Annotated in this window: 55 protein-coding genes and 1 pseudogene (2 of these 56 cut by a window edge); 39 read left to right on the top strand and 17 right to left on the bottom strand. The window is 40.0% G+C overall.

From position 1 onward, the window contains the following. A pseudogene (locus JOC34_RS19895) lies at nucleotides 1-263 on the top strand (catalase) (it extends 1,786 nt beyond the left edge of the window). A gap of 69 nt (nucleotides 264-332) precedes the next feature. Here the strand turns inward: JOC34_RS19895 and JOC34_RS19890 are convergent. Together JOC34_RS19890 and JOC34_RS19885 are read right to left on the bottom strand one after the other, a co-directional pair. Then, nucleotides 333-1,502, bottom strand: a complete 1,170-nt coding sequence (locus tag JOC34_RS19890; protein WP_275577723.1) for a M20 family metallopeptidase — start codon at nucleotides 1,500-1,502, stop codon at nucleotides 333-335. 709 nt (nucleotides 1,503-2,211) lie between these two features. After that, nucleotides 2,212-2,661, bottom strand: coding sequence for a ferritin-like domain-containing protein (locus JOC34_RS19885; protein WP_420856182.1), 450 nt, complete (start codon nucleotides 2,659-2,661; stop codon nucleotides 2,212-2,214). 116 nt (nucleotides 2,662-2,777) lie between these two features. On the opposite strand from JOC34_RS19885, the gene JOC34_RS19880 reads away from it, so the two are divergent. The 6 genes from JOC34_RS19880 (at nucleotide 2,778) to JOC34_RS19855 (ending at nucleotide 7,014) form a co-directional block, all read left to right on the top strand. After that, nucleotides 2,778-3,419 carry a phosphatase PAP2 family protein gene (locus JOC34_RS19880; RefSeq protein WP_205138536.1) on the top strand — a complete coding sequence of 214 codons (642 nt, stop codon included), beginning with the start codon at nucleotides 2,778-2,780 and terminating at the stop codon, nucleotides 3,417-3,419. Between the two features lie 107 nt (nucleotides 3,420-3,526). Next, nucleotides 3,527-4,285, top strand: coding sequence for a cell wall-active antibiotics response protein LiaF (gene liaF / locus JOC34_RS19875; protein ID WP_205138535.1), 759 nt, complete (start codon nucleotides 3,527-3,529; stop codon nucleotides 4,283-4,285). Nucleotides 4,286-4,297: 12 nt separating this feature from the next. Continuing rightward, nucleotides 4,298-5,335, top strand: a complete 1,038-nt coding sequence (locus tag JOC34_RS19870) for a sensor histidine kinase (protein WP_205138534.1) — start codon at nucleotides 4,298-4,300, stop codon at nucleotides 5,333-5,335. Nucleotides 5,336-5,350: 15 nt separating this feature from the next. Then, nucleotides 5,351-5,980 (top strand): response regulator, encoded by a 630-nt coding sequence (locus tag JOC34_RS19865; protein ID WP_205138533.1) that lies wholly within the window; start codon nucleotides 5,351-5,353, stop codon nucleotides 5,978-5,980. A 116-nt stretch (nucleotides 5,981-6,096) separates the two neighbouring features. Further along, the gene (locus tag JOC34_RS19860) at nucleotides 6,097-6,531 is read left to right on the top strand and encodes a disulfide oxidoreductase (protein ID WP_205138532.1); all 435 of its coding nucleotides are present in this window, start codon (nucleotides 6,097-6,099) and stop codon (nucleotides 6,529-6,531) included. 3 nt (nucleotides 6,532-6,534) lie between these two features. Next, entirely contained in the window at nucleotides 6,535-7,014 is a 480-nt protein-coding gene (locus tag JOC34_RS19855) for a thioredoxin family protein (RefSeq protein WP_205138531.1), read from the top strand. A 369-nt stretch (nucleotides 7,015-7,383) separates the two neighbouring features. Here JOC34_RS19855 and JOC34_RS19850 read toward each other — a convergent pair whose 3' ends face one another. Continuing rightward, nucleotides 7,384-7,884: an antibiotic biosynthesis monooxygenase family protein gene (locus tag JOC34_RS19850; RefSeq protein ID WP_205138530.1), complete on the bottom strand. Its 501-nt coding sequence runs from the start codon at nucleotides 7,882-7,884 to the stop codon at nucleotides 7,384-7,386. Nucleotides 7,885-8,402: 518 nt separating this feature from the next. Here JOC34_RS19850 and JOC34_RS19845 point away from each other — a divergent pair. The 4 genes from JOC34_RS19845 (at nucleotide 8,403) to hemY (ending at nucleotide 14,112) form a co-directional block, all read left to right on the top strand. Beyond that, complete coding sequence (locus JOC34_RS19845) at nucleotides 8,403-10,601, top strand: transglycosylase domain-containing protein (protein WP_205138529.1); 2,199 nt, start codon at nucleotides 8,403-8,405, stop codon at nucleotides 10,599-10,601. 102 nt (nucleotides 10,602-10,703) lie between these two features. Further along, the gene (gene hemE, locus JOC34_RS19840) at nucleotides 10,704-11,738 is read left to right on the top strand and encodes a uroporphyrinogen decarboxylase (protein WP_205138528.1); all 1,035 of its coding nucleotides are present in this window, start codon (nucleotides 10,704-10,706) and stop codon (nucleotides 11,736-11,738) included. A gap of 35 nt (nucleotides 11,739-11,773) precedes the next feature. Beyond that, nucleotides 11,774-12,709 carry a ferrochelatase gene (gene hemH / locus JOC34_RS19835; protein WP_205138527.1) on the top strand — a complete coding sequence of 312 codons (936 nt, stop codon included), beginning with the start codon at nucleotides 11,774-11,776 and terminating at the stop codon, nucleotides 12,707-12,709. After that, nucleotides 12,709-14,112, top strand: a complete 1,404-nt coding sequence (gene hemY / locus JOC34_RS19830) for a protoporphyrinogen oxidase (protein ID WP_205138526.1) — start codon at nucleotides 12,709-12,711, stop codon at nucleotides 14,110-14,112. The genes hemH and hemY overlap by 1 nt, the downstream gene beginning before the upstream one ends. A gap of 183 nt (nucleotides 14,113-14,295) precedes the next feature. Here the strand turns inward: hemY and pepF are convergent, their stop codons facing one another. Both pepF and yhfH read right to left on the bottom strand, forming a co-directional pair. Further along, entirely contained in the window at nucleotides 14,296-16,113 is a 1,818-nt protein-coding gene (gene pepF / locus JOC34_RS19825; RefSeq protein WP_205138525.1) for an oligoendopeptidase F, read from the bottom strand. A gap of 250 nt (nucleotides 16,114-16,363) precedes the next feature. Continuing rightward, complete coding sequence (gene yhfH, locus JOC34_RS19820; RefSeq protein ID WP_205138524.1) at nucleotides 16,364-16,495, bottom strand: protein YhfH; 132 nt, start codon at nucleotides 16,493-16,495, stop codon at nucleotides 16,364-16,366. 99 nt (nucleotides 16,496-16,594) lie between these two features. Between yhfH and JOC34_RS19815 the strand changes: the two genes are divergently transcribed. From JOC34_RS19815 to JOC34_RS19795, 5 genes are all read left to right on the top strand, one after another. Further along, on the top strand, nucleotides 16,595-17,329 hold the full coding sequence (locus JOC34_RS19815) for an MBL fold metallo-hydrolase (protein ID WP_205138523.1): 735 nt from the start codon (nucleotides 16,595-16,597) through the stop codon (nucleotides 17,327-17,329). A 78-nt stretch (nucleotides 17,330-17,407) separates the two neighbouring features. Then, nucleotides 17,408-18,403: a lipoate--protein ligase gene (locus tag JOC34_RS19810; protein WP_205138522.1), complete on the top strand. Its 996-nt coding sequence runs from the start codon at nucleotides 17,408-17,410 to the stop codon at nucleotides 18,401-18,403. 124 nt (nucleotides 18,404-18,527) lie between these two features. Continuing rightward, on the top strand, nucleotides 18,528-19,061 hold the full coding sequence (locus JOC34_RS19805; protein ID WP_205138521.1) for a GNAT family N-acetyltransferase: 534 nt from the start codon (nucleotides 18,528-18,530) through the stop codon (nucleotides 19,059-19,061). A 167-nt stretch (nucleotides 19,062-19,228) separates the two neighbouring features. Next, on the top strand, nucleotides 19,229-20,767 hold the full coding sequence (locus JOC34_RS19800; protein ID WP_205138520.1) for a fatty acid--CoA ligase family protein: 1,539 nt from the start codon (nucleotides 19,229-19,231) through the stop codon (nucleotides 20,765-20,767). Nucleotides 20,768-21,052: 285 nt separating this feature from the next. After that, nucleotides 21,053-21,559, top strand: coding sequence for a competence protein ComK (locus tag JOC34_RS19795; protein WP_205138519.1), 507 nt, complete (start codon nucleotides 21,053-21,055; stop codon nucleotides 21,557-21,559). Here JOC34_RS19795 and JOC34_RS19790 read toward each other — a convergent pair. Further along, a complete protein-coding gene (locus JOC34_RS19790) occupies nucleotides 21,516-21,917 on the bottom strand; it encodes a YhjD family protein (RefSeq protein WP_205138518.1) in 402 nt (133 codons plus the stop codon). The two genes, JOC34_RS19795 and JOC34_RS19790, sit on opposite strands and share 44 nt — an antisense overlap. Nucleotides 21,918-22,218: 301 nt before the next feature. On the opposite strand from JOC34_RS19790, the gene JOC34_RS19785 reads away from it, so the two are divergent. The 5 genes from JOC34_RS19785 to JOC34_RS19765 all read left to right on the top strand — a co-directional run bounded on the left by JOC34_RS19785 (nucleotide 22,219) and on the right by JOC34_RS19765 (nucleotide 33,319). After that, nucleotides 22,219-22,872 (top strand): TVP38/TMEM64 family protein, encoded by a 654-nt coding sequence (locus JOC34_RS19785; protein ID WP_205138517.1) that lies wholly within the window; start codon nucleotides 22,219-22,221, stop codon nucleotides 22,870-22,872. Nucleotides 22,873-22,925: 53 nt separating this feature from the next. Next, nucleotides 22,926-23,477, top strand: coding sequence for a signal peptidase I (lepB, locus tag JOC34_RS19780; RefSeq protein ID WP_205138516.1), 552 nt, complete (start codon nucleotides 22,926-22,928; stop codon nucleotides 23,475-23,477). Nucleotides 23,478-24,312: 835 nt separating this feature from the next. Then, on the top strand, nucleotides 24,313-27,807 hold the full coding sequence (gene addB / locus JOC34_RS19775; protein ID WP_205138515.1) for a helicase-exonuclease AddAB subunit AddB: 3,495 nt from the start codon (nucleotides 24,313-24,315) through the stop codon (nucleotides 27,805-27,807). Further along, the gene (gene addA / locus JOC34_RS19770) at nucleotides 27,807-31,538 is read left to right on the top strand and encodes a helicase-exonuclease AddAB subunit AddA (RefSeq protein WP_205138514.1); all 3,732 of its coding nucleotides are present in this window, start codon (nucleotides 27,807-27,809) and stop codon (nucleotides 31,536-31,538) included. Before addB ends, addA begins: the two co-directional genes overlap by 1 nt. Nucleotides 31,539-31,660: 122 nt before the next feature. Next, nucleotides 31,661-33,319 carry an FAD-binding dehydrogenase gene (locus JOC34_RS19765; protein ID WP_205138513.1) on the top strand — a complete coding sequence of 553 codons (1,659 nt, stop codon included), beginning with the start codon at nucleotides 31,661-31,663 and terminating at the stop codon, nucleotides 33,317-33,319. A 253-nt stretch (nucleotides 33,320-33,572) separates the two neighbouring features. On the opposite strand, the gene JOC34_RS19760 is transcribed toward JOC34_RS19765, so the two are convergent. After that, complete coding sequence (locus JOC34_RS19760; protein ID WP_205138571.1) at nucleotides 33,573-34,115, bottom strand: NADPH-dependent FMN reductase; 543 nt, start codon at nucleotides 34,113-34,115, stop codon at nucleotides 33,573-33,575. A 363-nt stretch (nucleotides 34,116-34,478) separates the two neighbouring features. On the opposite strand from JOC34_RS19760, the gene JOC34_RS19755 reads away from it, so the two are divergent. Next, nucleotides 34,479-35,243 (top strand): TSUP family transporter, encoded by a 765-nt coding sequence (locus JOC34_RS19755; protein ID WP_205138512.1) that lies wholly within the window; start codon nucleotides 34,479-34,481, stop codon nucleotides 35,241-35,243. A 133-nt stretch (nucleotides 35,244-35,376) separates the two neighbouring features. Here the strand turns inward: JOC34_RS19755 and JOC34_RS19750 are convergent, their stop codons facing one another. Then, nucleotides 35,377-36,573, bottom strand: coding sequence for an ornithine--oxo-acid transaminase (locus tag JOC34_RS19750; protein ID WP_205138511.1), 1,197 nt, complete (start codon nucleotides 36,571-36,573; stop codon nucleotides 35,377-35,379). Between the two features lie 380 nt (nucleotides 36,574-36,953). On the opposite strand from JOC34_RS19750, the gene JOC34_RS19745 reads away from it, so the two are divergent. From JOC34_RS19745 to JOC34_RS19730, 4 genes are all read left to right on the top strand, one after another. Further along, nucleotides 36,954-37,316 carry a YisL family protein gene (locus JOC34_RS19745; protein ID WP_338062704.1) on the top strand — a complete coding sequence of 121 codons (363 nt, stop codon included), beginning with the start codon at nucleotides 36,954-36,956 and terminating at the stop codon, nucleotides 37,314-37,316. Between the two features lie 169 nt (nucleotides 37,317-37,485). Beyond that, entirely contained in the window at nucleotides 37,486-39,003 is a 1,518-nt protein-coding gene (locus JOC34_RS19740; protein ID WP_205138509.1) for an alpha-amylase family glycosyl hydrolase, read from the top strand. Nucleotides 39,004-39,235: 232 nt separating this feature from the next. After that, entirely contained in the window at nucleotides 39,236-40,105 is an 870-nt protein-coding gene (locus JOC34_RS19735) for an aminoglycoside 6-adenylyltransferase (protein WP_205138508.1), read from the top strand. A gap of 897 nt (nucleotides 40,106-41,002) precedes the next feature. Next, a complete protein-coding gene (locus JOC34_RS19730) occupies nucleotides 41,003-42,118 on the top strand; it encodes a serine hydrolase (protein ID WP_205138507.1) in 1,116 nt (371 codons plus the stop codon). Between the two features lie 342 nt (nucleotides 42,119-42,460). On the opposite strand, the gene JOC34_RS19725 is transcribed toward JOC34_RS19730, so the two are convergent. The 3 genes from JOC34_RS19725 to JOC34_RS19715 form a co-directional block, all read right to left on the bottom strand. After that, a complete protein-coding gene (locus JOC34_RS19725) occupies nucleotides 42,461-44,005 on the bottom strand; it encodes an ABC-F family ATP-binding cassette domain-containing protein (RefSeq protein ID WP_205138506.1) in 1,545 nt (514 codons plus the stop codon). 363 nt (nucleotides 44,006-44,368) lie between these two features. Further along, nucleotides 44,369-45,235 carry an SDR family oxidoreductase gene (locus tag JOC34_RS19720; RefSeq protein WP_239544609.1) on the bottom strand — a complete coding sequence of 289 codons (867 nt, stop codon included), beginning with the start codon at nucleotides 45,233-45,235 and terminating at the stop codon, nucleotides 44,369-44,371. A 363-nt stretch (nucleotides 45,236-45,598) separates the two neighbouring features. Further along, the gene (locus tag JOC34_RS19715) at nucleotides 45,599-46,456 is read right to left on the bottom strand and encodes a DegV family protein (protein ID WP_205138505.1); all 858 of its coding nucleotides are present in this window, start codon (nucleotides 46,454-46,456) and stop codon (nucleotides 45,599-45,601) included. A 121-nt stretch (nucleotides 46,457-46,577) separates the two neighbouring features. Between JOC34_RS19715 and JOC34_RS19710 the strand changes: the two genes are divergently transcribed. Further along, complete coding sequence (locus JOC34_RS19710; RefSeq protein WP_205138504.1) at nucleotides 46,578-47,420, top strand: YitT family protein; 843 nt, start codon at nucleotides 46,578-46,580, stop codon at nucleotides 47,418-47,420. Between the two features lie 14 nt (nucleotides 47,421-47,434). After that, nucleotides 47,435-47,845, top strand: coding sequence for a membrane lipoprotein lipid attachment site-containing protein (locus tag JOC34_RS19705; protein WP_205138503.1), 411 nt, complete (start codon nucleotides 47,435-47,437; stop codon nucleotides 47,843-47,845). A gap of 97 nt (nucleotides 47,846-47,942) precedes the next feature. On the opposite strand, the gene JOC34_RS19700 is transcribed toward JOC34_RS19705, so the two are convergent. From JOC34_RS19700 to JOC34_RS19685, 4 genes are all read right to left on the bottom strand, one after another. Beyond that, nucleotides 47,943-48,206: a NifU N-terminal domain-containing protein gene (locus JOC34_RS19700; protein ID WP_205138502.1), complete on the bottom strand. Its 264-nt coding sequence runs from the start codon at nucleotides 48,204-48,206 to the stop codon at nucleotides 47,943-47,945. A 166-nt stretch (nucleotides 48,207-48,372) separates the two neighbouring features. Further along, nucleotides 48,373-48,585 carry a DUF3813 family protein gene (locus JOC34_RS19695; protein ID WP_205138501.1) on the bottom strand — a complete coding sequence of 71 codons (213 nt, stop codon included), beginning with the start codon at nucleotides 48,583-48,585 and terminating at the stop codon, nucleotides 48,373-48,375. Further along, entirely contained in the window at nucleotides 48,586-48,735 is a 150-nt protein-coding gene (locus JOC34_RS19690; RefSeq protein WP_205138500.1) for a hypothetical protein, read from the bottom strand. It abuts the gene before it with no gap. 128 nt (nucleotides 48,736-48,863) lie between these two features. Continuing rightward, complete coding sequence (locus JOC34_RS19685; protein ID WP_205138499.1) at nucleotides 48,864-49,697, bottom strand: Cof-type HAD-IIB family hydrolase; 834 nt, start codon at nucleotides 49,695-49,697, stop codon at nucleotides 48,864-48,866. Between the two features lie 218 nt (nucleotides 49,698-49,915). Between JOC34_RS19685 and JOC34_RS19680 the strand changes: the two genes are divergently transcribed. The 5 genes from JOC34_RS19680 (at nucleotide 49,916) to moaD (ending at nucleotide 52,450) form a co-directional block, all read left to right on the top strand. Continuing rightward, nucleotides 49,916-50,677 carry an alpha/beta fold hydrolase gene (locus JOC34_RS19680; protein WP_205138498.1) on the top strand — a complete coding sequence of 254 codons (762 nt, stop codon included), beginning with the start codon at nucleotides 49,916-49,918 and terminating at the stop codon, nucleotides 50,675-50,677. Between the two features lie 78 nt (nucleotides 50,678-50,755). Further along, nucleotides 50,756-51,067 (top strand): metal-sulfur cluster assembly factor, encoded by a 312-nt coding sequence (locus JOC34_RS19675; RefSeq protein WP_205138497.1) that lies wholly within the window; start codon nucleotides 50,756-50,758, stop codon nucleotides 51,065-51,067. Between the two features lie 160 nt (nucleotides 51,068-51,227). Then, the gene (mobB, locus tag JOC34_RS19670) at nucleotides 51,228-51,758 is read left to right on the top strand and encodes a molybdopterin-guanine dinucleotide biosynthesis protein B (protein ID WP_205138496.1); all 531 of its coding nucleotides are present in this window, start codon (nucleotides 51,228-51,230) and stop codon (nucleotides 51,756-51,758) included. After that, nucleotides 51,751-52,224, top strand: a complete 474-nt coding sequence (locus JOC34_RS19665; protein ID WP_205138495.1) for a molybdenum cofactor biosynthesis protein MoaE — start codon at nucleotides 51,751-51,753, stop codon at nucleotides 52,222-52,224. The genes mobB and JOC34_RS19665 overlap by 8 nt, the downstream gene beginning before the upstream one ends. Further along, complete coding sequence (gene moaD / locus JOC34_RS19660; RefSeq protein ID WP_205138494.1) at nucleotides 52,217-52,450, top strand: molybdopterin converting factor subunit 1; 234 nt, start codon at nucleotides 52,217-52,219, stop codon at nucleotides 52,448-52,450. Before JOC34_RS19665 ends, moaD begins: the two co-directional genes overlap by 8 nt. 38 nt (nucleotides 52,451-52,488) lie before the next feature. On the opposite strand, the gene JOC34_RS19655 is transcribed toward moaD, so the two are convergent. After that, nucleotides 52,489-53,304 carry an undecaprenyl-diphosphate phosphatase gene (locus tag JOC34_RS19655; RefSeq protein ID WP_205138569.1) on the bottom strand — a complete coding sequence of 272 codons (816 nt, stop codon included), beginning with the start codon at nucleotides 53,302-53,304 and terminating at the stop codon, nucleotides 52,489-52,491. 107 nt (nucleotides 53,305-53,411) lie between these two features. On the opposite strand from JOC34_RS19655, the gene JOC34_RS19650 reads away from it, so the two are divergent. Continuing rightward, nucleotides 53,412-53,753 carry a hypothetical protein gene (locus JOC34_RS19650; RefSeq protein WP_205138493.1) on the top strand — a complete coding sequence of 114 codons (342 nt, stop codon included), beginning with the start codon at nucleotides 53,412-53,414 and terminating at the stop codon, nucleotides 53,751-53,753. Between the two features lie 140 nt (nucleotides 53,754-53,893). Here JOC34_RS19650 and JOC34_RS19645 read toward each other — a convergent pair whose 3' ends face one another. Next, nucleotides 53,894-54,064: a DUF2929 family protein gene (locus JOC34_RS19645; RefSeq protein ID WP_239544607.1), complete on the bottom strand. Its 171-nt coding sequence runs from the start codon at nucleotides 54,062-54,064 to the stop codon at nucleotides 53,894-53,896. A 180-nt stretch (nucleotides 54,065-54,244) separates the two neighbouring features. On the opposite strand from JOC34_RS19645, the gene JOC34_RS19640 reads away from it, so the two are divergent. The 5 genes from JOC34_RS19640 to JOC34_RS19620 form a co-directional block, all read left to right on the top strand. Beyond that, nucleotides 54,245-54,853 (top strand): hypothetical protein, encoded by a 609-nt coding sequence (locus JOC34_RS19640; RefSeq protein WP_205138492.1) that lies wholly within the window; start codon nucleotides 54,245-54,247, stop codon nucleotides 54,851-54,853. A 144-nt stretch (nucleotides 54,854-54,997) separates the two neighbouring features. Continuing rightward, the gene (locus JOC34_RS19635; protein WP_205138491.1) at nucleotides 54,998-55,936 is read left to right on the top strand and encodes a beta-ketoacyl-ACP synthase III; all 939 of its coding nucleotides are present in this window, start codon (nucleotides 54,998-55,000) and stop codon (nucleotides 55,934-55,936) included. Nucleotides 55,937-55,976: 40 nt separating this feature from the next. Beyond that, on the top strand, nucleotides 55,977-57,215 hold the full coding sequence (gene fabF, locus JOC34_RS19630; protein ID WP_205138490.1) for a beta-ketoacyl-ACP synthase II: 1,239 nt from the start codon (nucleotides 55,977-55,979) through the stop codon (nucleotides 57,213-57,215). Nucleotides 57,216-57,350: 135 nt separating this feature from the next. Beyond that, nucleotides 57,351-57,572, top strand: coding sequence for a YuzI family membrane protein (locus JOC34_RS19625; RefSeq protein ID WP_420856180.1), 222 nt, complete (start codon nucleotides 57,351-57,353; stop codon nucleotides 57,570-57,572). Nucleotides 57,573-57,655: 83 nt separating this feature from the next. Continuing rightward, nucleotides 57,656-57,671, top strand: the beginning of a protein-coding gene (locus JOC34_RS19620) for a YjbA family protein (RefSeq protein ID WP_205138489.1). It continues 743 nt past the right edge of the window; only the first 16 of its 759 coding nucleotides appear in the window; it begins with the start codon at nucleotides 57,656-57,658; the stop codon falls past the right edge of the window.

Below are 57,671 nucleotides of genomic sequence, written 5' to 3'. Positions count from 1 at the left end.
AATCAGTTTTATTTGATGCCATTTATGCTGTTGGTGGTAATGAAGTGAGTAAGAGATTTTATCATCATGCACAATACTTTATCAATGAGGCCTATTCACACTTTAAACCAATTGGCGCGACTCATGAGGGAAAAAGCTGGGTTCAAGCTAATAAAATGGAGAACAGTCCTGGTGTTGTCGTTGGGGAAGATATGAAGCTATTCACAGAGGAATTTGAGAAAGCAATCACTGCCCACCGTCATTGGGAGCGCCAGGTCGAATAACTAAAATAAACTAGATGTAACTAGAAAAAGATCCTTAAACTTTTATTTAAGGATCTTTTTTTATGAGGTTTATTGCTTTTGATAGCCAAAATAAGCTTCAATTAATGTTTTGGCGGCAATTGGCAATGCACGTTCATCAATATCGAATTTTGGATGATGATGTGGATACGGGTTCCCAGCCTTATTCGCACCGGTGAAAAAGTAAGCACCAGGTTTTTCGATTGTATAGTAAGCAAAATCCTCACCGCCCATTACGGGAATGATTTCCTCGCTTTTATGGATTTCCTTCACGTTTTTACTTGCTTCAAGTACGATTTTCGCTTCGTTTTCTCGGTTAATTAATGGCGGATAGCCTTTAAAATAGTCAAATGTATAAGTGGCATCATCTGTATCGCATACCCCTTTAACGATTTTTTCAATTTCCTGAATGACTTTTTCCTGTACGTTAGGGTCAAAATAACGGACCGTACCGATCAAGGTTGCTTGGTCAGCAATAATATTAAAGGTGTTACCAGCCTGAAACTTGCCAACCGTTACAACGGCAGTGTCTGAAGGATTCAAACGTCTGCTGACGATTTGCTGAAGCTGTGCAACAACCTGTGAGCCAATCACGATCGCATCTTTTGTTTCGTGTGGATACCCACCATGACCGCCTTGACCTTGGATTGTAATTTCAAATCGGTCGGCACCGGCCATGAACGCATCTTTCGACGTTTGCAACACACCTAATGGCGTTGTAGCCCATAAATGGGTTCCAAATACAGCGTCAACGTGATCAAGCGCGCCTGACTCTATAATCGGTTTTGCGCCACCTGGTGCGTATTCCTCGGCATGCTGATGCAGGAAGACAATCGTTCCTGGTAGCTCCTTCTGATAGCCCTTCATGACCTTTGCTAGGGTAAGTAGTGTTGACGTATGGCCATCATGTCCACAAGCGTGCATTACACCATCTACCTGTGATTTATAGGGGACATCATTTTCCTCCTGGATTGGCAGTGCATCGAAATCGGCACGTAAAGCAATCGTCTTTCCCGGTTTTTCACCTTTTAGTGTTGCGATAACACCGTTTCCGCCTACATTAGTCTCATAAGGGATGCCGAGCTTTTCGTAATAATCAGCAATATACTTTGCCGTTTCTGTTTCCTGAAACGAAAGCTCCGGATGTTGATGTAAGTATCTGCGTATCTCTACCATTTCTGGATACAACGCGTCAATTGATTCTTGTATTTCTTTTAGCAAAATAAACTTCTCCCTTATCCATAATTTAGACTATTATAACATTCCTAATCAAAAAAAGGGAAAAACATGATTTATAAAAGTTTATCTTACAAGCTCAGCTTTCGCAGAGTAAAATTGACAAATCAGGCTTGATAGAGCCTTTTCGTTAATTTTGTCGCCTTTTATTATCGCATTTATATAAACTGCGACATAAAAGCATGTTGATTTCCCAAGAGGTGTGTTATTTCGCCGTCGGGATCGATCCGGGCGGAGGCTTTCCGCGGGTGCCCCGGCAAGGGGTATATCGACGTTGCCCGCAAAGGGCGGTTTTAGTCGACCTTCATACCCACTCTCGGAGGGCTTCGGACACGTGCTGGGACTGCGATTACTCGTCCCACCGAAAACCTTTGTTCCTGCTGGAGTCACCGCCCTCCTCTCACTCGGACTGGTAATGCTATTTACGGGAAGGTACTTTGTCATTTCATCCAGCTAAAGCACACTTTTATTGGCAAACGCTATACTTAGCAGTCCGTATACACGAAGACTCCAGCGGGAGGAAAGGCATCGGTGAGACCCCGCAGTGCGTTAGCACAAGGAGGCTCAACAGCCGCCCGCGGAAAGCGTAGTGTATACGGGCTGCGGCCGACTAAGAAACTGGTGCGAAAGTTGAGTTACAAGACAAAAAACTGTCCCGATGTAGAAGGGACAGTTACTTTTTAGAGCTGTTTAATTAGGATAAGCGGTGATCTTCTAATAAGCGTTCAATTTCTTCTTTATGATGCGTTTCATCAGATAGGACATCTTCCAATTTGACAACCAACTCTATGAGATTAAGTTCTTTTGCCTGGTCGATACGTTCTTCATAACGTTTAATCGTATCTTTCTCGGATTGAAGTGCCGCCTCCAATAAGCCTTTCACTTCTGTTGGTTGGGGAACTTCAGCTACTTTTGTTGTTGGTATACCACCGAGTGATTTGATCTTTTCGGATAAATAAAGGGCATGTCCCTGCTCGTCCGAGATTTCCGATTCAAAGAATGGTTTTAATGCGGAACGAAACAATCCGGTTACTACTGCAGCACTGTAGGTATATTGAACAACAGCACCATACTCATGAGATAAATCGTCATTTAGTCCATTAATTAATTTTTGTATATCCATTCGTTTCACTTCTTTTGCCATCATTAATCCCTACCTTTTTAAAATTTAATTTATTTGATTCACATATATACAATACCCTATCTAGTTTTTTTAAAACTTAAATTAAGGTATGATGGAAAAAGCGAGGAGGTCGTGCAATGTTAGGTAAACGTAATACAGTTAGTATTGTTTTAATTATATGGATATTATTAGTCATAGGGACTTGGATTGTAGAAATTATGAATGGGAAACTCCCTTATGTTGATCAATGGACACGCGCACTTGTTGAGCGATTTGATGACACCTATGTTTACACATTTCTTCGTGGAATGACGGAGTTGGGCTCAACATCTTTTTTGGTGCCATTTATTTTTGTTATGACTTTTGTGATTTGGTGGATGTTACGTGACTATGTACCAGCAATCATTTTCGCGGGCGGTACACTGACGAGTCATTTACTCAATACTGTAATTAAGAATTTGGTAGCAAGAGAGCGCCCGAGTATTTCTGTAGCAGCCAATGCGGAAGGGCACAGCTTTCCTTCGGGACATGCGATGATATCGATGGTTTGTTATGGGCTGCTGGCTTACTTTATTACGAAGAAAATACGTTCGACAAAAGCAATTTTCTGCGTTCAGCTATTTTTCGCTATGCTCGTTTTTTTAATTGGTTTGAGCCGCTTCTTTATTAATGTTCATTATTTAACCGATGTTATGACCGGTTTTTTCCTTGGGTTTGTGTGCCTGATTGGATTGCTATCATTGTATGGAACGATTCAAAAGCGACGGTCTCAGACCTAAGACGGAGACAAAAGCAATCGGAGGGTGGTTTTATTCTGGGGAAATAATAACTATGATAGAGGTAGTGGGAACAAGCAGCCCAAAAAGAGATAAAGCAGGTGAAGCAAATGGGTAGACTTTTTCAATATATAGTGGCGACGATTATTATCGCTGTGGGGGTTATTCTTGTATTAGATAACCTTGGGATTGCAACATTTAATGTAAAAAACGGCTGGCTTTACATTTATCCAGTTCTATTTATGGTTGCTGGGCTTAAATGGATGATAGATAGGATTAGGTTTAAAGGGGGAAGCTGGATTTTCGGATCTTTCTTCTTCATTTTTGGCGGGCTTTTAATACTGGACCGTTTTGATGTCATTGCCTTTGTTTTTAAAGATGTTTTTAAATTATGGCCATTATTGATTATTTATTTTGGCTTCTCATTTATTCGTCATTCTAATGGAAATGGAAAAGTTTTCGTTGATACAGGTAAGAGGGGCAACTATAAGAAGGGTTATAATAAAAAGGCGTTTTCTTTTGTTGGGGATATTGAATACAATAGACCAAATTGGAAAGTAGAACCGTTGAACTTATCGAATATGGCTGGGGATTTTTATTTTGATTTCTCCAAAGCCTTTATACCAGAGAAAGAAACACCAATCACAATTAGTGCACTTGCAGGAGATGTGCGAATTTTAATGCCGGAAAATGTTGCGTTTTGCGTGAATGCCTCAGTAGTAGCGGGGGATATTAACATTTTTGGTCAGAAGATGGACGGGATCAATCGGACGATCGCTTATCAATCCGATCATTATGATGAAGCAGTTCAAAAAATTAATTTTACATTAAAATTAAAAGCGGGATCTGTTCGAATAGATCATGTGTGAGGAGGGTGGGCAATGATAAAGCGCTTCAATAGCATTCGTTTTCGTTATATCCGTTCCCATTTGTATGCGATGTTTATTACAACTGTTACGCTGTTATCGGTGCTATTAACCATCCATGTGCTGATCAACCCGGACTGGTTAAATGAAACAAGTATATTTGTATTTATCTTACTTTATGTGTTATTAGGCATTATCATTTCTTTTTATGCGGGATTTAAATCAAGTGATTCGATTAAAGTAACATTAGATTCTATTTCTGTGCTGATTACACAATTTGCAAATGGTAATTATGAATCAAGCATGCATATTAATCAAGATAGTGAGTTTTCAAGGATTGCTAGTGAATTGAATCATTTAGGCGAAAAACTGCAAAACCAGGTGAAATCATTACAGCGAATGGCGGATGAAAAATCAGAATTTGCCAAATCCGCTCATAAGTCTGCAGTGATGGAGGAACGGCAGCGATTAGCAAGGGACTTACATGATGCCGTTAGTCAACAGTTGTTTGCCTTAACGATGATGTCTGAAGCAGCAGTGAAGCAACTGGAAAAAGATCCAGAAACGGCAAAGGAGCAAATGAAGGATGTTGCAAAGGCGGCTCTGCAATCACAAACGGAAATGCGTGCCCTTTTGTTGCATTTAAGACCTGTTCATTTGTCTGGTGACTCCTTACCAACCGGGATCCATAAATTAATTAACGAACTCAAGCAGAAAAGCCAGATTAGTTTTCATGTACGTGTACCTGACGATTTATCACTGTCTGAAACGATCGAGGAGCACATTTTCCGCATTGTTCAGGAATCGCTTACGAATATTCTAAGGCATGCAGCGGCGACAGAAGTAACGGTGAATCTGTCCAAACGGGAAACAGAATTATTTGTTCATATTCGGGATAATGGTAAAGGATTCGATATCGATCATTATTCTGATCGAAAAGCGTCCTATGGTTTAAAGACAATGCGCGAGCGCAGCGAAGAATTAGGAGGAACATTTACCGTAAAATCCAATGTGAATGAAGGTACATATATTGATATACGAATACCATGTTGAGGGGGCTGGTGTAAGATGGTTAAGGTTGTTGTAGTTGACGATCACGAAATTGTTCGTAAAGGGATCATTGCGTATTTACAAACGGATGATACGATTGAAGTAGTCGGTCAGGCGTCTAGTGGAAATAAGGGGATCGCATTAATTTTACAAGAAAGACCGGATGTTGTTTTAATGGATTTAATGATGGAAGATGGTACAGGAATTGAGGCCACAGCGCAAGTGATGCAACAATTTCCTACGTGCAAAATTATTATTCTAACAAGCTATTATGATGACGAGCAGATTTTTCCTGCCATTGAAGCAGGCGCATTTAGCTATATCTTGAAGACATCTTCGGGTGAAGATATCGTGCGTGTGATTAAAAAGGCTGTAAGCGGTGAAAATGTGATCGAACCGAAAGTAGCCGGGAAAATGATGTCCAATTTCCGTTCCGAGTCAAAGAAGCCCCATGATGCGTTAACAGGTCGCGAAAGGGAAGTGCTGTTATGTATTGGCAATGGCATGTCGAATCAGGAGATCAGTGGCAAGCTTTATATTGGAATTAAGACGGTGAAAACGCATGTGAGTAATGTTTTATCGAAGTTGGATGTACAGGATCGTACACAAGCAGCAGTCTATGTTCACCGAAATCAATTGTTGAAATAACGATTGGTTGTTCATAAAGTTGTCAATTTAAAAAAGGAATTTCAGGCAACCCCTTTGTTTTTTACCCTTGTGATTTGTATAATACAACTATACGTTTAAGAGAGAGGAAAACATTTATGACAAAAGAAAAGGCGAAAGTAAATGAAAACCTATTGTTGCTCCTATGGGGACAGGCATTTATTGCTTTGGCAGGGAGTTTGTTTTTTTCTGAAGTGATGGGATATACGCCTTGCGAATTATGCTGGGTGCAGCGTATCTTGATGTATCCGCTTGTGATTATCTATGGGGTTGCATTAATAAAAAAAGATTTATCAATTGCGTTACCAGGTTTAATATTAAGTGGGATAGGTATGTTTGTTTCCATTTATCATTATTTGATACAGAAATTGCCTGCGTTAGCAGAAGCGGGCGGTGCTTGTGGACTTGTTCCATGTAATGTTACTTATGTGAATTACTTCGGGTTTATTACGATCCCATTTATGGCAGGAGTAGCTTTTATTGTTATCTTTGTCCTACACCTTATTTTACTTAAACAACAAAGGAGAAACTAAGCGATGAAAAAGAAATTGATTATTTTTATTGGCGTCATTGTCATTTTATTTGCTGGTTTATATTTCGTCATTGATTATAAAAACAATCAAGCAGTAAACAATAATGATAATCCGTATGGGGATAAGAAGCTGGAGCAGTCGACGATTGATCAGCTGGATGACCCACTCTATGGAAACCAGATTATGCCTGATGAATTAAAAGAGGAATTGGATAACGGAGAAGATGTAACGGTCTATTTTTATAGTCCGGAATGTGTTTATTGTCAACGTACAACACCAATCCTTATGCCAGTGACTGAAGACTTGGATGTCGAGGTGAAAAAGCTTAATCTGTTAGAATTTGAAGATCAATGGGGTCCGTATGGTATAGAATCTACGCCAACCCTTATTCATTATAAAGATGGTAAAGAAGTTGGACGCATCGTTGGTCAACATACAGAAGCGGATTTTGAAGCGTTTTTTGATGAATATATCTTAAAATAAGCATAAAAGCTAACTGGTCGCTAATAATCAGTTAGCTTTTTGTTTTAGGCTATTCTCTAAAAGAATGTTGTTTTTTCTAAGTAATGGGTCTTAAAGTAGATAGAAACTGCGACATAATGAGTTAGTACTTATCTTCGCTTTGGAAATACACTACGCTCTCCGCGGGCTCGCGCTGAGCCTCCTTGCAAAGACTGCTGCGGGGTCTCATCGTCTTCGCTTTCCCGCAGGAGTCTTCGTATATTTCCGTCGCTAGTATTGTGCAATGTTAATGCCGCGGAAAGCGACTGCCTGAAGCGGAAATCAACCAACTCTTGCGTCGCAGTTTATATCAATAGCAACAAAGTATAAGAAAACAGCCTTGCTTTATATTTACTCTGCTTCAGGATCGTACATATGATAAGTTGTGACAAACGGTTTATTTGGAGGATATGCCGATGGCTTTGTTGCTTGTTTCTGATGTGCCTTGGCGAATTGTGCCGAGTTTTTCCAGTTTTCGAAGTCTTTTTCAGAACGCCACTGGGTGAAAACGACATATTTATTTCCTTTTTTAGGCTTTAATAATCGAAAAGCCTGAAATCCTTCAACACCATCGACCGCTTTTTCCTGCTGCTTAAATCGATCTTCGAATACTGCCGTGTCGTCATCTGTAACCGGTATATTATTCATAACAACGAATCCCTCTTGTGTGATTTGCCCTGATTGGGTGAGTGCTTCATATTCCCTTCCAGAAGCGAATACTTGTTTATCCTTATTCTCATAATAAGCTAAAGCCCCTGCAGTGCTATTCATTAAAAAGAAATTTATTTCGGGATGCTTTTCCACTAGTTTTTCTAAAAAATCAATGGTGCCGTTGGTCATAAAAGCTTTCATCATTATTTCCCCTTTCAATAGCTATCTAATTCCATCATACCCCAAATTCTGATTCATTACGCTTTTAAATTATCGCACCTGATAGAAACCGTGATATAACAGCTGGCCGATTTCCCAAGACATGTGTTATTGCTGCCGTATGGGATCGCTCCAGGCGGATGCGCATCCTTAGGGCGGCCTCAGCCTCCTTGCCCCGGCAAGGGGTATGCCGACGTTGTGGCCTCGACAAAAGGTCTGCAAGCGTTGACCGCAAAGGCCGTAATTAGCTTGCCTGCCTATGAGCTGGACGTTTTTAGTCGCCCCCATCTCTCCACTTTGCGAGCGAGGAGGCTTAGCGCGAGCCCGCGGAAATCGTAGTGTATTTCCGAAGCAACATGTTATGTTGCAGTTCATAGATTTTGTGTCAAAAAAAATTATCTGTTTAGAAAACAGCCGAAACAGGTGAAATGAAGTTTTTTGCTTTTAGATTGTCATATAATGTCGTATAATAAATAGTGTATTTGTGTAGAGGTGAACAAATGGATGAACAATTAAATGGTCCAATAACACGTGCAGAATTCCATAAGGACAAGCGAAAACCTTCTCCCTTAAGAAAACGGACAAAGCGGATTTTAATCGCTTTATGTGCCCTGATTATTATCGGGGTAATTGGATATGGCGTCGTGTTCTTTGGTGGAATGATCGTTGTAGATAATGATGCCCTGGAATTAGATGCGACAACAACGATTGAAACAGCAGACGGCGAATTAATCAGCAAATTATATAAAGAAAATCGAACACTTATTTCGATCAAGGATGTACCGAAAGATGTACAAAATGCCTTTATATCAATTGAGGACAGGCGTTTTTTTGAGCACTCCGGGATTGATACGAAGTCTGTCATGCGTGCGGTCTATAAGAATATTATTGCGCGTGGCAAGGTGGAAGGCGCAAGTACAATCACACAGCAGCTAGCTAAGAATTTATTCCTATACAATGATAAAACATGGGGACGAAAAGCGAAGGAAGTAATGGCAGCTTTCAATCTGGAAAGACGATTTTCAAAGGATGAGATTTTAGAGCTGTATGTCAATCAAATGTACTTTGGAAAAGGCGTTTATGGGATTGAAACAGCAGCACAATACTTTTTTTCAAAGTCTGCGGCAGACTTAACGGTTGCGGAAGGCGCGATGTTGGCAGGATTGGCAAAGGCACCAAATGGCTATTCACCAATCGACCATCCAGAAAAAGCAATGGAAAGAAGAAATATTGTTTTACAGGCAATGGAAAGTACTGGCGTTATTTCAGCAGAGACTAGCAAAGCAGCACAGGAAGAAACACTCGGGCTCCAAGTTAGTGAGCGAGAAATCGATCCATCGACAGACAGCTATGTGGATCTCGTTAAGAAAGAGGCGGCAGATCAACATGATTTATCAATTGATGAATTAAAACGTGGAGGCTACCGAATTATAGCGAATATCGATGAAACGGCGCAGCACATCGCATATGAGCAATTTAAAAATGACGAATATTTCCCAGGGAATACTGCGGGGGTCGAAGGTGCGTTTGTTATGATGGAGCAAGCAACAGGTAAAATTGTAGCAGCTATCGGGGGCAGGGATTACCAGATAGGCGATTTAAACCGGATAACAGTGCAACGTCAACCGGGATCAACTATTAAGCCAATCGCCGTCTATGGTCCAGCATTAGAGGACGATAAATTTAACCCTTATTCCATTATACCGGATCAGCCGATTGACTATAATGGATATGAAGTAGAGAACGCGAATAAACAATATGATGGTGCGGTATCACTCTACCAGGCGCTAATCCAGTCGAAAAATGCTCCTACGGTGTGGCTGCTTGATCAAATTGGAATAGACAATGCGAAAAGCTATCTTAACAAAATGGACATTACGATCGAAGATGACGGCTTAGCAATTGCATTAGGTGGTCTGGAAGAGGGAATAACACCCGTGCAATTGGTGGAAAGTTATCGTACCTTTGCAAATAGCGGTAAGATGGCTAAATCCCATACGATTGACCAAATATATGACAGGGACAGCGAATTAATCTTCCAGGCAGAATTGGATGAGGAAGCAGTATTCAGTCCACAGGTCGCATGGAATATGACAGAGATTTTAATGGAAACGGTAAAAAGTGGCACAGCATCTTCCGGCGAATATCCCAAAGCGCTTGCAGGAAAAACTGGTTCTACCCAGCATCCACTGGTGGAAGGGCAAACGAAAGATGCCTGGTTTGTCGGTTATACACCAGAATATGTTAGTGCATTGTGGATGGGCTATGATAATTCGGATAAAGATCATTATTTAACAGCTGGGAGTTCCTATCCAACCCAATTGACTAAAAAAATCTTAACTGAAATGGATCAGCAGGAAGGATTGGCGGACAGCTTCACGAAGCCGGAAGCTGTGAATGGATTACAGCGACCGATTATCTTACCAGAAATTACGGATTTAAAGGCAAACCTTGAATTTGGCAGCCTATCCCTTGTGAAAGGAAATTTGTCATGGACCGGCTCTAATGACGAGCGTGTGGTTTACCGTATTTATCTGGATCAGGAAGGCATTGATAAACGTGTTGGGGAAGTTGAAGGCAAGACAACGTTCGTTATCGACAATGCATTATTCAAGGGTAATAAATATTATGTCGTTCCTTATGACCCGCTGACAAAACTGGAAGGAAAGGTCTCGGAATCTGTTGAATTGTCATGGTAGTAATTTAGACGAATTCATGACAATCAAGCTACTCTACTATACAGTTGCGGTTTAAGTCGATATAGTTGGATAGGGAATTATTACGTATAAAGGGTGAAAGATATGTCAAAGCAAATAAACGATACAATTATCAAGGCATACAAAGGTGAAAAAACGGAACACATTCCAGCATGGTATATGAGACAAGCTGGTCGATCACAACCGGAATATCTCGAGCTGAAGAAAAAGTATTCTTTATTTGAAATCACACATCAACCGGAGCTGGGTGCTTACGTTACACGCCTACCAGTTGAAAATTATGGTACAGATGCGGCAATTTTATATAAAGATATTATGTCGCCACTCCCAGCCTTAGGTATTGATGTAGAAATTAAAAATGGAATTGGTCCGGTTATCCATAATCCCGTAGCTACTTTTCAGGATGTTGAAAAGCTGGGGACCATTAATCCCAAGGCAGATGTTCCCTACGTACTGGAGACGATTCGTCTGCTGACAGAGGAACAGCTTGAGGTACCGTTAATTGGTTTTAGTGGCGCTCCATTTACATTGGCGAGCTACATGATTGAGGGTGGCCCATCGAAAAATTACAGCAAAACAAAAGCATTTATGTATCGTGAGCCGGAAACATGGTTCTTGTTAATGGATAAACTGGCAGATATGACGATCACTTATGTGGAGGCACAAATAGAAGCCGGCGTAAGTGCAGTGCAAATATTCGATTCATGGGTGGGCGCGCTAAATGCTGCGGATTATCGTCTATTCATTAAGCCTATTATGACTCGGATCTTTTCTGAATTACGGAAACATGATATACCATTGATCATATTCGGTGTTGGTGCAAATCATTTACTACTGGAATTTAATGACTTACCAGTAGATGTTATTGGATTGGATTGGCGAACTTCGATTACGGAAGCACGTCAAATGGGGATTACGAAAGTTCTTCAAGGAAACCTTGATCCAACGATTTTATTAACAGATTGGGAAACAATAGAAAAGCGCACAAAAGCAATTTTGGATGAAGGTATGGAACATGGGAAATATGTATTTAATTTAGGTCACGGTGTAACACCTGATATAAAGCCAGCCACATTGAAAAAGCTGACTGATTTGATTCATACGTATACCAAGCGATAGGATAGTATTCTAATTAAGGAAAGGTTGCTTGCAAAATGGAAAAGAAAAAAATCGGTTTACTCGTAATGGCGTATGGTACGCCCTACAAAGAAGAAGATATTGAACGTTACTACACGGACATTCGTCACGGCAGAAAGCCTGAACCAGATGCCCTACAAGATTTAAAAGATCGCTATAAAGCGATTGGTGGAATTTCACCGTTAGCACGCATCACCGAAGCGCAGACAAAAGCATTAGAAGCAAAGCTCAATGCGGACCAGGATGAATATGAATATAAAGCATATATCGGTCTAAAGCATATTGAACCATTTATTGAAGATGCAGTACAGGAAATGGCAAAGGATGGTATTACGGAAGCAGTTTCACTTGTACTTGCTCCACACTATTCTACATTTAGTGTGAAATCCTACAATACCCGAGCCAATGACGAAGCAGCAAAACATGGCATTGCGATTGACTCGGTTGAAAGTTGGTACAATGAGCCGGGATTCATTAAATATTGGGCAGATAAAATTGACGAGATTTATGTTCAAATGCCACAAGATGAGCGCGAAAAGGCAGTATTAATCGTTTCTGCGCATAGTCTGCCAGAGAAAATATTGCAAAATGGCGATCCTTACCCGGATCAACTGAAAGAAACTGCACAACTGATTACAGAAAAAGCAGGTATTAAAAATTACGAAATCGGCTGGCAAAGTGAAGGGAATACACCAGATCCGTGGCTTGGACCAGATGTTCAGGACTTAACACGCGATCTATATGAACAAAAAGGCTACCGTTCTTTTGTTTATGCACCAGTTGGATTTATCGCAGATCACTTGGAAGTATTATATGATAATGATTACGAGTGTAAAGTAGTTTGTGACGATATTGGGGCAACATACCATCGTCCAGAAATGCCGAACACGAATCCTTTATTTATCGAAACACTCGCCAATGTAGTATCGAAAAAAATAAAGCGTGAAGCGTAATGACCAAAACGAAAAAAATTGTAATTGTAGGCGGCGGGATAACAGGCTTATCCGCTGCCTATTATTTACAAAAAACAATCAAAGAACAGCACTTACCCTATGAAGTGAAGCTGATTGAAGCGAGCAATCGTTTAGGCGGAAAAATAAAAACAACAAAACGGTATGGATTTACAATTGAACGTGGACCGGATTCCTTTTTATCGAGAAAAAAACCTGCCGTCAAGCTTGTGGAGGAATTAGGAATAAGTGACCAACTTGTTCGAAATGGAACAGGGCAATCCTATATTCTAGTTAAGAATAAGTTACATAAAATGCCTGGTGGGTCCTATATGGGGATACCAATGGAAATGCGCCCATTTTTATTTTCCCGTATTACTACTTTAAAAGGGAAAATAAGAGCTGGGTTTGATCTTGTGATGCCAAAAGGGAAAAAAGGAAGTGACCAGTCGCTTGGCGCATTTTTCCGTCGCCGTTTTGGTAATGAATTAGTAGAAAATCAGCTGGATCCGTTATTGTCGGGCATTTATTCCGGCGATCTGGATGAAATGAGCTTGATGGCGACATTTCCTAACTTTCACGAGTTGGAACAGAAGTATGGCAGCTTAATTAAAGGATTAAAGCAAACCACACCGAAGAAAAAAGCATCTACTGGCAAAAAACCGGGCGCATTTTTCTCCTTTGAAAATGGTTTGGAAACATTAGTGATTGAACTGGAGCGTCAATTAGAGGCAAATATCGTCACTAAACAAGTGGCAGTGGATCATGTGGAGAAAAAAGAACATGGCTACCATCTTTTATTAAGCAATGGTGATGTATATAAAGCAGATGCCATCGTGATGACAACACCACATCATACACTACCAAAGGTGTTCAGCCAATATGATTTCTTTAAACAGTTTAATCATGTTCCATCCACATCTGTGGCAAATGTTGCGATGGCATTTGATCAATCCGCAATAAAAAAAGCAGTGGATGGAACTGGCTTTGTTATCTCAAGAACAAGTGACTATCGCATAACAGCATGTACATGGACACATCGGAAATGGCCATCCACCACACCGAAAGGAAAAGTACTGTTGCGTTGTTATGTGGGTAAACCAGATGACCAGGAAGTTGTCGATTTATCGGATGAAGAAATTACAGAGATTGTTTTAAAGGATTTAAATAAAACAATGAAAATAAAAGCAAAACCTGAATTCAGTGTGATTACTCGCTGGAAAAACGCAATGCCACAATATACAATAGGGCACAATGAGCGAATTGCTTACGTTCGATCTGAGGCAAGTAGCAAGTTACGGGGTGTATTTATTGCAGGAAGCTCCTATGAAGGCGTTGGCGTACCGGATTGTATTGAACAGGGCGAAAAAGCTGTCGCTGAAGTATTAGCATTTTTACAGGATTAATGATATTTTATGTTGGATTTTTATGGGGAGGCGCTCACGCTTAGTGGGTGCCTTTTTTGCCTAGTTAGGCGCTCCCCGGATAAAGTTGATCGCCGAACGCCTTTAGTTGGGCGTCAAACTATAAAATCAAAAAGGGAGGATCAGATAAATGCTGATCCTCCCTAATCCAATTCCAATTCAATGTTATTCGTAACTTTTCTCCAGCTCGTCCACAAGTGACCCAACATACGCGACCGCTTCTTTAATGGCATCAGGTTTGGACATATCCACACCAGCTTGTTTAATCAACTCAAGCGGCTTCTTGCTACCACCCGATTTCAATACATCCAGCCAACGATCAACGGCAGGTTTTCCTTCCGTTTTAATCTTCTGTGCGATTGCCGTAGAAACAGTTAAACCAGCAGAATAAGTATATGGATATAATCCCATATAATAATGTGGCTGGCGCATCCAGGTCAAACCTGCATCCTCGTCAAATTCCACTGCATCGCCCCAGAAGTTTTCAAGCGCTTCTCTTTTTTGCTTGGTTAAAACATCTGCTGTCAACGGTGTGCCGGCTTCAGCTAAGGCATAGACGCGACGCTGGAATTCGCCCTCGAGTAGATGGGTAATGAAATTATGATAATAGGTTCCGAGTAACTGTGTAATGACCCAACGTTTCATTTGTTTATCATCCGTTTTATTCAATAAATGCTCCGCTAGTAGCAATTCATTTAAAGTGGACGGTGCTTCGACAAAATAGGTGGATGGTTCTGTATTCATCAGGTTCTGGTTTTCACCAGCTAAATAAAAATGTCCAGCATGGCCTAATTCGTGGGCTAGAATAAACGCACCACGCATGGCTCCTGTCCATGTCACCATGATATAAGGATGTACGCCATATGGGGTGTCACAAAATGCACCACTTGCTTTACCAACGTTATTGGAGCGGTCTACCCAACGGTTATTAACCCCTTTATTTATAATCTCACTGTATTCCGGTCCCATGATCTGTAATGCTTCCTCAATGGTTGCAGTTGCCTCCTCATAGGTTGTCTGTGGGTCGAAGTCCGGCTCTAATGGCGCTTGTAAATCATAATAATGAAGCTTATCCTGGCCAAGCTTTTCCTTTTTAAGTTTTGCGTAACGTCGCATATGTGGTGCGAGTTCTTGTTGAATCACATCGAGTTGATTGTGATACATTTCCTTTGTAACCTGTTGCTGATGAAGCAGCATATCTGTTACAGAGCCATAATTGCGAAGGCGTGCTTCGGTAACTTGTCTCGTGACTTCTGTGGCATAGTTTGCCGCAAAGGTATTTTTATATTGATTCAATGTATGGCTGAAAGATGCATAAGATTTTTGGCGGATACCAGCATCAGCTGCTATTTCATAGCGGTCTTCATAAAGCGCGGCTGACATGGGAAGCTTATTTCCCTGATCATCCTCAATGTCGTCAAAGACCATATCAGATGACTTGCTTCGTTCGTATATCATATAGGGTGCATCATGAACCTCGCCAAATGCTGCTAACGTTTCTTCAATGTCAGGTGCTAATGTGTATGGCTTTTTTTCCGCAATATCTGCAAGCATTTTTTGATACACTTTTAATTTAGGTTCTTCCTTTAGAAATTGTTCGATCGTTTCGTCAGATAGAGTCAGCAATTCGGAATTAATAAAAGAAAGTTTGGTTCCAATACCAGCAAGTGCAGAAGCAACTTTAGCTGCGTCACGCTGGTTGTTCGGATCGGATCCATCTGCACTTGAACGTAGATTAGCATAGGTAGCCACATGAATAACCCGCTTCTGAAACGCTTCCAGTACTGACAGGCAGGCGAACAATGTTGCTGCATCTGTTCCTAATTTTCCTTTATACTGTACAACTTGCTGTACATCTTCTTTCACTTTCTCTAATTCTTTCTCCCACGCATTATCAGAAGCGAATAAATCTGTTAAATTCCATGTTTGTTCAGCAGGAACCTCTGAACGGTATAGTGTTTTTGATGTATGCTTTGTTGTCATCCGTTAATCCCTCCAAAAAAGTATTTCGGTACGCTAAATAATTATAATATAAAAACAAATGGAATGATACTTTTTTCAAGGATGGATGATTACCTTTGATATCTATAAGATGCTTCGCCAATGACTAGCACGACCAGTGTGTTGTTTTCAAAAATAAAAAAATACAGCTATCCTTGAAGGGTAGCTGTTAGTAGATGGATTAAAAGTGTTGTAGTACAGTAGTAATAGGTTCAGATTGTAATTTAAAGTTTTATCTTGCTGGATGATCACATTCGTCACATAAGTTTCCATAACAATCGGCTTTCTCGAACATCATCTCTTGGCCACATTGCTGGCATCTCTTTTTTGGTAAATTTCTAAAAAATTCAACGACGTTTTTCATGTGTATCCTCCTTTAAGTTGGTAAGTTCATTGTAATATAACAGTATGTTATCTGTCAACCCTGTGTTACAACAAAATTTTAGGAATAGAGGTTTTATGAATGGAATTAACTGTTATCGGATACTGGGGAGGCTATCCTGCCGCGGATGGCGCAACTTCCGCCTATTTATTAAAAAAAGGAAATTTTTCATTATTAATTGATGTTGGAAGTGGAGCATTGTCTAAATTACAAAAGTATATAGCTGTAACCGATCTGGATGCAGTCCTCCTGTCTCATTATCACCATGATCATGTAGCAGATATTGGTGTCTTACAATACGCCCGTTTGGTTAACTATTATACGATGGGTGTAAGTGATGTATTACCGATTTATGGACATAGCGAAGATGAAACGGGGTTTAATCGTCTCACCCATGACTACACAAAAGGGATAGCCTATGATCCGAATAAAGCATTAGATGTCGGTCCCTTTACCATTACATTTCTAAAAACGGTCCATCCGGTTCCGTGTTATGGTATGCGCATTACGGACGGGGAGCATGTCATCGTATATACGGCTGACACCAGTTATCAAGCAGCATGGATTGATTTCGCTAAAGATGCTGACCTGCTGATTACCGATTGTAATTTTTATGCGGAACAGGACGGAGCGGGAGCAGGACATATGACAAGTAAAGAAGGTGGCCGAATTGCAGCTAAGGCAAATGTTGCTCAATTAATGCTCAGCCATTTACCGCAATATGGGGATCATCAACAACTAATAAAGGAAGCAGGATGTGAATTTAACGGATCGATACAACTGGCGGAAGAAGGGTTAATTTGTCGATTCGCATGAGTATATGTTTTGATTGGAATGGTTATATAGATTAAACTAAGCAGTATACTGAGGAATATCAATGGGAGGTTCTTTTAGATGAAATTTATCGATAATAAAGGCATAACAGATCCAACGATTAATTTAGCACTTGAAGAATATATATTAAATAATTTTGGGGAAAAAGATACATATTTATTATTTTATGTTAATAAACCATCCATTATTATTGGCAGAAACCAAAATACAATTGAAGAAATAAACACGGATTATGTGGATGGAAATGGAATTAAAGTGGTTCGTCGTCTATCTGGCGGAGGAGCAGTCTATCATGATGAGGGAAATTTAAACTTCAGCTTTATTACGAAAGATGATGGAGACAGCTTCCAGGATTTCCAAAAGTTCACCCAACCAATGGTGGAGGCACTGAATAAAATTGGTGTACCAGCCGCATTAGAAGGAAGAAACGACCTGGCGGTAAAAGGACGTAAAATTTCCGGTAATGCGATGTTCTCCACAAGAGGTCGGATGTTTAGTCATGGTACATTAATGCTGGACTCGGAAATTGAAAATGTGGTATCCGCATTAAATGTGAAGAAAGAAAAAATTGAGTCAAAAGGGATCAAATCGATCCGCAGCCGTGTAGCAAATATTTCCGAATTCCTGGAAGAAAAAATAACGGTAGATGAATTTAAAGAACTTATCTTAAAGTATGTTTTCGAAGTGGACGATGTAAAAGATGTTCCTGAATATGAATTAACGGAAGCTGACTGGGAAAATGTCCACAAGATCTCCAAAGCGCGTTATCAAAATTGGGATTGGAATTATGGAAAATCACCGTCCTTTAACTTTAAAGAATCACATAAATTCCCGGGCGGACTTGTGGATGTCCGTTTAGATGTGAAAAAGGGAATCATTGAAAACTGTACAATCTTTGGTGACTTCTTCGGTGTTGGTGAAGTAAAGGTGATCGAGGATAAATTGACAGGCATCCGCCATGAACGTAAAGCAATTGAAGATGCTTTGGCAGATATAGATGTTCCGCATTATTTAGGGAAAATTTCTAAAGAAGATTTCGTTGGTTTGCTTTATTAAGTTCATAAATAGAACAGCCCGATTTCTCAGTATAAATGTTGTGAAATCGGGCTTTTGTTATACTAGACCATTTCGTATAGATTGGGATATTTCGTGTTAAAACATCAGAAAAGAGGTGATTATTATGCTTTCAATTTTGCAAACAGATCGACTGATTTTACGTTCTTATAAAGTAAGCGATGCGCCAACAGCGCAAAAATTGGCAGGGGAGAGGGGGCTTGCAGAGACTACCTTCCTACCTCATCCATATACATTAGAAGCAGCCAAGGAATGGATTCAAGGGCATTCCAAACTAATTGAAGCGGGGAGTGCCTATCCGTTTGCAGTCACGATGGAAAGTACAAAAGAATTGATTGGAACCATGACAATCCGTGTGGATAAATTACATAATAAAGGCGAATTGGCTTATTGGATTGGAAGGCCGTATTGGGGAAAAGGTTATGCAACAGAAGCTGCTCAATTAATCATTGATTTTGGTTTTAACGAATTGAATTTAAATCGGATATGGGCGCCGATCATGAGTAAGAACAAGGCATCATGCAAAGTAATGGAAAAAGTAGGGATGTCGTATGAAGGCACAATAAAGCAGGATATCTTGAGGTGGGGCCAATATGAAGATGTGGATATCTATGGACTTTTGAAAGCCAATGATGTTTGATTCAGGATGTTAAAGCAGCAGCAGAGAGAAATGTAAAAAGATTCTCCCTTGAAAAAAAACGGACTTTATTTTATACTGAAGAGGTACATAAATTTGCAGATTAGTTGGTATTTTTATAATGATTAGTGAATGACCATTCATTCATTTGGCTAAGAGGAGGTAATAATATGAATTTAAGTGATCAATTATCGATTACTGCAAGAAAGCATCCGACCAAGACAGCATTCGTTTTTCAGGATAAAGAAACGAGTTATATGGAACTGGAAGGTGCAGTCCAAAAGTTTGCATCAAGCTTGCAGCAACTCGGAATGAAGAAAGGGGATCATATTGCTTTAGTGGTTGGGAACAGTCCATATTATGTAGTTGGTATGTATGGTGCACTTCGATTGGGGGCAGTTGTTGTCCCAGTAAATCCATTGTACACGGCACATGAAATGACCTATATTTTAAAAAATGGGGACGTTAAAAGTGTTATCACAATGGATATATTCATGGAGAAATTTGCTGCAATAGTAGATCAGCTGCCCAGTGTTCGTCACTACATTAGCTGTGAAACAGGAGCTGTGGTTGAGCCAGGTGATTATCCTTCCATTACGGCAAAAATGAAATCGTTTACAATGATGAATCGGGAGGGAAGTGCTGAATTTAAGGCGCCCAGGCTTGCTGAAACAGATCTAGCGATTATTTTATACACATCAGGGACAACAGGTAAACCAAAGGGTGCTATGTTATCTCATCAAAATTTGTATTCCAATGCAAAGGATGTTGCTGATTATTTAACGATCAATGGGGAAGATCGTGTCATTGCTGCATTACCGATGTTTCACGTGTTTTGCCTGACTGTATCGTTAAATGCTCCATTAATGAACGGTGGAACGATCCTAATTATGCCGAAATTTTCACCGCAGGAAGTTTTTCGAATTGCAAAAGACTATCAAGCTACTGTTTTTGCAGGTGTACCAACCATGTATAATTATTTATTGCAAAGTGCACAAGAAAAAGAAGATAGGTTTGCTGGAATTAGAATGTGTATTTCGGGCGGATCATCTATGCCTGTAGCATTATTAAAAGACTTTGAGAAAACATTTAGTGTACAAATATCGGAAGGGTATGGTTTATCAGAGGCGTCTCCTGTTACATGTTTTAATCCATTGGATAAGCCTCGGAAGCCTGGATCTATTGGGACAAATATTGTTCATGTGGAGAATAAAGTGGTGAACGAGCTTGGGGAAGAAGTAGGGGCTGGCGAAGTAGGAGAGTTGGTTGTGCGTGGACCGAATGTGATGCAAGGGTACTATAAAATGCCGGAGGAGACTGCTGTAGCATTAAAAGCAGGTTGGTTGCATACAGGTGATATGGCGCGAATGGATGATGAAGGCTATTTCTATATCGTGGATCGCAAAAAAGATATGATTCTTGTAGGCGGCTATAATGTGTATCCAAGAGAAGTAGAAGAGGTGCTCTATTCCCATCCAAATGTTTCGGAAGTAGCTGTTGTCGGAACACCACATCCCGAAACGGGCGAGGCAGTCATATGTTTTGTAGTAACGAATGATACAGCAATTACAACAGCGCACCTGATGGAATATTGCAAGGAACATTTAGCCAAGTATAAAATTCCTGTATCGATTACATTTTTAGATGAATTACCAAAAAATACAACCGGTAAAATATTGCGTAAAAATTTGCGGGAACAATTAGTATAAATCATGAGAAAAAAGGTGCCTTAACGTTTAATCGCTAAGGCATCTTTTTGACATGTATGAAATATGCTTTGAGAACGTAGATTAATTTAAAAAAGGTGCGAATAAATAATGGAAAAACAGCTCTAATCTATTAAATTTTGTCAAAAAATGTCGGATGTCTATCTAAAAATAAAGATATTGCAGATTTTTCAATGAAATAGAGTTTTTATGTTTCTTTTTGGTTTTAAATTTGCTAAATTAGTAGATAGCCACATGCTTTTCATTTTATGAGAGGAAGAAAGTGAAATGCAAAGAAACCTTTATAAACCATCCTATGAAATTACCCCATTGACCTTAGCAATTATATCCCATAAAGGAAAAAAGAATATAACCACGGTATTGGAAAAGGAGGCGGAATACACCATCCATCAATCCCCAAGTAAGGTGATTGATGATGCCTGTAAGTTCTTCGGAGCAAGTCTCAAGGGCAGACAGGAAGGAACGCGCAATGTTTGCGGAATCACACATAAAGCGCCAATTTCCATCGATCCTTTAAGTGGGATGTACTTTTTCCCTACCTATTCGCCTACAAATCCGAATTGTTCTTGGCTTGCTCATACCCATATTAATGATTTGCAACAAGCAGCGGGTAAATTAACGGAGATTATTTTTAAAAATGGCAAACGTATTATGATTGAGGCTTCTTATGGGTCTTTGTTGAATCAGGTTAATCGAACGGCACAATTTCGCTATTTACTAGATGATCGGATTAAGTTTTTGCAGCAGTTTCGGAAGGATCCAGATTCAGAATAGAATTTAAAGCCTTATTCATCAGATCGAGCATGATAGCTTCTACCTTTTTACGAATTGCAGGGTTGAAATAGTTTCGTTTTTCTTCTCGCCCTTGGCAAGTGAACAGAAAGGATGAAAAAGAATCATTTTTATTTAATGTAACAACCTTAATCTGCTTGTTTTTCATTTCTATTAGCAATTGTCTGCGTTCATTCGTAGCTTCTATAACCATTTTCTCTAGCAGTGTTGTGTATGTTTCTTTCATTTTAGAAGCTCCATTTTGATTGTATTTTATATCCTGTTTGATCACGATTATTGCCATGGTAAGAAACAGTAAGCGGGTGGCGGGACGCAGTTCCTCATCTGTTAAATAATGCATGATAATCTCTCCCTTCGGTTTAGGAACATTTGTTCTACTATTGTATTATATGATAAATGAAACAAAAGATACACTAAAAAACAAAAAAATGAAAAGATGTGGCTACTTTTTGTTGGCAGTTAAGAAAGTATAACTACCTTCTTACTGCATAAGCGGAACTAGCGCATTCGCCTAAAGGCTGGGCGAATGCCAAGTTTTCTAATGAAATCAATAGTATGTGTTTACATTTATCTGAAATTAGTTAAACTAAATAGTATAATGTAGACATCTATTGATATGTGAATGAGGAGATTAGAATTACATGCACCTATACTCGATCTTATCTGACTGGAAAATCATGCTTGAAGAGGGAAACTTTGATGATTTCATTTTTGAACTACTGGACAAATATGAAAGTCTTGGACCATTACCAGGTATTCTTTTACCGTTAATTGAATCTTTGTTGCCATTTTTACCATTGGTTGTCTTCGTCTTTGCGAACGCCGCTGCCTATGGCCTATTTCTTGGTTTCTTATATTCCTGGATTGGTGCTTCCGTAGGGTCGATACTCGTTTTTCTCATTATCCGAAAACTTGGCGATAAGCGGCTGTTCAAGGCGGTACGGAAGAATAAACAGGTGAAAAAAGTAACCGCTTGGCTGGAGCGGCACGGATTTGGCCCATTATTTCTGTTGATCTGTTTTCCATTTTCACCATCGGCTGTCATTAATGTTGTAGCTGGACTTTCCAAAGTCAGCACACAGCAATTTATTTTGGCAGTCATATTAGGTAAATCAGTTATGATTTTTTCCATCGCATACATTGGATCCAGTGTTTTTGAATTTGCAAAGAATCCAGTTAAGACAATTATGGTAGGTGTAGGTATTGTTTTATTTTGGTTAACAGGAAAGTACGTGGAAAAAAGGTTACAAAAGAAAGCAATTCTGAATGATAGTTCCAGTTTTAAAAAGGATTAAAAATGCGGGAAACAGGGTATTAAAAAGTAGAGGAAAACCCTGGAGGATAAAACATGATGAAAACAAAATATTTTAGAGTAATAATCGTTATCCTGTTCGCAATTGGAATTGCTTACTTATGTCGTTCCTTTGTGTTTGCCAGTTATGTCGTTGACGGGGAGTCGATGGAACCGACGTTAGAGGATCGGGATTTATTAATGGTGAATAAGGTGATTTACAGTTTAAAAGATGTAGATCAATTCGATGTTATTGTATTTCATGCGAATAAACAGGAAGATTATGTTAAACGGGTTATTGGCCTGCCGGGAGATCGGATTGCATATAAAAATGATGTGCTTTACGTTAATGGAGAACATGTAGAAGAGCCTTTTTTACATGCTTTTGTCAAAGCAAGTCATACTATGCCACATACCACGGATTTTGATTTAGAAGAAAAGACAGGAGAGACGAAGGTACCTGAAGGACAGCTATTTGTGATGGGCGATAATCGCGAAGACAGTTTGGACAGCAGATCCATTGGCTTTATATCAATAGAACAAATTGTTGGCAAGGTCGGAATCAGGTACTGGCCGCTCTCCCATGCAACCTTTAGTTTTGGTGAATAATATAAGAAAATCGCCTAAAAATGTATACTACAAATTAGAAAACTTGGCTTATCCCCGAGCCTTAATGGCGAAAGCCTTAGCCTGGACTTATGTAGGAGGAAAGTTTAAAACTTTCCTATCTGCCAACAAAGCTTTTATCTGGTAAAATAGATAAAGGCTTTATTTTTAGCTCTTTTCACAAAGGTTGGAACTGCACCGTGGGTTCGCCCCACCGAAAAACTTTGCTGTTTTTGACACAAAGTCTATTAAATGCGACGTAAGATCAGGTTGATTTCTGCTCCGGGCAGTCGCTTTCCGCGGGCAACGCTTCAACTTCCTTGCCCCGGCAAGGGGGATGCCGACGTTGTTCGCAAAGGACGGTTTTAGTCGGCCCTCATCGCCCGCTTCCTGCGGGATTTTCAGCTGGGACTGCGCTAACTCGTCCCACCATAAAGACTTGTTGCTTTTTCCGCTGGAGTCGACCGCCCTACGCTCCAATCAACGATCAAAATAGGGTCAACAGTATTTTATCTTTGCGTCGTAAGTGCAACTAAGACTCTTGCGGACCATCTGAACCAAGTTTTCTTTATAAGGCAATTGATAAATAATATACCATTGCATAATACTAGCGGAAGAAATACATGCAGACTCCTGCGGGAAAGCGAAGACGATGAGACCCCACAGCGAGCGTTCTTTGCGAGTGAGGAGGCTCATCGCGAGCCCGCGGAAAGCGTAATGTATTTCTGTAGCGGTGGTATGTTATGACGCAATTTCTATCAACTGCGAGAATTTAAAAGCAACAAAGCTTACAAAAAGAGCATTATTTTTTTATTGCTAGACCTGAGGAGGTACAACCATGGGAATCCGTTTTTTGTTGGGACGAGCGGGAACAGGAAAGAGTGGGAGAACGTTAGATGAAATAAAAGAGAAACTGCTTGAGGACCCGCAAGGACCACCCATCTTTTATATTGTTCCAGATCAAATGACATTTCAACAGGAATATGCATTGTTTAACGATAAAGAAATACAAGGCAGTATTCGTGGACAGGTTGTCAGTTTTTCCCGTCTTGCCTGGCGTATATTGCAGGAAACAGGTGGGGGAACAAGACAATTTATTAGTTCCGTGGGCATGCAAATGATGCTTAGAAAAATCATCGAAGAAAGACAAGGTGATTGGCGTGTTTTTCAAAAAGCAATGGAGAAGCAAGGGTTCCTGGACCAATTGGAAAGCATGATTACCGAGTTTAAACGGTATGAAATTACACCGGAAATATTACAATTGCAGATTGATCAACTTAACCAGTTCGTACATAAAGAACCGAGTGAAGTGGCACTGACTAATAAATTGGACGACTTATTATATATATATGAAAAACTAATCGATGCGCTTAAAGATAACTATATTGATAGTGAAGATCAATTACAATTACTGGCGAATAAGATCGAAGAATCCAATCTGTTAAAAGGTGCGGAAATTTATTTTGATGGTTTCCACCGATTTACTCCAAAAGAAATCATCGTGATCGAAGCATTAATGCTAAAGTGTAAGTCGGTGACATTCACTTTAGCATTAGATGACCCGGAGAATGAGACGGTTTCTGAACTCGATTTATTTTATCAAACAACAGAAACCTATCATGTCTTAAAACAAACTGCTGAGGAAAATAATATTCAAGTGACGGACACGATTCAATTTGATCCAGCAAACGGCAAATTCAAGAATCGTCCTTACTTTTCCCATTTAGAGGAAAACTTTGATGTAAGACCTGCACCTGTTTACGAGGGGAAAGTACCGATTCAAATTGCCGAAGCAGTTCACCCCAGAGCAGAAGTGGAAGGGGCTGCACAGGAGATTATCCGGCTTGTTCGCGAAGAAAATTACCGGTTTCAGGATATGGCAGTATTTATTAGACAAACAGACGTCTATCATGACTTAATCGATACAGTTTTCGGTGATTATGATATCCCAGTATTTATTGACGAAAAACGAACGATGCTTAATCATTCATTAATTGAATTGCTTCGTTCCGTGCTGGATATTGTGGAAGGGAACTGGCGGTATGATGCTATCTTCCGTGTGCTGAAAACTGGCTTTATCCCGCCCACAGATAAAAATGAGCCGTTAACAAGCGATGCGATTGATGAATTGGAAAATTATGTGCTGGAATATGGTATTCGCTCACGGGAACGCTGGTGTGGCAGTGAGGAATGGAAATTTCAGCGGTTCCGCGGTTTTGATCAGGCGGCGCAAACGGATGCCGAGAAGAAAATTCAGATCAGCATTAATAAATATCGAAACCAGGTTGTCCAAGCATTACAACCCTTTGACGAGCAAATAAGAGCAGCTGCTACGGTAAGTGAGCAATGTGAAGTTACTTATATGTTATTGGAAAACCTTGGTATACCGGAGCAACTGGAGAACATGCAGCAAGTCTTTGATGACCAGGGAGAAATAGAGAAAGGCCGGGAACAGGAACAGGTTTGGGATGCGATTATCCAGTTATTTGATGAAATGGTAGAGATGGCAGGAGATGAAAAAATGTCGCTGTCCATCTTCCGTTCCACACTGGAAGCAGGCTTTGAAACATTGAAATTTGCCCATGTGCCACCAAGTATGGACCATGTTATTGTTGGAACGATTGACAGATCAAGAATCAGCGGAATTAAGGCAGGCTTCCTGCTTGGCGTAAATGATGGTATATGGCCGATGAAACCACCTGGTGACGGCATGATTAATGAGCAGGAAAGATTGATGTTAGCAGAACATGGACTGCAATTAGCAGAAAGCAGCAAGCGACAGCTGCTGGATGACTGGTTTTATATGTATGTTGCCTTTACAGCAGCACAGGATCGGCTGTGGGTCAGTTATCCACTCAGTGATGAAGAAGGAAAAGCAAAAATGCCATCCCAGTTGATTAAACGGGTAGAGGATTTATTTCCCAACTGCTGTGAGCATCTATTGCTACAGGATCCGGAAGAATTAATCGATGCAGATCGATTTATTACAACGCCAGTTAAAACAAGATCCGCCTTAACAGCACAACTGGCTCGCCAGCAGAAAGGTTATCCGATGCGTCCTGTCTGGTGGCATGTGTTAAATTGGTATATTAAACAGCAACCAAAATACGGCACGACGTATACGATTTTACAAAGCTTATATTATCAAAATAAGCCTGTGAATTTAGCGACAGAGACGGTAGAGCAAATATATCCGAAACAAGTAAAAGCAAGTGTCTCCAGGCTGGAAACGTATTATAGATGTTCTTATCAGCATTTTGCTAAGTATAGTCTTGGCCTAGAAGAACGAAAAACCTATAAGCTGGATGCACCGGATATTGGACAGCTTTTCCATGAGGCCTTAAAAATAATTACCGAATGGATACAGGCTGAAGGAAGAGACTTTGCGGGACTGACAGCAAAGGATACAAACACGTATGCACAAAAGGCTGTTGGCAAATTAGCACCAATCCTGCAACATCAAATCCTACACAGCTCAAATAGATACAAATATATTCAGTTGAAATTGCAGGAAGTGATTGCTAGAGCCGCATTCATTCTAAGTGAGCAGGCGAGACAGAGCGGTTTTTCACCGGTTGGTTTGGAGCTCGGTTTTGGTGAGAATGAAACCTTGCCACCTTTAACGATCACATTGCCGAATGGATTTGAACTAGTGCTACGTGGTCGTATTGACCGAGTGGATAAAGCGACTGTAGAAGAAGCATTGTATTTGCGAATTATTGATTATAAATCCAGTTCTAAAGGTTTGAACCTAGTAGAGGTTTATTATGGTTTAGCGTTGCAAATGCTCACCTATTTGGATGTTGTTCTTTCCCATTCGGAATCGTGGCTCGGTGCAAAAGCAACTCCAGCGGGTGTACTTTATTTCCATGTCCATAATCCAATGATTTCCGGAAAAGAGAAATTATCGGATGAGCGTATTGAGCAAGAAATTTTGAAAAAGTATAAGATGCAAGGACTCCTTTTATCGGAAGCAGATATTGTGAAGTTAATGGATACATCACTAAATGAAGGTATAAGTAGTCACATTGTCCCAGCGGGTCTGAAAAAAGATGGCAGCTTTTACAGCCATTCAAAAATTGCGGATCCGGATACCTTCACAGGTTTACAGAGCCATATTCATCAGCTGATCGTAAGCGCTGGTGTTGATATGACAGGTGGTGGAGTTCATTTAAATCCTTACCAGCATAAGGAAAAAATTGCTTGCACGTTTTGTCCATTTCATTCGGTATGTCAATTCGATCCGATCCTGGAAGACAATAATTATCGCAAGCTGACAGATATGAAGGACGATGAGATTCTTAAAAGACTTTACAGTGGGGAGGACATGTAATGGTGAACTGGACGGAAGGACAAGCGGAAGCAATCTATACGGATGGTAGTGACGTACTCGTTGCTGCCGCAGCGGGATCAGGGAAAACAGCCGTGTTAGTCGAGCGGATTATTCAAAAGCTGATCAACAAAGAAGACCCTGTAGATATTGATAGATTACTTGTCGTTACCTTTACAAATGCATCTGCACAAGAAATGCGTAACCGGGTCGGTTTGGCATTGGAGCAGGCACTGGCTGAAGATCCAACATCCAATCATTTGAAAAAACAACTATCATTACTGCAACGTGCTTCCATTTCAACGTTACATTCCTTTTGCTTGGAGGTTATTAGGCAATATGCCTACTTACTCGACATTGATCCAGCATTTCGAATTGCCAATGATATGGAAATTGATTTAATCAAACAAGAGGTCATGGATGATCTTTTTGAAGAATGGTATGGTGCGGAAGCGGAAGAACAGCAAGGATTCTTCGCGGTTGTTGATCGATTTTCGAGCGATCGAAGTGATGTAGAAGTCGAGAGCTTGATTCTTGATCTCTATACGTTTGCGGTGCAAAATCCTGCACCGCAAAAGTGGCTCGATCAGCTGGCAGAAACGTATGAAGTACCAGATAACTTTGTAGAAGCGGAATTAACGTGGTTAACGATTATTAAACAAGAAGTAATCAATCAGCTTGAAGCTGTAAAACAGGAAGTGGAATTAGCCAGGGAATTGACCGAGGATAGTGATGGTCCCTCACAATATATGGAAGCAATTGAGGCTGATTATGTCAATGTGATAGAAGCAAGTAAATATGTAGATACGTGGGATGACCTGCAATCCTTTATGACCGCAAGTTCTTTTGTGAATTTATCCAGAAAAAAAACGGAATGTGACCCGGATAAGAAAGCCAAGGTGCAAGCACTAAGGAATAGCTATAAGAAGCGCTGGAATAGCATGAAGGATAGCTGGTTTAAGCGGAATCTATCAGGACATATAGCGGACATGCGTGAATTGGCACCAGTCATAAAGCATCTAACAGGACTGGTAAAACAATTCCGCAGTCGATTTGCTGAACATAAAAAAGAAAAGGCTATTGTTGACTTTTCTGATTTTGAACATTTTTGTCTGGCGTTACTGGTGGATGAATCGTCTGATTTGGACGATCCAAAGCCATCCAGTGTTGCACGGCATTTTCAAGAGCAATTTCGCGAAGTGCTTGTAGATGAATACCAGGATACAAACCTGGTACAGGAAACGATCTTACAATTAATTAGTGATCAAACCGGGCCTGGAAATATGTTCATGGTCGGGGATGTGAAGCAGAGCATTTATCGTTTTCGGCATGCTGAACCATCACTGTTCATTGAAAAGTATAAGCGTTATAGAGAGGCAGATAGTCAAGGGAAACGGATTGATCTAGCCAGTAATTTCCGCAGCCGAGAGCATGTCCTGACAGGCGCCAACTATATATTCCGGCAAATATTAGATGAAGCATTAGGTGAGATTAATTACGACACGAATGCTGAATTGATTTATGGAAATAAAATGTACGATGAACAAGCTTTTTCCGATCCTTGTCCGGAGCTGTTAATTATTGACCGTGAGGCACCAGAAGAAAAAGAAGACCTGTCAGAACAGGAAGAGGACTACCAAGATCTGGAAAAGGCGCAGTTGGAAGCAAGGGCATATGCAGATAAAATTAAAACGTGGATTGGTCATAAGGAAGATGGGCAGGCACTACAGGTGTTTGATAAAACGGCACAAGGACAACGCGATATGCAGTACCGGGATGTTGTCATATTGATGCGTTCAATGACATGGGCACCAACGATTGTTGACGAGCTGAAAAAGCAAGGTATCCCTGTCTATGCAGAGCTTTCAACTGGTTACTTTGAAGCAATTGAAGTTAAAGTGATGATCAGTTTGCTCAAGGTGATCGATAATCCGCGTCAGGATATTCCCTTAGCGTCCGTTTTAAAATCGCCAATCGTAGGCTTGAATGAAGATGAGTTAGCTGCTATTCGGCTGGCAGATCAATATCATACCTATTATGATGCATTACGGAAATTTGAACAGCAGACCACGGGCGCAACTGCGGAGAAAGTAACCCGCTTTCTGGCATTGCTGAAGCAATTTCGTTTGGCTGCCAGGCAAGGTGCATTGTCTGATTTAATTTGGTCGATCTATCGGGAAACCGGCTATTATGATTTTGTTGGTGGTATGCCTGGTGGACGACAACGTCAGGCTAACCTAAGAGCGCTTTATGATCGCGCGCGCGGCTATGAAACAACTTCTTTCCGTGGCTTGTTCCGCTTTTTACGCTTTATTGAACGGATGGAAGAACGAGGCGATGACCTTGGCTCGGCAAGAGCATTAAGTGAACAAGAAGATGTCGTACGGATCATGACCATTCATAAAAGCAAAGGCCTGGAATTCCCGGTTGTTATTTTAGGTGCGATGGATAAACAATTTAATTTAATGGATTTAAGGCAAAAATATTTATTACACAAAGACTTTGGATTTGCGACAAAATATATTGATCCAGTAAAAAGGATCACCTACCCGACGTTATTTTACCATGCCTTGAATCAAGAAAAGTTACGCGAACTGTTAGCAGAAGAGATGCGTGTGCTCTATGTCGCATTAACCCGGGCAAAGGAAAAGCTTGTCATGGTTGGTAATGTGCCGTCTTTTGAGAAAAAACAGGAAAAATGGCATAAAGTCATCAACCATGATGATTGGGTACTTCCGGCACATTTCCGCGGGGACTCCAAATCGTATCTGGACTGGGTAGGACCGGCATTGTTGCGTCACAAGGACAACGATATTTTACGATCAGAGGACATTGGTACATCTGTCTTAAAGGCGATTCAGTTGGACCCGTCACAGTGGAAGATTTCGATTGTCCATGGCAGCACCTTGACCAATTTGGAAGAGTCCACGGAAGAAACGGATCGACAACTACAAGAGAACATTGAAAACTGGCAGCCTGTAGAAGTATCGGATGAAGCGCTGGATAAAGCAGTCGATGATCGCCTATCATTTCAATATCCATTTGCAGAAGCAGCGCATTCCCGTGCCAAGCAATCCGTTACCGAAATTAAACGGCAACGTGAGCTGAAGGATGATTACAGTGCAAACCAGCTCGTCCAGTCATTTCAAGCTCCAATTGTAAAAAGACCAAACTTCATGCAAAAGGAAAAAACAATTACAGCTGCGGAAAAAGGGACAGCAATGCATACTGTCATGCAACATTTACCTTTAACCAAACAGCTTGAAAGTACCGAAATTGTAGAACAGCTCGAGGCTTTGGTAGATAAAGAAGTAATTACAAGCCAGGAAGCAGATATTATCGACATTAGCGCTATTGAACAATTCTTCACAACAGATATCGCAACATGGATGATGGAAAAACCAACATTATATCGCGAGGTGCCCTTCAGCCTTACACTTCCGGCTAGCAAAGTATACGCCGCCTGGAAAAGTGATGTGGAAGAAAATGTGCTCATCCAAGGTGTGATTGACGTCCTCATCCCGAAGGACGACGGATGGATCATTCTGGATTATAAAACAGATGCGATTCCTGAGGATGTCTCGGACCAAGTCAAAGAAAAACTTATAAAACGTTATGAAACACAAATGGAATTGTATCGCTATGCGATCGAGCAAATCTGGAAACAACCTGTTAAAGAAACGTACCTTTATTTCTTCTCGAAGGCACTGTTGATTCATGTACCTAAAGAATAATAACCATAAGCGCCAGCTTTCTTTTTGGAGAAGGCTGGCTGTTTTTGTGTTGTTAATTGACTGAAAATTTCAGGAAATATATACTGAAGATAATAATGCATTGTTGCGAAGGGGGAAAAAGTATGGATGTTGATGTAATCGTAGTTGGAGCCGGTCTTGCTGGGCTTGTGGCTACGGTTGAGATAGCGGATGCCGGGAAAACAGTATTACTGCTTGATCAAGAGCCCGAAGCGTCATTAGGTGGACAGGCATGGTGGTCTTTTGGTGGTTTGTTTTTAGTAGATTCGCCCCAGCAGCGCCGGATGGGTATCAAAGATTCGAAAGCATTGGCATGGCAGGATTGGTTAGGTACTGCAGGATTTGATAGAGAGGATGATGAAGACTATTGGGGTAAAAAATGGGCGGAAGCATATATAGATTTTGCAGCAGGTGAGAAGCGTGCTTGGCTTTATGAAATGGGGGTACGTTTTTTCCCTGTTGTTGGTTGGGCAGAACGTGGTGGATATCTCGCTGAAGGTCACGGAAACTCTGTCCCACGTTTCCATATTGTCTGGGGGACAGGTCCAGGAATCGTCTCCCCGTTTGAACGGCGTGTTCGCGGGCACATGAAGAATGGAGTGGTGACTTATTTACCAAGACATCGTGTCGACCAGTTACTTGATGATCATGGTGTCATTAACGGTGTTCATGGTGCAGTGTTAGCCCCAAGTGCCGCTTCCCGTGGGGAGGAAAGCAATAGAAATGTCATTGATACGTTTGAGTATCAGGCAGAAGCAGTAATGGTTACTAGTGGAGGCATCGGTGCCAACCATGATTTAATTCGGGCGAACTGGCCTGACTGGCTTGGCGAACCACCGAAGGACATTATTACAGGTGTGCCCACACATGTTGATGGGCGAATGCTTGCTATTACAGAAGATGCTGGTGGTCGGATCGTCAATCGGGACCGGATGTGGCATTATACAGAAGGGATAAAAAACTGGAATCCGGTATGGCATAAGCATGGAATTCGTATTTTGCCTGGGCCATCTTCAATCTGGCTGGATGCGGAGGGACGCCGATTTTCAACACCCAATTTTCCCGGCTTTGATACACTTGGTACACTAGAAGCGATTCAAAAAACAGGGTACGATTATTCCTGGTTTATATTGACACAAAAAATCATAGAAAAAGAGTTTGCGCTTTCCGGATCCGAGCAAAATCCGGATCTAACAGGAAAAAGTATTAAGAAAGTATTGAAAAGAGCCTTGCCTGGTGCTCCTGGCCCTGTACAGGCATTTATGGACAGGGGTGGGGATTTTGTTATCGCCGATAATATCGATAATCTTGTGATCGGCATGAATAAATTAATTGGTGAAAAGCGCATTCGAACGGAACATGTTGAACGCCAAATTGTCGCACGAGATCGTGAGATGGATAATAAATTTACCAAAGATCTGCAAGTAACTGCATTGCGTGGTGCCCGTCAATATTTGGGTGATAAGCTCATTCGTACAGCACCCCCACACAAGATATTGGATCCTAAAAATGGACCGCTGATTGCGGTGCGATTGCATATTGTCAGCCGTAAAACATTGGGCGGCCTGCAAACCAATCTATCGGGGCAAGTGCTCAACGATACAGGTGATCCTGTACCAGGCTTATATGCAGCAGGGGAGGTTGCCGGATTTGGCGGTGGCGGTGTACATGGTTATCGCTCATTGGAAGGGACTTTCCTAGGTGGATGTTTATTTTCCGGAAGAGAAGCTGGCCGGGCGGTTGCTGCAGCATTGAAATCGTAAGCTGCTTTAAAAAGTTTGTTGCTATTTATTTGTTAATAATTAGATTGGGGAGCCTAAAAAAAATGGAGGAAAAATTCATTCAGTCGTAATTATGAGGAATGATCAATGGCTAACGGATTGGAAGGGGCCTTGTACGTTTTTTTCGTTAAAATTAGCGAGTTGAGCTAGCGCAGACTCCTGAAACGTGCTACGATGCCAAAATGATCCAGGAATAAAGCCCCTTTCCTTACTGGACCAAACAAGGTTAGGGGAATTATCTATTATTAATCCCCCGTTGCAGATAGATCATTTCTTCGGCGAGTTTTTTAATTCTCTTAGAAACATCACTATCTATAATTTCATCACTTTCTTCATTAAAGGAATCATTATGGATAAAGACATTATTCGTAGGGGTTAAACCCTTAAAATAAGTAAGGATTGGCTTTAATTGATATTCTGGTACCAGAAAATGTTTGTTAGATAATCCTGTTGCTACAATGCCTGTTACTTTATATCTAAAGGCATATTCGGGAAAAAGATCTAACAAGTTTTTTAATGCTCCCGAAATGGATGCTTGATAAATCGGCGTACCGAATACCAGAAAATCAGCAGACAAAATTTTATTAACAACATCCCAAGTATCATCGTTATAATCACCTAACGGGGCACCAACAGAAAATTCAATCTCATAGTCTCTTAAGTCAATTAACTCTGTTTGTATGGTTGAATCAAGCAGTTGAGCTGCGACCAAAACGTCGTTTACAGCTAAAGGTGTCTTGTCACCAGCAAGTGCGCCCGATATCCCAACAAGTTTCATCATTACGACCTCTTTTCACATAATCATTCGTATTTGACATTGAATAAGGCGCCGTTACGGCACCTTATTCAATGGTGTATTATTACGGCTTACCTCGCTGATATCAGTTATTTTTTCAACCGGATTCATGGTTTTTCATGATAAATCATTCTACCTCAGAACCTCAAAACTTACAGTTAGGCTTTGATAATGGACCCTATATCAGTCTAGGATATCTTATCCTAAATTTTAATGCAACTAATTTTCTTGTGTTTGAATGGAATGTGCAACAACCCGCCGGATGTTGAGTGCTGCTACCCGTCTCTCTTAAATTCATATGATATAATTATTAAATCATCTTAGAAATAGAAAGGGATTTTCATCGTGCTCGTTTTATTAACGATGCTAGTTATCGGACTGTTGCTTGGTTTCATCGGTGCAGGCGGTTCTGGCTTTATAATTGCGGTATTAAGTGAAGTATTTGATGTTCCTATACATACAGCGCTTGGAACATCATTAGCTGCAATGGTATTTACATCATTATCAGGTACACTCAGTCATCTAAGAGAAAGAAATGTGATGGTAAAGGTTGGCCTGGCAACAGGTTTGTTTGGAGCGGTTGGTGCTTTTTTAGGTTCACACATTGCGGATATTATTCCAGGGCATGAGCTAAAATGGTTTACCGCTGGCATGCTGATTCTATCCGCTATCTTACTTTGGATTCGTGTAACCATTGGATTTGGTATGTTTTCCACACAAACAATGGCAAAAAAGAACCTATCATCGAAAGGTAGATTCTGGGCGGCAGCTGGTGGAGTCGGTATCGTAACCGGTATCCTGTCTGGCGTATTCGGCATTGGTTCTACGCCATTTATTCAAATTGGTTTGCTCGTCTTTTTTGGCCTATCCATTCAGTTATCTGCAGGAACTACAATGCTTGTCATTATGCCGATTGCATTAGTAGGAGGTTTTGGCTATTATTCAGTCGGTTTTCTGGATTTTAAGTTATTTGCAGAAGTAGTAATTGGAACAATCATTGGTTCTTATATCGGTGCTAAATTTACAACGCGTCTGCATCCATTGGTATTAAAAATAGCCATGGTAGCTGTTCCGATGCTCGGCGGGATTATTTTATTACTTGGAAAATAGTAAAGATCAGCAAAAAGGTGGGGTGGTGAGGGTATTACGACTGAAAAATAATTGGTGGAAATTACCCAACAATATGTGAAAAAAGATGGAGGAAAAATAACATGGTGCTCTTTGCATCAGAGCACCATGTTTATTAGGCTTGTAAAACAGCCTTGATATGATCAATTGCCCAATCCAAATCTTCTTTGCTGATAGTCAGTGGTGGGGCAAAACGAATCACATTTTCATGTGTTTCCTTACATAATAATCCTTTTTCTTTCAATGATTCACAATAGGGGCGGGCAGATTCTGTTAATTCAACACCAATAAACAAACCTTTTCCACGCACCTCTTTAATTTTGGGATTTACGATCGTCTTCAATTGACCCATCATGTAATTACCAAGTTCCAATGCACGATCCGCAAGTTTTTCATCTTCCAGCACATTTAGTGAAGCAGTGGACACTGCGCAAGCCAAGGGATTTCCCCCAAAAGTGGAACCGTGAGAACCAGGTGTGATTACGCCAAGAATATCTTTGTTTGCTACAATACAGGAAATCGGCATAACGCCTCCACCCAATGCTTTTCCAAGAATCAAAACATCTGGTGTAACGTCTTCCCAATCACAAGCAAACATTTTACCAGTACGAGCTAATCCTGCTTGAATCTCATCGGCAATGTATAATACATTATTCTCTTTACAAACATCATATGCCTCTTTTAGAAAGCCTTCAGGCGGTATATTAATGCCAGCTTCGCCCTGGATTGGCTCAAACAGGAATCCGGCTGTGTTTTCGTTAATGGCTTCTTTTAATGCATCGATATCGCCGTAAGGAATGATTTTGATACCTGGTAGCATGGGACCGAATCCGCGTTGGTATTCCGCTTCTGAAGAAAGCGAAACAGCTGTCATCGTTCTACCATGGAAATTACCTTTACAAGCAATGATCTCAGCTTTGTCTTCTGCGACACCTTTGACATCATATGCCCAACGTCTAGCTGTTTTTATAGCTGTTTCTACAGCTTCAGCACCTGTATTCATTGGTAGTGCCACTTCTTTGTTCGTCAATTTACAAATTTTTTCAAACCATGGACCCAATTGGTCATTGTGAAACGCACGTGAGGTTAGTGTTACTCGGTCAGCTTGTTCTTTTAATGCTCCAATGATCTTCGGATGACGATGTCCTTGGTTTACTGCTGAATACGCGCTGAGCATATCCATATAGCGATTCCCTTCAGGATCTTCCACCCAAACGCCTTCAGCCTTTGCTATCACAACAGGAAGCGGGTGATAATTTTTTGCGCCATATTCCTGTGTTTGATCAATAATTTCTTGACTTGTTTGTACCATGCTATCCCTCCACATTAAAATAATAATCATTTTTAATTATAACAGTTTTTGGACTAATTAGCTTCTTTTCAGATGTCAAAGATTTGTTTAGAAAACTAAGGCTTTTGCCAAACCATTATGGCAAAAGCCTTAGTTGCACTTATGCAGGATAAGAAAATTCTATATTTACTTATCTGCCAAGTGAATTTTCACAGGTGACATGTTATGATGGCAATAGTCTAGTAAACATTAAAAATGGACATTGCTAACACAGCTTATTTGGCAGTAAAGAAAGTATCTATCACTCCTTTCTTACTACATAAGCAACTAAGGCATACGCCTAAAAGCTTGGCGTATACCAAGATTTCTAAAAAAAGAGGAGGCTTTTTAAATTGGCACATATGCACATTACATCATGGGTTCTTGCATTAATCCTGATTATTCTTGTTTCTATGTTTTATAAACAAGGGAAAATGAAACCTGGGAAAATACTTCACATGATACTACGTCTTGATTATTTATTTATTCTGTATACCGGTATCACGTTATACTTTACGCACTATTATCCGAATGCAGGCGGGTTTGGTCCCGAAGTGATCTTAAAAATGGTTGCCGGTCTGTGGGCAGTTATTTCAATGGAAATGATTGGGGTAAAATTGAGCCACAAAGAACCAATTAAGGGCTTTGTAATCCAATTAATTATCGCAGCAGTTATTGCGATCGTATTAGGATTTGGACGTTTACCATTTGGTATCCTTCCATAAATAGTTCTTATCATAGAAGACTATCCAGACTTTTGGATAGTCTTTTTTTAGTCTGTTTAAAAAAACAAAATATGTAGTCTTTTCAACAATATATCAATATTTCTTGACTATTGATTTGGAAAGTTAATAATAGGATAGGGAAGTACATCTATTTGGAGGACGGATTGTTATGAAAAGAACAGCAATAATGCTTTTAACAGCTCTATTTATTTTTACAAATGTAAGTTATACCGAGGCTGCAGGATTAGAGGATAGACAACTAAATGAAGAAGTTATTTATAATATATTGGTGGACCGTTTTAACAATGGTAATTTCCAGACGGATGACCAAGTTGATCTAGATGATCCTCGAAGCTTCCATGGTGGAGATATTCAAGGTATTATTGCAAAGCTGGATCAGCTGGATGAATTAGGTATCACGACGATTTCTTTATCACCAATTATGGAAAATGCACCTGGCGGGTACCATGGTAATTGGATAGAGAATTTCACCCGGATGGATGAACAGTTTGGTTCGATAGAGGATCTTGAAGCACTCATTGATGGAGCGCATAAAAGAGGAATCAAGGTTGTACTTGAATTTGTAACGAATTATGTAGCGAAAAGTCACCCGATCGTTGATGATCCGGACAAACAGGACTGGGTCAAGGAACAGACAGAAACAGATCCGGAATGGTTAGATAATGTAGTGAAGCTTGATCAGGATAATCTGGAAGTTGCCGCGTTTTTACATGATGCTGCAAATTTCTGGATGGACGAAACAGATATAGATGGATTCAAGTTGCAGGCTGTTGACCAGTCTTCCTTGGACTTTCTTGCCAATTTTACTAAAGATATTAAAGAAAGAGACCCGGATTTTTATTTACTTGGCGATATTTTAGTGACTGATGAAAATAGGGAACAGATATTAGAGAAAACAGAGATTCAGGCAATCGATAATGTAGCACTTTATGAATCAATGACAGATGTTTTTTCTAAAGTTGATACCCCAGTTATAGATTTATTGGAAACAGAGAAAAACAACGGGGGGGATGCTGATTTATTATATGTAGATAATCAGTATACGAAACGTTTCTCCCAGCAATTTGCGGAGCAGGGACGTAATGATGTAACGACATGGAAACTGGCATTAACCTATATGTATACGATGCCGGGTACGCCTGGGATTTTCCAAGGATCTGAAATACCAATGTATGGTGAAAATGCGGAAGAAGCACAGATGCTCGTACAATTTAATAGTGGGAATACAGATATTAAGGAATTTCATGATCGAATTGCTTCCCTAAGAACAGAATTCCCTGTACTTAGCTATGGTGATTTTGAAATCGTTGATTCTAGCAAGGCGATGAGCGTGTACAAACGAACATATAAAGATGAAACGATGTATATTGCCATCAACAATGGCAGCGAATCGGAATCCGTAACGGTGACGGGAATGGACTCAGGTATGCAATTACACGGATTCCTTGGGGATAATATCGTTCGTGAAACAGAGAATGGCGAATATAAAATCGGGCTTCCGCGTGAAACAGCAGAAGTCTTTACGGTAGAAGAAGATAGTGGGCTGAATTGGGGCTTTATCGGATTTATTCTCGGTGTTTTTGCGTTGTTCATTGCGATGATTGTCTTTTTAAGCCGGAAACAAAAGAAAAGAAATGCTGAGGCTGACGCCGAACAGAAGAAGTAAATAGCTACGTGGAAAAAGTGCTGCATGTTGCGGTGCTTTTTTTGTTTTTAAAAGGGTTTTTGAAAAATGTGTCGAATTATTTATTGTAAGCAGTGATTGAACAGAATGAAAGCGTCATAGTCATTTCTTTGCTAGAAGAGATTAAAGATCGCTAGGCGTTGTATGAAATCGCAAATTACTAGGCTTGACGCGTACAATAGAAGGCAGAAAGTCTTACAGGTGGGATAAAAATATGCGTTCAGAAAAAGAAATGATGGATATGATTTTACATGTGGCGAAGGAAGATATGCGAGTTCGGGCTGTGGGGATGAATGGCTCCCGAACGAATCCAAATGCAACGAAGGATCTGTTCCAGGATTATGACATTGTCTATCTTGTTTCGGATATGCAATCGTTTATTAATGATCCGGGTTGGATCGATGTATTTGGGGAACGAATGATCATGCAGACACCAGAAAATATGGCCTTATTTCCACCTGAATTGGGTGGCAGGTTCTCCTATCTGATGTTGTTTAATGATGGTAATCGAATAGACCTGATTCTCGCACCAATAGAAGAAAAGGATCTATATTGTAGGGAAGATAAGCTGACAATTATTTTGCTGGATAAGGATAATAAGTTACCTAGCATTCCGGCACCGACTGATGAAGCATACTGGATGAAGCGACCTTCTGCAGCTTTTTTTGCGGATTGCTGTAATGAATTTTGGTGGGTTTCGACGTATGTGGCAAAGGGATTATGGAGAAAAGAAATGCTTTATGCACAAGCACATTTAAATATGGTTAGAAACATGTTAAATCAAATGTTGGAGTGGCAAGTTGGGATTGATACAAACTTTTCCGTTAGTATTGGTAAATCAGGAAAATACTTAGATGCATTTTTACCAAAAGCATCGTGGGACAAGCTCTTGCTAACTTATGCAGATGGCAGTTATGATGGTGTCTGGAACGCTTTATTTACGATGTGCGAACTTTTTCGTGAAACAGCGGTATTTGTTGCAAATACGTTTAACTTTCAGTACCCATATCAAGAAGAACAGGCAGTGAGCGGTTTTTTACAGCATGTTAGAAATCTACCAGCTGATGCAGCGAAAATATATTGACATTTAGTTCAGTGTAGAAGGAAAAGTTTAACCGAAAGTCTCTTTTTGTAAGTTTTGTTGCTTTTAAATTCTCGCATTTGATAGAAACTGCGACGTAACAGCTAGGTGTTGTCCGCAAAGGACGGTTTTAGTAGGCCTTCATCACCCACTCTGCGGGGTCTTCAGACTCGTGCTGTTCCCGCGGGAGTCAGCGATCCTCCGCTCCAAACACCCATCACAATAGTTGAAAGCATGCTAATATTGTATTGTTGTCAACACCATGTTAGCGAAGGAAATACACGTAGACTCCTGCGGGAAAGCGAAGACGATGAGACCCCGCAGCGTTCTTTGCGAGGAGGCTCAGCGCGAGCTCGCGGAAAGCGTAGTGTATTTCCGAAGCGAAGTCAAGGCGCAATCTATTACGTCGTTGTTTATAGATTTTGTGTTTAGAAAACTAGGATTTTGCCTAGCAGAAGTCATAGTTGCACTTATGCAGGATAAGAAAGATTTAAACTTTCTTATCTAACAAAAATAACTAAGATTTTCGGTGCTGTCCAAATCTTTGAGAAAATAGCCAACCGAAAATACAATTTCTAAGGAGGTAATAAAACTGGTACAGATTTTATTAACAATCATATTGCTAATCGTATTCGTTTTTTCTGCAACTGTTGTCATACGTAAAAGAAAAAGGATGGGTATAACAGGAATAAAAAGTGCTTTAACCTCTATTACCTTTTTTCTTATTGCTATAACAAATATATTGGCTTATTGGTTTCATTTTATGGGGTTAGTGAGTTGGACGATTACTGTTATTTTATTGATATTAGGCGCTTACTTCACAAGATATATGCCAATGTCTGAAAGCTGAAATATCAATGAATGAATACATATATGTAAGCACTTGAAGGAGAGAATCAGTTGTTAAAATATGTTTATATCATTGGAGCAATTATATTATTAAGCTTTATTTTATTTATTGTTTTTATAAAGTGGTTGAACACAAGTAGCACGAATTATATTCGGAAGATGTTGCGAAAAGAAGGGATTAAATCCTCGATGGTTTTTCAAGAAAATGGCGTGTTGAAAATGGATATACGTTCATCTGACATGATGTCTCTTGCAAGTACAGTGAAGATTATGGTGGCAATGGAGTATGCCTATCAGGCTGCGGAAGGCAAGGTAGATGGAGAGACGCCTATCAGTCTCAAAGATCTTGAGAAATATTATCTTGCTGGGCTCGATGGCGGAGCTCATAAGGCCTGGTTAAAGCATGCTGAAGAAAAAGGCTTCATTGAAAATGACCAGGTGTCACTGAAAGAAGTAGCAAAAGGAATGATAACATTTAGCTCCAACGCGAACACTGAGTTTTTAATGGAGAAACTCAGTCTACAATCGATTGAAGATAGAATGAAGGGAATTGGTGTAAAGAACCATTCCACATTATATTACTTTGTGTCCGTGGTCTTCATTCCTTATGAGATAAAACAGCGGGAATATCCAGATCTGACGATGAAAGCGGTAAAAAAACACATTGTTGAAGAAATAAGAAAAATGAATGATGATGAATTGTTATCCTTTTCAACTATCATTCATGATAAATTAATGACGGATAAAGCATACAAAGAAAAAGTCAATGTGTCTGATTGGTGGCACATGGATTATGATCAACTTTATTCCGAAATTTTTATCAAATCTACGACATTCGAATATGCAACCATTATGCAGAAAGTGAATAATAAACTGTTTCCGGAAAGTGTAAGTGAAGAAATGGAATACCTGCTTGGCGCGTTAATGGAGAATCCAGTAAATCAAACGTGGCTTAAACGCGCTGGAAAAAAAGGTGGCTCCACGCAATACATATTAACAGACGCTTTGTTTGCGGAAGATAAGAATGGAAATAAGTTTGAGATGGCGATTTTCTTTAATAAGTTGGAATGGTACGAAACCCAAAAGCTAATGAATAGCCTGAATGGATTTGAATTGCAGCTTTTAAGCGATAAAATGTTTCGTGAGGAAATTTATGAAAGGTTATAGTAAGCGTGCAGTAATAAAATCCCTCACGTGCCTCCTAAAGCGTATGAGGGGTTATTTTTGCAGTTAAGAAAGTATAACTACTTTCTTACTGCATAAGTGCAACTAAGGCTTTCGCCATTAAGGGCTTGGCGATAAGCTAATTTTTCTAATGTTACTGTCGGACATGATGAAAGCAATTAACATACCGAAGGAAATCATCAGCGTTAATGCAGTTCCCATATCCATTGGCAACACCCCCTTCTTGGGAAGTATCCCAGAAGGTGAAAAGGTGTGCCTAACCCCTCATGCGAAGCCAGTCTATTGTATGCCAATTATAACACATGGATAGCGCAAATAAATCGTTTACCGCCATTTTTCCACGTCCCAAACTTTTGTTACCCAATCTTCGTAAAAATCCGGATCATGAGATACAATTAAAACTGTCCCATCATAGGTGCGTAGCGCTTCCTTTAACGCTTCTTTCGTATCTACATCCAGGTGGTTCGTTGGCTCATCCAGTATAAGCCAGTTACTTTTAGCTAGCATGAGGCGGCACAAACGTACTTTTGTTTGTTCTCCACCACTTAATGATTTTAGTGGCTGGAAAATATGTTCACTTTTCAAGCCACACCGGGCAAGATTTTGGCGTACTTCTTTTTGTGTTAGATCAGGAAAGGCTGACCAAACCTCTTCTAGTGCAGTGTGCGCCGCACCAGAATGTATTTCTTGTTCAAAATACTCAGGAAGAACACGATCACCAATGGAAACAGAACCAGAAAGGGCAGGCAATTCGCCAAGCAGTGTTTTTAGTGTCGTTGTTTTACCAATGCCGTTATGCCCGACAATCGCTGCTTTTTCTCCACGCTTCAGTTCTAAGTTGACCGTGGAAAACAAGGGTTTATCATATCCTACCTGTAAATCCGCCGCTTTTAATAATACACTCACAGGTTGTTTGAAGACTGCAAAAGAAAAGTTGGGTTTTGGATTATCGTTTGGCTTTTCAATCCGTTCGATTTTTTGCAGCTTTTTTTCACGGCTTTTTGCCTGTTTCGCTGTGGAAGCACGTGCTTTATTTTTTTGCACATAGGTTTCTAATTTTTCAATTTCCTCTTGTTGACGTTGAAATTGTTGATGGATTTGTTGTTTTCGTAATTCATAGGCTGCTTCGAATTGCTCGTAGTTGCCTACATATCGAGTCAGTTGTTTATGTTCTAGGTGGTAAATAATATCGACAATCGCATTCATAAAAGCTGTATCATGGGAAATAAGCATAAAGGCATGTGGATATGCTTTTAAATACTGTGTTAGCCAGTCAATATGCGCGGTATCCAAATAGTTTGTTGGCTCATCAAGTAATAACACATCTGGTTGCTGTAATAATAATTTCGCTAATAGGAGCTTTGTTCTTTGACCGCCGCTCAAACTGGAGACATCTGTATCCATTCCGAGTACTGTCAGACCTAATCCTGCAGCCACTTCTTCGATTTTTGCATCGATGCTATAAAAATCATTTTGTTCCAATTCCATTTGTAAGTCACTGTACCGCTTTAAAGTTGCATCCAGTTCTTCATTTTCCGGGTCTGCCATTTTTTCGGTCAAATGGATCATTTCTTTTTCAGCATCAAATAGGTGACGATAGGCCCCCTGTAAAAAAGTATGCAAACTTTCTCCAGCCGTTAGATCAATATGCTGTTCTAGATTGCCGGTTTTAATATTGGGGTGCCAAGTGACGTCTCCCGAATCAGAAATTAACTGACCGGTTAATAGACCCAATAAGGTTGATTTTCCCGCTCCATTGGGACCAACAAGCCCAATATGCTCCCCCTTTAACATGCGAAATGTGACATCGCGAAAAATAAATTTATCTCCAAAGCTATGTGTGAGCCCTTGAACATCTAAAATACTCATTATTTTTTCTCTCCTTTGTTTGTATCGTTTACGTCGGGTGCAAGCACAAAGGAAGGATGCTGCTGACTTTTAAGATAATCAAAGACATCAAAAAAGGACAGAGCGATATGCCCTGCCCAAAATAAGACTTTTGATTGTCTTCAACTAAAAGGTTCAGGTGTTTATCCGCCGCTTGTAACTTGCATTTGACTTAATAAAAATGGACACACGTATCCCGTCCTTAAGCAAATACGAGTTGAAGCACAACAGATAAAAACATCATTCACCCTCATTTCTACAGTTCAAATTATTCCTATCTATTAAAATTACCACTTTACAGAAGATTATTCAACCTATTTTCTCTGTTTTGTTAAAAAAGGGACTTTACCCATTAACAATCGTTCCGCCGTTCACATGCATCATCTGTCCGGATACATAGGTAGCATTTTCACTTGCTAAGTATACATATGCGGGAGCAAGTTCTTTTGGTTGCCCTGGTCTCTTCATCGGGGAGTCACCGCCAAAAGAATCTACTTTTTCCTTTGTAAACGTGGATGGAATTAAAGGTGTCCAAATTGGCCCGGGAGCAACACCATTTACACGAATTCCCTTGTCAACTAATTGGCTGGCCATTGATCTGGTAAACGAAGTAATGGCTCCTTTTGTTGCTGAATAATCGATCAGATCTTTGCTCCCCTGATATGCGGTGATGGATGAGGTATTAATAATTGAACTGCCAGCTTTTAAGTTTGGCAATACGGCTTTTGTCATATAGAACATACCGAATACGTTGGTGCGGAAAGTTTGTTCAAGCTGTTCACTCGTAATATCTAAAAAGCTTGTTTGTGGGTGCTGCTCTGCAGCGTTATTAATTAGAATATCGATCTTATTAAATGTATCCAATGCTTTTGTTACGGCGGCTTCACAGAAGGATTGACTGCCAATATCTCCATTGATCAATAAACACTTTTGACCCGCTTGCTCGACAAGACGCTTTGTTTCTTTTGCATCGTCATGTTCGTTCAAGTAAATAATAGCAACATCCGCACCTTCTTTTGCAAAATGAATGCTGACAGCCCGTCCAATGCCACTGTCACCACCAGTAATTATAGCAACTTTATCTTTTAACTGATTACTTCCTTGATAATTTTTACGAATATATTCTGGTTCAGGGCGCATTTTGGATTCAATGCCTGGCTGATTATCCTGATGCTGTGCTGGTGGGGTTTGTTTTCCGTTAGATTTTTCCATCGCAATAATTCCTCCTCATGATTTATCGCAGTTTGGCGGGCAGTAAAACTTCCATATCAAAATATAGGGACTTCGAAAATTTCAGATGGAGGGTAACTGCCGCACAAGCCCGATTGGTTTAACTAACATTCAGTGGACACGGAATGAAGTTTCACTTTATCTAGTATAGCGTTACCCGTATGCAGCAATTTCAATCATCGGATTTTTTCTGCAAAAAGAGGGGGAGGGTAGTAAAAGGCACAGGCAAGTTAACAATAGGGAGGAGCGCCAGTCCCTGGTTGCTGCTTGATTTGTGCTGAACTCAGGCAGTACTTGTGTAACGTCAAAAGGACTCCAAAAAATAGGGAATCCTTCATCATAAAATTATTTCGTTTTATTTAAGAAAAATAGTGCGATAGTACCTGGCCCGGAGTGAGCGCCGATAACGGAACCAACCATTTCGATTACGATATGCTCGACGCCAAATTTCTCTTTGATCATTGTAGCTAGTTGTTCAGCCCGTTCGATATCGTCACCATGGCTGATGCCGATTGTTTGGTTTTTTAAATCAGTTCCGCGTTCTTCCATGATGCTAAGCATGCGCTGGAAGACTTTTTTTGAACCTCTAAGTTTTTCAAGTGGAATCAATTTTCCATCTTCGACATGTAATATGGGTTTGATTTTTAATAATGTACCGACGAAAGCTGCTGTTTTACTAACTCGTCCACCGCGATACAAGTATTCCAAGTCATCCACGGTAAAAATATGTTCCATATGTGCTGTCTGAAATTGTATGGTATCCATAATTTCATCGGCAGATGCACCGTTTTGTGCCATTTTTGCTGCTTGAATTACAATCAAGCCATATCCTAACGAAGCACATTTGGTATCAATAACATGAATTTGCGCTTCTGGATAATCCTCTTTCACTTCATTTTCGCTCAATTTTGCCGCTTGAAATGTACCGGATAATCCGGATGAGAACGCCAAATAAATTAAAGGCTGGTTTGCTTTAGCATACGTTGTAAAAATAGTTTTAAACAATTGAGGGGAAACTTGAGATGTCGTCGGTGTTTTTCCATCTCGCATGGCATCATAGATGGTTTTGGGTGCAATGGTTTTCCCGTCTTCAAATTCTTTTTCATCCAAATGAACAGTTAAAGGTACCATTTCCACGTTATATTCGTTATAATATGACTCTGACAAATCGCTTGCAGAATCAGTTAGAATCTTTACATTCATTTTTTTCACCTGCATTCATTATATAATTGTATTTATTTTAGTTTATAGGTATATGTCTGTATAGTCAAAGTATAATAGCGTTTGAAAAAACGATACAATCGTTTTTTTAAGGAGGTAAACTATGTTTATGATGGAAGCAAAACGCGTCATCGTTGTCATTTTTGGAGGATTATTAAATGCCATTTCACTAAACTTCTTTCTTATTGAGGCGAATGTTTATGCAAGTGGATTTACTGGTGCAGCCCAGTTGGTGTCCAGCGTGTTTAGTGATTTTATTGGGTTTAATATTAGTACTGGTATCTTATTACTCTTATTTAATATTCCGGTTGCGATTTTAGGCTGGTTTAAAGTAGGTAAGGGCTTTACACTTTATAGCGCATTATCTGTCGGATGTACTACTTTATTCTTAGAAATTTTACCATTGATCTCTGTATCAAATGATATTATGTTAAACGCCGTAATAGGTGGGGTCATAGGAGGCACAGCAGTAGGGATGACATTGAAATTCGGTGCTTCTACAGGTGGAATGGATATCGTTGCAATGCTATTATCGCGGATAAATGATAAACCGATCGGCACTTATTTCTTAATGTTAAATGCGGTTATTATTGCGATGGCGGGTATTTTATACGAACCGGAAAATGCGCTATACACATTATTGACTTTATATGTAACAACCCGTGTTATCGATGCATTGCATACACGCCACGAGAAAGTTACTGCGATGATTATTACATTAAAAGCAGATGAGTTGCAAACAGCGATTCATGATAAAATGGTGCGTGGAATTACAATTATCCCGGCAAAAGGTGCGTATACAAAACAAGATAAAAATATGATGTATCTGGTGATCACGAGATATGAGCTATATGATCTGGAAAAAATAATTAATGAAGTGGATCCGCAAGCCTTCACAAATCTGATAGAAACGGCAGGTATCCTTGGATCATTTAGAAAAGATTAAAGGAGAAAGCAGATATGAGAAAAATAATTGTTTTCCTGTTAACGGTCCTGCTGTTAGCCGCATGTGGCAGCGAACAGGAGGCGCGTTCAGATCATAAGGAGGAACATACCGACACTGCGTCTGTTATGTTTCGGGGTATTGATGTGAAAGTGGAAGGAAATCAAATGCATTTAATTGGTGAAGCAAAAGCCAGTGGGAATGAACTATATTATGAACTGACACAGGGTGAGGAAGTTTTACAGAAAGAAACTGCGATTGCTCTGGATGAAGGACACCTCGGTTGGAGTGAATTCGGCATAACAAGCATGCTACCTGATAATGTTGCTGACGAAGCGGACACACCCATTGTAATGCTCTATGTAAAAGGGGAAAATGGAAGGGTAGTTAATCCAAACTATATTCCTGTGGATGTACTCAATCATTAAACAAAGGTCCGCAGCAAGGGATTTTCCCTGCTGCGGACCTTTTATACATCGTCATTTATAGCCAAGACGTTCTACGCTACGCTAATTGTTATGTATATTAATAACCGTGCTTATTAAATACTTCCATTACTTTCTCTGTTAGGTTGTCCCATTCAGCATCAAATTGCTTGTTTACAGTGATGAAATTTTGGTAACCAAAAACATTATCGACGTCTTCGAGTTCCATTAGATCATTTAAAATTGCGTGTTCACTTGTATCTCCCGGCATAACAGAAATACTGCTGGTACCTTCAAAGATAAGTTTATCTGTGGTAAATTTTAATGCGTTTGGATTTGGTGTAGCTTCACTACGAACTGCCATAATTAAATCCCTCCTAAACATACTTGTCCCTATATTAGCATACAAATGGCATTTAAAAAAGTAATTGATAAAAGCCCTACTCACTTCAATGAGTAGGGCTGCTTACTTAAAGTAAAACCGTTTCATCAGATAATGAAGTGGAAATTACCATCATAAGCTGTAAAGGTTACTTTAATTGGTTGCTCTCTTTCAGCTGTTGTTCCAATTGCTGCAGTTGCTGCTGCTCTTCCGGAGAGGCATCATTGTATGCTGCTTGGATTGCATTTTGGGCTGCTTCCTGATCGATTTCATTGGCACCGTCTCGATCATCAGTCCCTTGCATATTCATAAAGTTCATGACAGCGTCTTTTGCTTGTTGAAATAAATGATTATCCTCCAATTAAAACCCTCCTTCAGTATAGTTATTCGCTTCTCCACTTTTTTGTTCCACATCTGACAGGCGGGAACGGTAAGTGAAAATTTCGGCATGTTTTTTTACAGAATCAGCGGCTTGATGACTAAATCGTTTTGACTTACTTCTTTTGCCCACAAAGATTCCTCCTAAGAAAAAACATTAATAAACCTTAAGAAACAATACTGGCAGTAAAAAAAGAAGTGAACGCTTTTTCACGCTCACTTCTAGTATCGGTCATTATTTTTTTAATATGGCAGGAAAAATTAAACAGATTTAACCTTCAGTTTCAAGTAACTTTCGAGGAAAGTGCCGACGCCGTCTGCTTCATTTGTTTGTGTTACATGGTTGGCTATGGATTTTAATTCATCAATTCCGTTAGCCATGGCTACGCCTACACCGGCATAATCAATCATTTCCAAATCGTTATCCTCATCGCCGAAAGCAATAATTCTTTCTTGTGGGATATTAAAGTAATGTGCAATCTTTTTTAGTCCAACTGCTTTGTGCATACCTTTTTTTACGATTTCAATAATATTCCACGGAGCGCCCCATTTCCGGTGCTCAATAAGATCTGCATGGTAATCATTCAAATGACTTCTTAATGCATGAATATGGTCTTCTTTTGGATGAATAAGAATAGAAGTAGGGTCTTCATCCAATTTATTGCGCAAATCGCCAATAATAAAAGGTGTATCGGCCTGAGCAGAATCAAAAATATCAATGATTTTTTCATCATATCGATCAAGATAAACATCATCCATTACTTCGGCTAAAACATTGTTGACATCTAGCTGATAGCAGGCATCAACTATCTTTTTTGCAGTTCGTATAGGCATCGGGTTATGCAGAACGTCCCATTTTTTGTCTGTGGGATGATGAATCAGGGCACCATTAAAATTTACCATGGGTGTATCTAATCCAAGGTTATGATAATAAGTAATGCTTGCACGGTGCGGACGGCCGGTTGCAATAATTACAATATGTCCTGCCTCGATTGCGGCCTGCACAATCTGTTTTGTTCGGGGACTAATTTCTTTATTATCAGTTAAAAGCGTCCCATCTAAATCCAATGCAATTAAATGTTTTTCATTTTTCATTCATTTCACCTCGTCTGACCATAGTTTATAGGGAATGGAAGCAGTTGTAAAGGAAGATAATATGACTTTGTTGGTATTTTGCAGGCTTAGGCTTTAAAATGAAATGAGTGAATTGATTTGCAGAAAGAAATAGGTGCCTATTCCTTTCTGTATAAATAACAAAGACATTCGTCTAATGGCTTGGCGAATGCCAAGTTTTCTAATAAGGGGCTTTGTACATGATTGGAATATATAAAGAAAATATCGCATCCATACCAAGTTTAATAATTGTAAAGGAACAAAATAAGCAGAAAGCGCTGCCAGTTGTTGTTTATTTTCACGGTTTTACAAGTGCAAAGGAACATAATCTGCCAATCGCTTACCTGTTAGCTGAAAAGGGATACAGGGTTCTGCTTCCGGATAGCAAGTACCACGGAGAAAGGGAGATTGAAATGTCTGCGATAAAAAAGCAGATTTCCTTTTGGGACATCGTACTGCAAAATGTTAAAGAACTGGGTATCATAAAAGAATATCTGGACGAGCAAAAGCTGATATTGGATAATCGATTTGGGGTGGCTGGTACAAGTATGGGGGGAATTACGACGACGGCATCCTTAACTACGTATCCATGGATTAAAACGGCTGCAGTGCTGATGGGCTCTCCTAAAATAACGACTTATGCAAAAACGTTGGTAGATAGTTTTCAAAAAGAAGGGGACCTACCTGTATCAGAAGCTACCATCGATGAATTATACAAACAACTTGGGCAATATGATTTATCGAAACAACCGGAAAAACTGGATAATCGTCCATTGCTGTTTTGGCATGGAGAAAGTGATCCGGTAGTACCTTTCGATCATTCTTATACCTTTTACGAAACTGCATCTAAACTTTATGATAATCCCGAAACAATTCGCTTCATTAAAGAAAAAAACCGCGGTCATAAAGTAAGCCGTTTTGCCACATTGGAAACAGTGAAGTGGTTTGAAGCCCATCTGTGAGACGGTAGAGCAAATCGTTTCAAAAAAGTAAAAAATATGTTTAAATAGAAGGTAAGTAATCTACAAGGAGGTAATATGATGGAGGCAGCATTAGAGGAGAATCTGCTTGGGGCACTTGAGAATGTCATTGATCCTGAATTGGGAATTGACATTGTCAACCTTGGTTTAATATATGGCGTGGATCTGGACGAAAATGGTCTATGTAACGTTTCAATGACACTTACATCTATGGGTTGTCCGCTTGCAGGTCATATCGAACAGGATATTAAACGTGCACTTGCAGATATACCTGAAATTAAAGAATTAAATGTGAATATTGTTTGGGATCCACCATGGGGTAAAGATAAAATGTCACGTTACGCAAAAATTGCACTTGGTATTCCTGATTGATTTTACGAAAAAAGGTTGATTCATATGATATGGATCGACCTTTTTATTTAGAAATAGGGAAGTATAAAGCTTACTCACTGCATAAGTGTGGCTAAATGTTAAGTAGCGATTAAAGGCTTGGCGAATGCCAAGTTCTCTAAACTAAAGGTGATGAATACAAGTGGGGAAATTTCCTATCTGTCAAATTGTCGGTTATAAAAATACTGGAAAAACAACTTTAATGCAGGGTTTGATTCGTTATTTTTCTAAGCAGCATCTACAAGTAGGCACCTTGAAACATCACGGACATGGCGGTGAGCCGGAGGTTGTAAAGAAAACAGACAGCTATCAGCATTTACAGGCGGGTTCAGCAATGAGCGCAGTACAAGGAGAGAATCAATTCCACCTCATGATGAATCACACTGCCACATTCGACATACATAAATGGATCACATTTTATCACCTGTTGCCAGTAGATATTTTATTAATCGAAGGATATAAGCAAGCAGAATATCCTAAAATTGTGCTTGTACGTGAACAGCAGGATTTGCATTTACTGGATGAACTAACAAATATTATTGCAGTCGGATCTATAAACGACAATCTGATCGCAAACCTGCCCTATTTTACGTTTTCATTGCAAGAGGTGAATGACTACTTACCGTCTCTGGCAGCGCAAATCATTGATTTAAGGGAGGATCCGCATGGATAAAAACGTTTGGATAACAAGAGAACCAATTGAAATAAATGACGTCATTGCCAAAGTTGTTCGCCCAGAAGCGGGTGCAGTTAACACATTTATTGGAACAGTACGTGAATTTACAAAGGGAAAAAGAACGCTTTATTTAGAATATCAGGCATATGTATCCATGGCTGAAAAGAAGCTTGCTGAAATATGCGATGAAATTGATCAGAGATGGGACAACACAGAAACAGCGATTGCCCACCGCGTTGGTCGTTTGGAAATTACAGACATTGCTGTTGTAATTGCTGTATCAACACCGCATCGAAAAGACGCCTTTGCAGCGAGCCGCTATGCCATTGAGCGTATTAAAGAAATGGTTCCCATTTGGAAAAAGGAACACTGGGAAGACGGCGATTTATGGATTGGTGATCAGAAGCAAGAAAAATCTTATGAAAATCGGATTCCGGTGAAAGGGGAGATGGAAAATGGTTGATGTATTATTTTTTGCTGAATTACAAGAACTGGTAGGGGATGAAAAGCTCTCGTTCCAAGCGGAAGGAATGACTGTAAAAGAGCTTAAAGCCAGCGCCTTGGCAAAATATAATCTAGCAAACATCGATAGCGCAATGATTGCTGTCAATGAGGAATATGCTGATGAGGATACGGTGTTGGCGAGTGGAGACATCGTTGCATTTATACCACCTGTAAGCGGGGGCTAAACAAGTCAGGCCCCCGAGTTGCTGGTTCATTGCTTCAATCAATTCAGGAAGACAATGACAAGTACCCCGACAATAAAGCAATAAAAGGAAAAGTATTTTAAATTACCTTTTACCATAATATTCATAAACCATTTTAACGCAAAGAACGTGGCAACCATCGCGGCCATAAATGCAATGATATAAGGGATCATTAATCGATCAAAATCCGGGTCATGGATAATATCTGTTATAGATAAAAACGTTACACCAAGACTTACCGGAATATACAGCAGGAAGGAAAAACGTAGGGCTGTTTCCTTTTTCATCCCGACAAGCATCGCTGCGACAATGGTTGCACCAGAACGACTGATTCCTGGAATTAAAGCAACAGCTTGGGCTAGTCCAACAATAATAGCGTCTTTTATTGTCAAATCTCCATCGTTTTTTCTACCTGATAAATTACGAATTATCCAGATTGCTGCACCGGTGATTAATAGTGTCACCCCGACAATGGCAACCCCGCTCAACTTCTCACTAATATAGTCTTCCAATAGTAAACCAATTAAGCCGGTAGGGATCGTTGCGACAACGAGAAAAATGACAAATTGGAAATCTTTTTTTGCCGCTGGGTCGTTTTGAAGAATAAACTGAAAGAAATGGATTGCCAGGCGTGCGATATCTTTACGATAAATAAGTAGTACAGCAATAAGTGAACCAAAATTAACAACAATTTCAAAGGAAAGCCCTTTGATTTCAATATCAAATAATTCACGGAAAATAACTAAATGTCCACTGGAAGAAATAGGTATAGGTTCCGTAACCCCTTGAATAACCCCTAGAATAAAGTATTTTACTAATAAAAACAGTGCAGAAATGGACTCCATTGTATCCTCTCCCCAGCTATTCACCACGTCACCCTAGAATGATTCACCTTTTATAAAATGGTTGAATAGTCTAGAAGGTGAGGAGGATGATCAGTATAATGAAAGATAATTACAATGATATATATGATTTATGTAAAAAACATATGCATGCTTATGTTTTGGCAGAAGTAGTTGATGGGTCTAGGTTTGACGGGATTGTAACCGGCTTAGATGATGAATATGTCTATTTTGCGGTACCAATGGATGATCAGGAAGAATTGCCACATGTTGATCGGGGACCCGAGGGAGATGGTCGACCATTCGGGTATGGCCATCATGGATATGGCGGTCCAGGCTACGGTGGTTATCCGGGATACGGCTATGGACCACGACCGCGGTTTAGAAGACTTATTCTACCATTAACTGCACTGGCAGCTTTAAGTGTTTTACCATGGTATTAATTTAAAACATTAGAAAAATCGGCATTCGCCAAGCCTTTAGGCGGAATGTCTTTGTTTGCGCTTATGCGGTAGGAAGGTTTTATACTTGCCTATCTAAAAAATAACCCCCGGTCACAGCATGTGATTTCAGGGGTTATTCCTTATTCAGTTGCTTTATTATCTTTTAACAGACCGTCACCAAGAATGAAAATCGCTACTGAAAGTATACCAGCTAGAATGAGTGTATCTTTCAAAACAAATTCGGCATCTCCCATACTAGATAAAACATAAGATAGCACACCGCTGATTAATACTGCCCAAAAAATTGTCATAATGTATCGCACCATTAGCACCTCATTTTTTCGTTCTATTATGTCTCTAATTATCACTTATATAAATTGTCTCTATCTAGTTTACCAAATGATATCATAAAATAAAAGGATTACTTTTGGAATATACATAAAGAAGACTTGTATTGCAACTTGGCGGTACTAAAAATGAGGGGGATCAATATGGCATGTTTAGTTGTTGGGTGTAATCATTGGATTGGTTTTCATATTGTAAATGAGTTGTTAGCGAATGATCTGCAGGTAGATGGCATTGAAGATACGCAAGGAAATGAGCTTTTATCTTTATTTTTTGGCAGAAACAGTTCTTTCTCATTTGTTTCTACTGACGTGAAGAAACACTATGATACGATTATTTTTCCTGGCAAAAAACAAGTGTTATCGCATGCGGAAACAGACTGTATGATAGGGATTGGAAGTGATGATGGATCATTCACTAAGAAGCCAAACAGTTTGTGCATTCACCCTCCGATCTTGTTTGGTGAATGGATGCCAATGGAGGAGACTGGCTTTTATGATCAACAACAAGTTGTCGCATTCGATTCAGAACGGATGAAAACCCGTGGAGTTTATATGAAAGATTTTGCAAAAGGATTGATCCAATGGATGAGCATAACACAATTGCCAGCGGAACTCATCGTGAAATCAATTAGGGAAAAAGATCAGAAGGATGAAAAACAGGAAAATGTCATTTACCTTCGTGATAATGTACCTGTTGATGAAAATATAAAAAAAGTACGTGAACATTATGAGCGATATAAAGCGTCGTATTAGTTGAACGAATCCTATTTCCCCCGAATAAGAGCTGAAAAGCGTGCAAGATCCATTTTTTTGCTTGCCAGACGGGGAGATTTACATTAAAATTAGTACCAAGTCATAAGAATTGATATTAAACTTTTAAATATGGGAGTTGTAAATATGGGTGTAGGTGTAATTGGACTCGGACATTACGTTCCAGAAAAAGTGCTTACGAATGAAGATATGGAGAAAATCGTAGATACGAATGATGAATGGATCAGAACAATGACAGGCATCGAAGAGAGAAGAATCGCTGCGGATGATGAGGATACGTCTGACATGGCTTTTCACGCTGCACAAAATGCTTTAAAGGATGGGAATATCAAAGCAGAAGAAATCGATTTAATATTAGTTGCAACGGTAACCCCAGATACGCCTTTTCCTTCGGTATCCTGTATGCTTCAGGATCGGTTAGGTGCCACAAACGCAGCTGCAATGGATGTGAGTGCCGCATGTTCCGGTTTTATGTATGCGATGATTACTGCGAAGCAATTTATAGAAACAAACGCATATAAAAAAATATTAATTGTTGGATCTGAGAAATTGTCTAAGATTATCAACTGGTCAGATCGTAATACATGTGTGCTGCTCGGTGACGGTGCAGGGGCTGCTGTTATGGGTAACGTTTCTGAAGGTAAAGGTATACTTTCTTTTGAACTTGGCTCAAATGGAGCGGGCGGTAAGGAGCTTTATCAAAACGAAATGGATCACCTTGTGATGAATGGACGGGAAGTTTTTAAATTCGCTGTGAGACAAATGCCGGAGTCTTCTATTAATGTAATCGAGAAGGCCGGTTATAATAAAGAAGACGTGGATTATTTAATTCCGCACCAGGCAAATATTAGAATTATGGATGCCGCACGGGAACGATTGGGAATTTCAGAGGATAAAATGGCTAAAACGATTAAAAAATATGGCAATAATTCCTCTGCTTCTATTCCAATTGCTTTATCAGAGTCTGTAAAAAATGGTAAAATAAAAGATAATGATTTAATCGTGCTCGTCGGTTTTGGTGGTGGACTAACGTGGGGTGCTGTAGCCTTGCGTTGGGGGATGTAATTTTATATGATGGGTATTGAAGTATTAGGAGGAGTAACTTATGAGTGAAAGAAGAGTTGTTGTAACAGGGCTCGGTGCCGTTACCCCGGTAGGAAACAATGTAGAAACCATGTGGGAGAATATTCTTGCAGGAAAATCTGGGATTGGTCTCGTTACCCGTGTAAATAGAGATGACTTTCCAGCGAAGGTTGCTGCAGAAGTAAAAGATTTTGATGTATTGGAATACGTCGATAAAAAGGAAGCAAGAAAGATGGACTTATTTACGCAATACGCTGTTGCAGCCGCAAAAATGGCCGTAGCGGATGCCAAATTGACCATCGATGACAGCAATAGGGATGATGTCGGTGTCTGGATTGGATCAGGTATTGGTGGTATGCAAACATGGGAAGATCAACATACGAAGTTTTTGGAAAAGGGACCAAGACGTGTAAGTCCATTCTTCGTGCCAATGATGATCCCGGATATGGCTGCTGGACAAGTATCCATTCAGCTAGGCGCAAGAGGAATTAACTCTTGTTCAACTACTGCGTGTGCTTCCGGTGCAAACTCGATAGGAGATGCATTTAGAGCAATCCAGCGTGGCGACGCAGCTTACATGATCGCAGGTGGGGCAGAAGCACCAATTTCTAACATGGCATTTGCAGGGTTTACTTCAGCAAAAGCTTTATCAACCAATGAAGATCCTAGCAAAGCGAGCCGTCCATTTGATAAGAATAGAGATGGGTTTGTTATGGGAGAAGGTTCGGGGCTGTTAATTCTGGAAACACTGGAAACTGCACTGGAACGGGGTGCCCATATTTATGGCGAGATTGTTGGATACGGTGCAACTGGTGATGCCTATCATATCACAGCTCCAGCCGAGGGAGGCGAGGGAGCGGCACGTGCCATGCAAAAAGCAATTGATGATGCGGGTATCGCACATGATGAAGTGGATTATGTGAATGCACATGGAACAAGTACTGATCTCAATGATAAATACGAGACGATGGCAATCAAGACGGTATTCGGAGATCATGCACATCAATTAGCTGTTTCTTCAACGAAGTCAATGACAGGACATTTACTTGGTGCTGCAGGCGGTATCGAAGCCGTGATTGCAGTTAAATCAATTAAGTATAATATCATTCCTGCAACGACCAATTATGAAACACCAGATCCAGAATGCGATCTTGATTATGTACCAAATGAAGCAAGGAAACAGGAAGTTAACGTCGTGATGAGTAATTCGCTTGGATTTGGCGGACACAACGTAGCACTTATTTTTAAAAAATACGAATAGAAAATTGGAATGAATAAAAGAAGCTAACCGTGGATGGTTGGCTTCTTTTATTATCGGGATTTTTATTGCCTTTCTTAAAAGCCGTTCATTTATTACCTTGTCCAAGCATAGAATAAATAAAAAGGATGGACAAGTATGGGTGGGCAAAATATGGGCTGTATATTTTTGTTTTTTGTCGGATTTGGAATGGCAGTTGCTGGTGGGGTAACATTGATAGCTTATACCAATTTTTTGCCGGCAGGAATATCCTGGTTGGAGTATTTTGTTTTTATTCAAAGCAGAATAGAGTGCTACTTTCTACCAATGGGTATTTTATTAATGGCGTTTGTTATTTATCGTTTTCCAAGTAAATATTAAACTTCACTTGAAAATAGAATATTTTTTTCCAATGATGGTCATAATGTATGCTAAGTTGAGTATACAAAGTGAGGGTTGTTTATATGTTATATTTGCATG

It is taken from the genome of Virgibacillus halotolerans (genome assembly GCF_016908515.1).
Classification (GTDB): Bacteria; Bacillota; Bacilli; order Bacillales; family Amphibacillaceae; genus Virgibacillus_M; species Virgibacillus_M halotolerans.
This window is presented reverse-complemented; position numbering and strand designations above follow the sequence as displayed.

Bases quoted from the DNA above. Each gene is read 5' to 3' on its own strand.
- JOC34_RS19720 (WP_239544609.1), bottom strand. From the start codon at position 45,235: ATGGAAAAATCTAACGGAAAACAAACCCCACCAGCACAGCATCAGGAT.
- JOC34_RS19740 (WP_205138509.1), top strand. From the start codon at position 37,486: ATGAAAAGAACAGCAATAATGCTTTTAACAGCTCTATTTATTTTTACA.
- JOC34_RS19680 (WP_205138498.1), top strand. From the start codon at position 49,916: ATGATTGGAATATATAAAGAAAATATCGCATCCATACCAAGTTTAATA.
- JOC34_RS19790 (WP_205138518.1), bottom strand. From the start codon at position 21,917: ATGCATTATTTAACAGATGAGGAACTGCGTCCCGCCACCCGCTTACTG.
- JOC34_RS19760 (WP_205138571.1), bottom strand. From the start codon at position 34,115: ATGAAACTTGTTGGGATATCGGGCGCACTTGCTGGTGACAAGACACCT.
- moaD (WP_205138494.1), top strand. From the start codon at position 52,217: ATGGTTGATGTATTATTTTTTGCTGAATTACAAGAACTGGTAGGGGAT.
- JOC34_RS19800 (WP_205138520.1), top strand. From the start codon at position 19,229: ATGAATTTAAGTGATCAATTATCGATTACTGCAAGAAAGCATCCGACC.
- JOC34_RS19810 (WP_205138522.1), top strand. From the start codon at position 17,408: ATGAAATTTATCGATAATAAAGGCATAACAGATCCAACGATTAATTTA.
- JOC34_RS19710 (WP_205138504.1), top strand. From the start codon at position 46,578: ATGTTTATGATGGAAGCAAAACGCGTCATCGTTGTCATTTTTGGAGGA.
- JOC34_RS19850 (WP_205138530.1), bottom strand. From the start codon at position 7,884: ATGAAAGCTTTTATGACCAACGGCACCATTGATTTTTTAGAAAAACTA.
- JOC34_RS19765 (WP_205138513.1), top strand. From the start codon at position 31,661: ATGGATGTTGATGTAATCGTAGTTGGAGCCGGTCTTGCTGGGCTTGTG.
- liaF (WP_205138535.1), top strand. From the start codon at position 3,527: ATGGGTAGACTTTTTCAATATATAGTGGCGACGATTATTATCGCTGTG.
- JOC34_RS19795 (WP_205138519.1), top strand. From the start codon at position 21,053: ATGCAAAGAAACCTTTATAAACCATCCTATGAAATTACCCCATTGACC.
- JOC34_RS19885 (WP_420856182.1), bottom strand. From the start codon at position 2,661: ATGGCAAAAGAAGTGAAACGAATGGATATACAAAAATTAATTAATGGA.
- JOC34_RS19870 (WP_205138534.1), top strand. From the start codon at position 4,298: ATGATAAAGCGCTTCAATAGCATTCGTTTTCGTTATATCCGTTCCCAT.
- lepB (WP_205138516.1), top strand. From the start codon at position 22,926: ATGATGAAAACAAAATATTTTAGAGTAATAATCGTTATCCTGTTCGCA.
- JOC34_RS19855 (WP_205138531.1), top strand. From the start codon at position 6,535: ATGAAAAAGAAATTGATTATTTTTATTGGCGTCATTGTCATTTTATTT.
- JOC34_RS19725 (WP_205138506.1), bottom strand. From the start codon at position 44,005: ATGAGTATTTTAGATGTTCAAGGGCTCACACATAGCTTTGGAGATAAA.
- JOC34_RS19750 (WP_205138511.1), bottom strand. From the start codon at position 36,573: ATGGTACAAACAAGTCAAGAAATTATTGATCAAACACAGGAATATGGC.
- JOC34_RS19860 (WP_205138532.1), top strand. From the start codon at position 6,097: ATGACAAAAGAAAAGGCGAAAGTAAATGAAAACCTATTGTTGCTCCTA.
- JOC34_RS19635 (WP_205138491.1), top strand. From the start codon at position 54,998: ATGGGTGTAGGTGTAATTGGACTCGGACATTACGTTCCAGAAAAAGTG.
- addA (WP_205138514.1), top strand. From the start codon at position 27,807: ATGGTGAACTGGACGGAAGGACAAGCGGAAGCAATCTATACGGATGGT.
- JOC34_RS19880 (WP_205138536.1), top strand. From the start codon at position 2,778: ATGTTAGGTAAACGTAATACAGTTAGTATTGTTTTAATTATATGGATA.
- JOC34_RS19700 (WP_205138502.1), bottom strand. From the start codon at position 48,206: ATGGCAGTTCGTAGTGAAGCTACACCAAATCCAAACGCATTAAAATTT.
- JOC34_RS19625 (WP_420856180.1), top strand. From the start codon at position 57,351: ATGGGTGGGCAAAATATGGGCTGTATATTTTTGTTTTTTGTCGGATTT.
- yhfH (WP_205138524.1), bottom strand. From the start codon at position 16,495: ATGAAAAACGTCGTTGAATTTTTTAGAAATTTACCAAAAAAGAGATGC.
- JOC34_RS19745 (WP_338062704.1), top strand. From the start codon at position 36,954: ATGCACATTACATCATGGGTTCTTGCATTAATCCTGATTATTCTTGTT.
- JOC34_RS19675 (WP_205138497.1), top strand. From the start codon at position 50,756: ATGGAGGCAGCATTAGAGGAGAATCTGCTTGGGGCACTTGAGAATGTC.
- JOC34_RS19715 (WP_205138505.1), bottom strand. From the start codon at position 46,456: ATGAATGTAAAGATTCTAACTGATTCTGCAAGCGATTTGTCAGAGTCA.
- addB (WP_205138515.1), top strand. From the start codon at position 24,313: ATGGGAATCCGTTTTTTGTTGGGACGAGCGGGAACAGGAAAGAGTGGG.
- JOC34_RS19650 (WP_205138493.1), top strand. From the start codon at position 53,412: ATGAAAGATAATTACAATGATATATATGATTTATGTAAAAAACATATG.
- JOC34_RS19645 (WP_239544607.1), bottom strand. From the start codon at position 54,064: ATGACAATTTTTTGGGCAGTATTAATCAGCGGTGTGCTATCTTATGTT.
- JOC34_RS19805 (WP_205138521.1), top strand. From the start codon at position 18,528: ATGCTTTCAATTTTGCAAACAGATCGACTGATTTTACGTTCTTATAAA.
- JOC34_RS19815 (WP_205138523.1), top strand. From the start codon at position 16,595: ATGGAATTAACTGTTATCGGATACTGGGGAGGCTATCCTGCCGCGGAT.
- pepF (WP_205138525.1), bottom strand. From the start codon at position 16,113: ATGACAACAAAGCATACATCAAAAACACTATACCGTTCAGAGGTTCCT.
- JOC34_RS19665 (WP_205138495.1), top strand. From the start codon at position 51,751: ATGGATAAAAACGTTTGGATAACAAGAGAACCAATTGAAATAAATGAC.
- JOC34_RS19640 (WP_205138492.1), top strand. From the start codon at position 54,245: ATGGCATGTTTAGTTGTTGGGTGTAATCATTGGATTGGTTTTCATATT.
- JOC34_RS19845 (WP_205138529.1), top strand. From the start codon at position 8,403: ATGGATGAACAATTAAATGGTCCAATAACACGTGCAGAATTCCATAAG.
- hemH (WP_205138527.1), top strand. From the start codon at position 11,774: ATGGAAAAGAAAAAAATCGGTTTACTCGTAATGGCGTATGGTACGCCC.
- hemE (WP_205138528.1), top strand. From the start codon at position 10,704: ATGTCAAAGCAAATAAACGATACAATTATCAAGGCATACAAAGGTGAA.
- JOC34_RS19735 (WP_205138508.1), top strand. From the start codon at position 39,236: ATGCGTTCAGAAAAAGAAATGATGGATATGATTTTACATGTGGCGAAG.
- fabF (WP_205138490.1), top strand. From the start codon at position 55,977: ATGAGTGAAAGAAGAGTTGTTGTAACAGGGCTCGGTGCCGTTACCCCG.
- hemY (WP_205138526.1), top strand. From the start codon at position 12,709: ATGACCAAAACGAAAAAAATTGTAATTGTAGGCGGCGGGATAACAGGC.
- JOC34_RS19785 (WP_205138517.1), top strand. From the start codon at position 22,219: ATGCACCTATACTCGATCTTATCTGACTGGAAAATCATGCTTGAAGAG.
- JOC34_RS19705 (WP_205138503.1), top strand. From the start codon at position 47,435: ATGAGAAAAATAATTGTTTTCCTGTTAACGGTCCTGCTGTTAGCCGCA.
- JOC34_RS19865 (WP_205138533.1), top strand. From the start codon at position 5,351: ATGGTTAAGGTTGTTGTAGTTGACGATCACGAAATTGTTCGTAAAGGG.
- JOC34_RS19685 (WP_205138499.1), bottom strand. From the start codon at position 49,697: ATGAAAAATGAAAAACATTTAATTGCATTGGATTTAGATGGGACGCTT.